53 protein-coding genes and 1 tRNA gene are annotated in these 55603 nt (G+C 65.1%); 31 read left to right on the plus strand and 23 right to left on the minus strand.

The annotated features are described in order from the left end of the window. Positions 1-501: 501 nt before the first annotated feature. Together P1IM2_RS16755 and P1IM2_RS16760 are read right to left on the minus strand one after the other, a co-directional pair. Complete coding sequence (locus tag P1IM2_RS16755; RefSeq protein WP_058811764.1) at positions 502-1497, minus strand: aldo/keto reductase; 996 nt, start codon at positions 1495-1497, stop codon at positions 502-504. Further along, the gene (locus P1IM2_RS16760; RefSeq protein ID WP_186403185.1) at positions 1494-2741 is read right to left on the minus strand and encodes a dicarboxylate/amino acid:cation symporter; all 1248 of its coding nucleotides are present in this window, start codon (positions 2739-2741) and stop codon (positions 1494-1496) included. The genes P1IM2_RS16755 and P1IM2_RS16760 overlap by 4 nt, the downstream gene beginning before the upstream one ends. 107 nt (positions 2742-2848) lie before the next feature. Between P1IM2_RS16760 and glmM the strand changes: the two genes are divergently transcribed. From glmM to P1IM2_RS16800, 8 genes are all read left to right on the plus strand, one after another. Further along, a complete protein-coding gene (gene glmM / locus P1IM2_RS16765; RefSeq protein ID WP_062902319.1) occupies positions 2849-4189 on the plus strand; it encodes a phosphoglucosamine mutase in 1341 nt (446 codons plus the stop codon). 126 nt (positions 4190-4315) lie between these two features. Then, on the plus strand, positions 4316-4540 hold the full coding sequence (locus P1IM2_RS16770; protein ID WP_186403186.1) for a DUF1272 domain-containing protein: 225 nt from the start codon (positions 4316-4318) through the stop codon (positions 4538-4540). Further along, positions 4537-5679: a bifunctional hydroxymethylpyrimidine kinase/phosphomethylpyrimidine kinase gene (gene thiD, locus P1IM2_RS16775; protein ID WP_186403187.1), complete on the plus strand. Its 1143-nt coding sequence runs from the start codon at positions 4537-4539 to the stop codon at positions 5677-5679. Before P1IM2_RS16770 ends, thiD begins: the two co-directional genes overlap by 4 nt. Next, complete coding sequence (locus P1IM2_RS16780; protein ID WP_186403320.1) at positions 5676-6233, plus strand: ribonuclease HII; 558 nt, start codon at positions 5676-5678, stop codon at positions 6231-6233. Before thiD ends, P1IM2_RS16780 begins: the two co-directional genes overlap by 4 nt. Positions 6234-6249: 16 nt before the next feature. Next, positions 6250-7143 (plus strand): oxidoreductase, encoded by an 894-nt coding sequence (locus tag P1IM2_RS16785; RefSeq protein ID WP_186403188.1) that lies wholly within the window; start codon positions 6250-6252, stop codon positions 7141-7143. Between the two features lie 237 nt (positions 7144-7380). Beyond that, entirely contained in the window at positions 7381-8520 is a 1140-nt protein-coding gene (locus tag P1IM2_RS16790; RefSeq protein WP_186403189.1) for a site-specific DNA-methyltransferase, read from the plus strand. 108 nt (positions 8521-8628) lie between these two features. After that, positions 8629-9759 (plus strand): dihydropteroate synthase, encoded by a 1131-nt coding sequence (gene folP / locus P1IM2_RS16795; RefSeq protein WP_186403190.1) that lies wholly within the window; start codon positions 8629-8631, stop codon positions 9757-9759. A gap of 97 nt (positions 9760-9856) precedes the next feature. Next, on the plus strand, positions 9857-10237 hold the full coding sequence (locus tag P1IM2_RS16800) for a host attachment protein (RefSeq protein ID WP_186403191.1): 381 nt from the start codon (positions 9857-9859) through the stop codon (positions 10235-10237). Here the strand turns inward: P1IM2_RS16800 and P1IM2_RS16805 are convergent. Further along, a complete protein-coding gene (locus tag P1IM2_RS16805; RefSeq protein ID WP_186403321.1) occupies positions 10234-11664 on the minus strand; it encodes a sigma-54-dependent transcriptional regulator in 1431 nt (476 codons plus the stop codon). The genes P1IM2_RS16800 and P1IM2_RS16805 overlap by 4 nt on opposite strands. A 251-nt stretch (positions 11665-11915) precedes the next feature. On the opposite strand from P1IM2_RS16805, the gene P1IM2_RS16810 reads away from it, so the two are divergent. From P1IM2_RS16810 to P1IM2_RS16830, 5 genes are all read left to right on the plus strand, one after another. Continuing rightward, the gene (locus tag P1IM2_RS16810; protein ID WP_003051210.1) at positions 11916-12038 is read left to right on the plus strand and encodes an aa3-type cytochrome c oxidase subunit IV; all 123 of its coding nucleotides are present in this window, start codon (positions 11916-11918) and stop codon (positions 12036-12038) included. A gap of 12 nt (positions 12039-12050) precedes the next feature. Then, positions 12051-13172, plus strand: a complete 1122-nt coding sequence (locus P1IM2_RS16815) for an NAD(P) transhydrogenase subunit alpha (protein WP_186403192.1) — start codon at positions 12051-12053, stop codon at positions 13170-13172. 125 nt (positions 13173-13297) lie between these two features. Next, entirely contained in the window at positions 13298-13912 is a 615-nt protein-coding gene (locus tag P1IM2_RS16820; RefSeq protein WP_186403193.1) for a fasciclin domain-containing protein, read from the plus strand. 149 nt (positions 13913-14061) lie between these two features. Beyond that, positions 14062-14343: a proton-translocating transhydrogenase family protein gene (locus P1IM2_RS16825; protein WP_003051219.1), complete on the plus strand. Its 282-nt coding sequence runs from the start codon at positions 14062-14064 to the stop codon at positions 14341-14343. A gap of 59 nt (positions 14344-14402) precedes the next feature. Further along, positions 14403-15890, plus strand: coding sequence for an NAD(P)(+) transhydrogenase (Re/Si-specific) subunit beta (locus P1IM2_RS16830; RefSeq protein WP_186403194.1), 1488 nt, complete (start codon positions 14403-14405; stop codon positions 15888-15890). Here P1IM2_RS16830 and P1IM2_RS16835 read toward each other — a convergent pair. After that, entirely contained in the window at positions 15862-16209 is a 348-nt protein-coding gene (locus P1IM2_RS16835) for a hypothetical protein (protein WP_186403195.1), read from the minus strand. The genes P1IM2_RS16830 and P1IM2_RS16835 overlap by 29 nt on opposite strands. 201 nt (positions 16210-16410) lie before the next feature. Here P1IM2_RS16835 and P1IM2_RS16840 point away from each other — a divergent pair, with 201 nt between their 5' ends. Next, positions 16411-17109, plus strand: coding sequence for an aspartate/glutamate racemase family protein (locus tag P1IM2_RS16840; RefSeq protein WP_186403196.1), 699 nt, complete (start codon positions 16411-16413; stop codon positions 17107-17109). A gap of 19 nt (positions 17110-17128) precedes the next feature. Here P1IM2_RS16840 and trmFO read toward each other — a convergent pair whose 3' ends face one another. Continuing rightward, positions 17129-18478, minus strand: coding sequence for a methylenetetrahydrofolate--tRNA-(uracil(54)-C(5))-methyltransferase (FADH(2)-oxidizing) TrmFO (gene trmFO / locus P1IM2_RS16845; protein WP_186403322.1), 1350 nt, complete (start codon positions 18476-18478; stop codon positions 17129-17131). Between the two features lie 73 nt (positions 18479-18551). Here trmFO and P1IM2_RS16850 point away from each other — a divergent pair, with 73 nt between their 5' ends. Next, positions 18552-19208 (plus strand): lysoplasmalogenase family protein, encoded by a 657-nt coding sequence (locus P1IM2_RS16850; RefSeq protein WP_062902333.1) that lies wholly within the window; start codon positions 18552-18554, stop codon positions 19206-19208. 6 nt (positions 19209-19214) lie between these two features. Here P1IM2_RS16850 and P1IM2_RS16855 read toward each other — a convergent pair whose 3' ends face one another. The 3 genes from P1IM2_RS16855 to P1IM2_RS16865 all read right to left on the minus strand — a co-directional run bounded on the left by P1IM2_RS16855 (position 19215) and on the right by P1IM2_RS16865 (position 21439). Beyond that, positions 19215-19676, minus strand: a complete 462-nt coding sequence (locus P1IM2_RS16855; protein ID WP_186403197.1) for a host attachment family protein — start codon at positions 19674-19676, stop codon at positions 19215-19217. A gap of 70 nt (positions 19677-19746) precedes the next feature. Further along, complete coding sequence (locus tag P1IM2_RS16860) at positions 19747-20619, minus strand: TauD/TfdA family dioxygenase (protein WP_186403198.1); 873 nt, start codon at positions 20617-20619, stop codon at positions 19747-19749. Between the two features lie 31 nt (positions 20620-20650). Next, positions 20651-21439 (minus strand): cyclase family protein, encoded by a 789-nt coding sequence (locus tag P1IM2_RS16865; protein WP_062902336.1) that lies wholly within the window; start codon positions 21437-21439, stop codon positions 20651-20653. A 107-nt stretch (positions 21440-21546) separates the two neighbouring features. On the opposite strand from P1IM2_RS16865, the gene P1IM2_RS16870 reads away from it, so the two are divergent. Together P1IM2_RS16870 and alr are read left to right on the plus strand one after the other, a co-directional pair. Then, positions 21547-23181, plus strand: a complete 1635-nt coding sequence (locus P1IM2_RS16870; protein ID WP_186403199.1) for an MFS transporter — start codon at positions 21547-21549, stop codon at positions 23179-23181. Between the two features lie 42 nt (positions 23182-23223). Then, positions 23224-24285: an alanine racemase gene (gene alr, locus P1IM2_RS16875; RefSeq protein ID WP_186403200.1), complete on the plus strand. Its 1062-nt coding sequence runs from the start codon at positions 23224-23226 to the stop codon at positions 24283-24285. A 143-nt stretch (positions 24286-24428) separates the two neighbouring features. Here alr and P1IM2_RS16880 read toward each other — a convergent pair whose 3' ends face one another. Continuing rightward, positions 24429-27452: a TonB-dependent receptor domain-containing protein gene (locus P1IM2_RS16880; RefSeq protein ID WP_186403201.1), complete on the minus strand. Its 3024-nt coding sequence runs from the start codon at positions 27450-27452 to the stop codon at positions 24429-24431. 517 nt (positions 27453-27969) lie between these two features. On the opposite strand from P1IM2_RS16880, the gene phaR reads away from it, so the two are divergent. From phaR to P1IM2_RS16895, 3 genes are read left to right on the plus strand one after another with little or no spacing between them, the layout of a single operon-like run. Continuing rightward, a complete protein-coding gene (gene phaR / locus P1IM2_RS16885; protein WP_186403202.1) occupies positions 27970-28509 on the plus strand; it encodes a polyhydroxyalkanoate synthesis repressor PhaR in 540 nt (179 codons plus the stop codon). Positions 28510-28552: 43 nt separating this feature from the next. Next, complete coding sequence (locus P1IM2_RS16890; protein ID WP_186403203.1) at positions 28553-30079, plus strand: aminoacyl--tRNA ligase-related protein; 1527 nt, start codon at positions 28553-28555, stop codon at positions 30077-30079. Further along, on the plus strand, positions 30080-32389 hold the full coding sequence (locus P1IM2_RS16895) for a ribonuclease R family protein (protein ID WP_186403204.1): 2310 nt from the start codon (positions 30080-30082) through the stop codon (positions 32387-32389). A 116-nt stretch (positions 32390-32505) separates the two neighbouring features. Here P1IM2_RS16895 and P1IM2_RS16900 read toward each other — a convergent pair whose 3' ends face one another. Next, on the minus strand, positions 32506-33291 hold the full coding sequence (locus P1IM2_RS16900) for a helix-turn-helix domain-containing protein (RefSeq protein ID WP_186403205.1): 786 nt from the start codon (positions 33289-33291) through the stop codon (positions 32506-32508). A 119-nt stretch (positions 33292-33410) separates the two neighbouring features. Between P1IM2_RS16900 and P1IM2_RS16905 the strand changes: the two genes are divergently transcribed. After that, on the plus strand, positions 33411-33803 hold the full coding sequence (locus P1IM2_RS16905) for a hypothetical protein (RefSeq protein ID WP_186403206.1): 393 nt from the start codon (positions 33411-33413) through the stop codon (positions 33801-33803). Here P1IM2_RS16905 and P1IM2_RS16910 read toward each other — a convergent pair. Beyond that, positions 33800-34255 carry a universal stress protein gene (locus tag P1IM2_RS16910; RefSeq protein ID WP_186403207.1) on the minus strand — a complete coding sequence of 152 codons (456 nt, stop codon included), beginning with the start codon at positions 34253-34255 and terminating at the stop codon, positions 33800-33802. The genes P1IM2_RS16905 and P1IM2_RS16910 overlap by 4 nt on opposite strands. Before the next feature lie 160 nt (positions 34256-34415). Between P1IM2_RS16910 and P1IM2_RS16915 the strand changes: the two genes are divergently transcribed. From P1IM2_RS16915 to P1IM2_RS16945, 7 genes are all read left to right on the plus strand, one after another. Continuing rightward, positions 34416-35696 (plus strand): pyruvate dehydrogenase complex dihydrolipoamide acetyltransferase, encoded by a 1281-nt coding sequence (locus P1IM2_RS16915; protein WP_186403208.1) that lies wholly within the window; start codon positions 34416-34418, stop codon positions 35694-35696. Between the two features lies 1 nt (position 35697). Further along, a complete protein-coding gene (lpdA, locus tag P1IM2_RS16920; protein WP_186403209.1) occupies positions 35698-37110 on the plus strand; it encodes a dihydrolipoyl dehydrogenase in 1413 nt (470 codons plus the stop codon). Between the two features lie 6 nt (positions 37111-37116). Then, positions 37117-37713: a hypothetical protein gene (locus P1IM2_RS16925; protein ID WP_186403210.1), complete on the plus strand. Its 597-nt coding sequence runs from the start codon at positions 37117-37119 to the stop codon at positions 37711-37713. Then, positions 37674-38351: a phosphatase PAP2 family protein gene (locus P1IM2_RS16930; protein WP_186403211.1), complete on the plus strand. Its 678-nt coding sequence runs from the start codon at positions 37674-37676 to the stop codon at positions 38349-38351. The genes P1IM2_RS16925 and P1IM2_RS16930 overlap by 40 nt, the downstream gene beginning before the upstream one ends. Positions 38352-38389: 38 nt before the next feature. Then, positions 38390-39310 (plus strand): aminotransferase class IV, encoded by a 921-nt coding sequence (locus P1IM2_RS16935; protein WP_186403212.1) that lies wholly within the window; start codon positions 38390-38392, stop codon positions 39308-39310. Beyond that, positions 39307-40041 (plus strand): HAD family hydrolase, encoded by a 735-nt coding sequence (locus P1IM2_RS16940; RefSeq protein ID WP_186403213.1) that lies wholly within the window; start codon positions 39307-39309, stop codon positions 40039-40041. The genes P1IM2_RS16935 and P1IM2_RS16940 overlap by 4 nt, the downstream gene beginning before the upstream one ends. Positions 40042-40114: 73 nt before the next feature. Beyond that, complete coding sequence (locus P1IM2_RS16945; RefSeq protein WP_186403323.1) at positions 40115-41434, plus strand: amidohydrolase family protein; 1320 nt, start codon at positions 40115-40117, stop codon at positions 41432-41434. A 20-nt stretch (positions 41435-41454) separates the two neighbouring features. Here the strand turns inward: P1IM2_RS16945 and P1IM2_RS16950 are convergent, their stop codons facing one another. The 8 genes from P1IM2_RS16950 to P1IM2_RS16985 all read right to left on the minus strand — a co-directional run bounded on the left by P1IM2_RS16950 (position 41455) and on the right by P1IM2_RS16985 (position 50112). Further along, on the minus strand, positions 41455-42234 hold the full coding sequence (locus P1IM2_RS16950; RefSeq protein ID WP_058811709.1) for a tyrosine-protein phosphatase: 780 nt from the start codon (positions 42232-42234) through the stop codon (positions 41455-41457). Between the two features lie 2 nt (positions 42235-42236). Next, complete coding sequence (locus P1IM2_RS16955) at positions 42237-43040, minus strand: crotonase/enoyl-CoA hydratase family protein (RefSeq protein WP_003051289.1); 804 nt, start codon at positions 43038-43040, stop codon at positions 42237-42239. A gap of 104 nt (positions 43041-43144) precedes the next feature. Then, the gene (locus P1IM2_RS16960) at positions 43145-44275 is read right to left on the minus strand and encodes a CaiB/BaiF CoA-transferase family protein (protein WP_186403214.1); all 1131 of its coding nucleotides are present in this window, start codon (positions 44273-44275) and stop codon (positions 43145-43147) included. A 136-nt stretch (positions 44276-44411) separates the two neighbouring features. After that, positions 44412-45662, minus strand: a complete 1251-nt coding sequence (locus tag P1IM2_RS16965) for an acetyl-CoA C-acetyltransferase (RefSeq protein WP_058811707.1) — start codon at positions 45660-45662, stop codon at positions 44412-44414. 56 nt (positions 45663-45718) lie between these two features. Beyond that, a complete protein-coding gene (locus P1IM2_RS16970; RefSeq protein WP_186403215.1) occupies positions 45719-46501 on the minus strand; it encodes an SDR family NAD(P)-dependent oxidoreductase in 783 nt (260 codons plus the stop codon). An 11-nt stretch (positions 46502-46512) separates the two neighbouring features. After that, positions 46513-47718, minus strand: a complete 1206-nt coding sequence (locus P1IM2_RS16975; RefSeq protein WP_186403216.1) for an acyl-CoA dehydrogenase family protein — start codon at positions 47716-47718, stop codon at positions 46513-46515. Further along, on the minus strand, positions 47715-48809 hold the full coding sequence (locus tag P1IM2_RS16980) for an acyl-CoA dehydrogenase family protein (protein ID WP_186403217.1): 1095 nt from the start codon (positions 48807-48809) through the stop codon (positions 47715-47717). The genes P1IM2_RS16975 and P1IM2_RS16980 overlap by 4 nt, the downstream gene beginning before the upstream one ends. 118 nt (positions 48810-48927) lie before the next feature. After that, positions 48928-50112 carry an acyl-CoA dehydrogenase family protein gene (locus tag P1IM2_RS16985; protein ID WP_186403218.1) on the minus strand — a complete coding sequence of 395 codons (1185 nt, stop codon included), beginning with the start codon at positions 50110-50112 and terminating at the stop codon, positions 48928-48930. A 121-nt stretch (positions 50113-50233) separates the two neighbouring features. Between P1IM2_RS16985 and P1IM2_RS16990 the strand changes: the two genes are divergently transcribed. Both P1IM2_RS16990 and P1IM2_RS16995 read left to right on the plus strand, forming a co-directional pair. Then, positions 50234-51214: a nitronate monooxygenase family protein gene (locus P1IM2_RS16990; RefSeq protein ID WP_186403219.1), complete on the plus strand. Its 981-nt coding sequence runs from the start codon at positions 50234-50236 to the stop codon at positions 51212-51214. 232 nt (positions 51215-51446) lie between these two features. Beyond that, positions 51447-52673 (plus strand): alpha/beta fold hydrolase, encoded by a 1227-nt coding sequence (locus tag P1IM2_RS16995; protein WP_186403220.1) that lies wholly within the window; start codon positions 51447-51449, stop codon positions 52671-52673. 25 nt (positions 52674-52698) lie between these two features. On the opposite strand, the gene P1IM2_RS17000 is transcribed toward P1IM2_RS16995, so the two are convergent. Further along, a tRNA-Lys gene (locus P1IM2_RS17000) sits at positions 52699-52774 on the minus strand. A 44-nt stretch (positions 52775-52818) separates the two neighbouring features. After that, positions 52819-53346 carry a 2-amino-4-hydroxy-6-hydroxymethyldihydropteridine diphosphokinase gene (folK, locus tag P1IM2_RS17005; RefSeq protein WP_409574545.1) on the minus strand — a complete coding sequence of 176 codons (528 nt, stop codon included), beginning with the start codon at positions 53344-53346 and terminating at the stop codon, positions 52819-52821. Positions 53347-53363: 17 nt separating this feature from the next. Between folK and P1IM2_RS17010 the strand changes: the two genes are divergently transcribed. Continuing rightward, positions 53364-54053 carry a uracil-DNA glycosylase gene (locus P1IM2_RS17010; RefSeq protein ID WP_186403222.1) on the plus strand — a complete coding sequence of 230 codons (690 nt, stop codon included), beginning with the start codon at positions 53364-53366 and terminating at the stop codon, positions 54051-54053. On the opposite strand, the gene P1IM2_RS17015 is transcribed toward P1IM2_RS17010, so the two are convergent. Together P1IM2_RS17015 and P1IM2_RS17020 are read right to left on the minus strand one after the other, a co-directional pair. Continuing rightward, a complete protein-coding gene (locus tag P1IM2_RS17015; protein ID WP_186403223.1) occupies positions 54014-54490 on the minus strand; it encodes an RNA pyrophosphohydrolase in 477 nt (158 codons plus the stop codon). The two genes, P1IM2_RS17010 and P1IM2_RS17015, sit on opposite strands and share 40 nt — an antisense overlap. Continuing rightward, positions 54487-55428 carry an alpha/beta hydrolase gene (locus P1IM2_RS17020; protein WP_186403224.1) on the minus strand — a complete coding sequence of 314 codons (942 nt, stop codon included), beginning with the start codon at positions 55426-55428 and terminating at the stop codon, positions 54487-54489. Before P1IM2_RS17020 ends, P1IM2_RS17015 begins: the two co-directional genes overlap by 4 nt. Positions 55429-55603 lie beyond the last annotated feature (175 nt).

Here is a 55603-nt window from a genome sequence, read left to right on the forward strand (position 1 = left end):
GAACTCCCATACGGGCCCGCAGCCTCCGATGCTGCATTGCAAGGCCGGACAGATGGCCGCATCCGACTACGTGCACTACCTCCAAAAATCGCTTGCGTCTTTTGGGGCGTCCACAGATGGGAAGCGGCCACCCTCCATTTTCGTCATCCCGGCGAAGGCCGGGATCTTTCCGGTACGCTACCGCGATAGGGTGAGATCCCGGCCTTCGCCGGGATGACGGAGTGTGTTCGAAATCCGTTTTTTCCCGTTCGTGTCGAGCGAAGTCGAGACACCCGTCGACACGGCGCCTAGTCCGAGGGGCATCTCGACTTCGCTCGATGCGAACGGGTTGGGGGAAGCATGAGCGTCCGCTTCAGGGTCGTTAGCGGACGTTGCTTCAGAACGTCGCCCCCGCGCAGGCGGGGGCCGCAATCGGCCTTTTTCTGCGGCGCTGCATAAACCGACAGCGGCCCCCGCCTTCGCGGGGGGCGACGGGACTTGTTCCGGCCGAAACCCGAAACCCTACAGCCGCACCATCCGCATTCCCTGTTCGCCGTAGCGCGGGCCGCTGGTGCCGCCCTTCGGCGCTGCTGCGTCGATCGCCGCGATATCGTCGGCGCTGAGGGTCAGGTCGGCGGCGGCCATGCTGTCTTCCATCGTGGCGCGGCGCTTGGTGCCGGGAATGGGGACGATGTCGTCGCCCTGCGCGAGCAGCCACGCGAGTGCGACCTGCGCCTTCGACACGCCGTGCCGGTCGGCGACTGCGCCGATCGCATCGACGATGCGCAGGTTGGCGGGCAGATTTTCCTCCGAATAGCGCGGATCGTTACGGCGCCAGTCATGCTCGGGCAGCTCGTCGCGGCTGCGCACCGCGCCCGCAAGGAACCCGCGGCCGAGCGGCGAATAGGGGACGAAGCCGATGCCGAATTCGCGGCAGACGGGCAGGATTTCATCCTCCACGTCGCGCTCCCAGATCGAATATTCGCTCTGCAAGGCGGTGATCGGTGCGGCCTTGGCGGCGCGGCGCAGCGTCTCGGGACCGGCTTCGGATAGCGCGATGTGGCGCACCTTGCCTTCCTTGACCAGTTCCATCATCCCGCCGACGGTTTCCTCGATCGGTACCGAGGGGTCGACGCGGTGCTGGTAGAAGAGATCGATCGTGTCGATGCCGAGGCGCTGGAGTGAGCCTTCGCAGGCGCGCCGCGCGTTGTCGGGGCTGCCATCGACGCCCACGATCTGCTTGCCGTCGAAGCGGAAGCCGAACTTGGTCGCGATGACAAGACCGTCGCGCTTGCCCTTGATGGCTTCGCCGAGCAGTTCTTCATTGGTGAACGGGCCATAGATTTGCGCGGTGTCGAAGAAGGTGACACCCATGTCGATCGCGCGGTGGATCGTCCGCGTCGCCTCGTCCATGTCGGCGGCTTCGCCATAAAGGATATTGCCGCCCTTGATCATCGGCATACAGCCGACGCCGATCGCCGAGACTTCGAGGCCGTGGCCGAGCTTGCGATATTTCATGCTGCTTCTCCTTCTGGTTCGTCGCGAACGCCGTCGGCGGCATATTTGGTCGCGGCGACGTCGGCGATAACATTGCCCAATGTCCGGAATATGTCGGGAAAGGTCTCGACCGCGACGAGCAGCCCCAGCGGCGCGACGGGCACCCCCATCGACACCGCGATCGGCGCGATCGAGGTCACATAGCTGATCGATCCGGGCAGGCTGACCGAACTCAGCGCCGCGGCCATTGCGACGGCAAGGCCGACCGCCATAGTCCAGGGCGACAGCGTCAGGCCGAACAGCCAGGCAATATAGACGACCACCGCCAGGTTCATCGCCGGGCTGGTGAAGCGGAAGAGCGCCACCGCGAGCGGCAGGACGATATCGGCCTTTTTGGGATCGACGCCCAGATCCTCGGTCGCGCGGAGCATCGCGGGCAGGCTGGCGAGCGAGCTTTGCGTCGACAGCGCGACGGCGAGCGTGGGCACCATCGCCCGGACGAAGCGTGCCGGCGCGACGCCGACGACCAGCCAGGCGAGCGCGAGGCCAAGGAGAATACAGCAGACGCCAACGCCGGAGACGATCAGCACATAGTGGAGAAGGCCGCCGAATGCCGCGAGCCCGGCCTTGATCGCCAGCGCATAGCCGAGCGCGAACACCCCGATCGGGGCGAGCGCAAGCACCCAGCCGATGACGACGAGCATCGTGTCGCCCAATGCCTTGAACAGGCCCGACAGGCTGGCGCGCGCGTCGGGGGCGATGCGCGTCATCGCGAAGGCGAAAATGGTGGTGAAGACGATCAGCGGCAGGACGGTCGTCTCCGCCGCCGCGGCGATCGGGTTGGCGGGGATCAGGCCGAGGATGAAATCCGAAAAGGTCGGCGAGGGCGGCGCTTCGGTCGCGCCGCCGAGCCCGCTGCGCAACGCCGCCGCGGCGCCCTGCGACAGCGGAAACAGGCGGAGCAACAGCGGCGTGACGAGCAGCGACATCAGGCCGGTGAGGAAAATCGACACCATGAAGATGCCGACCGACCGCGCCGCGAGCGTTCCCGCGCGCGCGGCGTCTGCGGTCGCAGTGATGCCGGTGATCAGCAGCGCGACGATCAGCGGGATGATCGTCATCGTCAGCGCCTTCAGCCACAACAGGCCGACGGTTTCGACATAGGGAAGCGACGCCGTGCCCGCTGTCGGGGCGGCCATGTCGAGCAGGATGCCGAGCAGCATGCCTGCAATCAGCGATGACAGGATGATCCATGCCGATTTCAAGTTCAAAACCTCCGGCCTGCTTGCCAAGCAAATATGGGTGACTTAGTGCCGTCCGGACTGCCGGGGTGGGCGAGCGTGAACCCCGAGGATTAGGAAGCGGAGACGGCATGCGCAAGTTTTTCGGAACCGACGGGATCCGGGGCCTGACCAACAAGGTGCCGATGACCGCCGAAGTGGCGATGCGCGTCGGCATGGCGGCGGGCGCGCATTTCCTGCGCGGCGGGCACAAACATCGCGTCGTGATCGGCAAGGATACGCGCTTGTCGGGCTATATGCTCGAAAATGCGCTGGTCGCGGGATTCACCAGCGTCGGCATGGACGTAGTCCAGGTCGGCCCGATGCCGACGCCTGCAGTGGCGATGCTGACGCAGTCGATGCGCGCCGATCTGGGCGTGATGATCTCTGCCAGCCACAATCCCTTCCACGACAATGGCATCAAGCTGTTCGGTCCCGATGGCTACAAGCTGTCCGATGCCGACGAAATGCAGATCGAGGCGTTGCTCGAAGCGGCGCCGGCGCTTGCCGAACCCGCGCATATCGGCCGTGCCAAACGGATCGAGGACGCGCGAGGGCGCTATATTCACGCGGTAAAGCAGAGCCTGCCCGGCTCGGTGCGCCTCGACGGGCTGAAGCTGGTGCTCGATTGCGCCAATGGCGCCGCCTACAACAGCGCGCCGACCGTATTCTGGGAACTGGGCGCCGACGTGATCGCGATCGGCGTCGAGCCCAATGGCACCAACATCAACGACCGCTGCGGATCGACCGCGCCGGCGCTGCTTCAGGAAACGGTGGTGGCGAGCGGCGCCGACATCGGCGTGGCGCTCGACGGCGACGCCGACCGGTTGATCGTCGTCGACGAAAAGGGCAACATCGTCGACGGCGACCAGATCATGGCGCTGATCGGGGCGAGCTGGGCGCGGCAGGGACGGCTCAAAGGCGGCGGCGTCGTCGCGACGGTGATGTCGAACCTTGGCCTCGAACGCTTTCTCGAGAGCGAGGGGCTGCGGCTCGAGCGGACCAAGGTCGGCGACCGTTATGTCCTCGAACGGATGAAGGCGGGCGGTTTCAACGTCGGCGGCGAACAATCGGGGCACATGATCCTGTCGGACCATGCGACGACGGGCGACGGGACGCTCGCCGCGCTTCAATTGCTTGCCGAACTCGTCCGCGCCGGACGACCGGCGAGCGAGTTGCTCCACCAATTCGACCCGGTCCCGCAGCTTTTGAAGAATGTGCGCTTCGCCGGCGGCAAACCGCTCGACGCGCCGACGGTGCAGGCGGCGATCGCCGAGGGTGAAACCATGCTCGACGGCCGCGGCCGCCTTGTGATCCGGGCCTCGGGCACCGAACCCGTCATCCGCGTCATGGCCGAAGGCGACGATGCGGGTGAGGTTGAACAGGTGGTCGACATGATCTGCGACGCGGTGCGCGCGGCGGCGGCGAATTGACAACCGAATAGTCTCATCCCGTTCGTGCTGAGCTTGTCGAAGCACCATTCTCTTCTCTATGAACCGAGCAGGAAGAACGGCCCCCTCCGACAAGCTTGGGGCGAACGGCTTTGAAGGAATATATACATGCTTGAAATGCGACCCGAATGCGAACGCTGCGGCCGTGATTTGCCCGCGGACATCCACGGCGCGTTCATCTGCTCGTTCGAATGCACCTTTTGCGCGACCTGCGCCGACAAGCTCGACGAACGCTGCCCCAATTGCGGCGGCGACCTGCTCGACCGTCCGCTGCGCGAAGGCGCCGCGCTGGCGAAATTCCCCGCTTCGACGGAGCGAAAGTTCAAGCGTTGACCGCACGCGTTCTGATTATCGCCGGCTCCGATAGCGGCGGCGGTGCGGGCATTCAGGCGGATATCAAGACCGTCACCATGCTCGGCGGCCATGCGATGACCGCGATCACCGCGATCACCGCGCAGAATACGATGGGCGTGCAGGGCGTCCACGCGATCCCGGCCGAGATGGTGCTGATGCAGATCGACAGCGTCGTCGCCGACATCGGCGTCGACGCGGTGAAGATCGGCATGATCGGCAGCGCGGCAACCGCGGCGGCGGTCGCCGAACGGCTTCGCCGGTCCGACATGGCCGGGGCCGCGGTGGTGTTCGACCCGGTCATGGTCGCCACCAGCGGATCGGTGCTTGCTGACGCCGACACGATCCGCGCGTTCGAGGCGCTGCTGGACCGTGCGGCGGTGGCGACGCCGAATCTTGGCGAGCTGGCGGCGCTCGGCGGCGAGGCGGCGGTGCTGGCGCATGGCTGCGCGCTGCTCGCCAAGGGCGGGCATGGCGAAGGCGACACCGTGGTCGACCGGCTGATCGAGGCCGATGCGGGCGAAGTGGCGCGCTGGGAAGCCCCGCGTATCGCGACGATGAACACCCACGGTACCGGCTGCACGCTTGCCAGCGCGATCGCGACCGGGCTGGCGCAGGGTATGCCGCTCGAGCCCGCGGTGGCGCGCGCGCGCGACTTCGTGCGGTTGGCGCTGATGGATGCGCCCGGATTGGGCGAGGGGCATGGTCCGATGGGGCAACAGGGGGTGCGGAACGACGGGCTGTTTACCGGCCCCGCACTCAACCAGATCACCCTGCCGGCGACCGATTATGCGGCTTCGGTGGCCTTCTACAAACAAATGGGGCTGACCCAGATCGTCGATAGCAGCGCAAATGGCTATGCTCGCTTCGAGGCGGCGAACGGCGTCACCCTCTCGATTCATGTCGGCGGCGGCGACGCGGGCGGGACGACCACCTATCTGGAAAGCGGTGCGCTCGACGCCTGGGTCGCCTATCTCGCGCGGCGCGGGGTTCGCTTCGACCAGATGCCGCGCGACGAGGAATGGGGCTGGCGCGAGGCGCGGTTGACCGATCCCGCGGGCAATCGCCTTTGCCTCTATCAGGCGGGCGAATATCGGCGTTATCCGCCGTGGCGGATATGATCGTCGTCGGCGTCGACGAGGCGGGGCGCGGACCGCTCGCGGGTCCGGTGGTCGCGGCCGCGGTGATCCTGTGCGACGACGGGATCGACGGTCTCGACGACAGCAAGAAATTGAGCGCGAAGCGCCGTGCCGCGCTGGAGATCGAAATCAAGGCGCGTTGCCGCTGGGGCGTCGGCGAAGCGAGCGTGACCGAGATCGACAGCATCAACATTTTGCAGGCGACTTTCCTTGCGATGACGCGCGCGGTCGAGGCACTGGGGGTCGAGCCCGGCGAGGTGCTGGTCGACGGCAATCGCCTGCCCAGATGGCGCTGGCGCGCGCAGGCAATCGTCGACGGCGATGCGCTGCACCCTTGTATTTCGGCGGCGAGCATCATCGCCAAGGAGCATCGCGACCGCTTCATGGCCGACGCGGCGCACCGTTTTCCCGGTTTTGGCTGGGAGACGAATATGGGCTATGGCACCGCGCAGCATCTGGCGGCGCTGCGGCAATTGGGGCCGACGCCGCTCCACCGCGCGAGCTTTGCGCCGGTCGCACAGCTGACGCTGATCTGACGGACGGGAGAGGGCGATGAGCGGATTTGCGGCAGAGCATGTATCCGCGCAGACCGGTCGCCGCTTCCTCGTCACCGGCGCCAATGCCGGCATCGGTTTCGAAGTCGCGCGCATCTTGGCGGCGCGCGGAGCGGCGGTGGTGCTTGCCTGCCGCGACGCAGCGCGCGCCGAGGCGGCAATGGCGCGCATCGCGGACGATGTTCCCGGCGCCGAGCTGTCCTTCGTGCGGCTCGATCTCGCCGATCTCGATCAGGTTCGCGAGGCGGCGGCCGCGGTAAGCGCCGGGCCGCGCATCGACGTCCTCGTCAACAATGCGGGCGTCATGATCCCGCCGCGGTCGCTGACCGCGCAGGGCTTCGAATTGCAGTTCGGGGTCAATCACCTCGGCACCTTTGCCTTTACCGGCTTGATACATGGTCATGTCGACGACCGGATCGTCGTCACCGCCAGCCTGGCGCACAAGAGCGGAACGATCGACTTCAGCGATCTCGATGCCCGGCGCGGCTATCATGGCTGGTCGCGCTATCAGGCGAGCAAGCTCGCCAATCTGTCCTATATGTTCGAGCTCGATCGCCGGCTGGGCGCGGCGGGGCGGGCGACGCAGGCGATCGGTGCGCATCCGGGCGTCGCGCTCACCGAGCTGACGCGCCACCTGCCATGGCCGCTGCGGTCGATGACGCCGCTGGCCACGCCCTTCTTCAACAGCGCGGCGCAGGGCGCCTGGCCGACCTTGCAGGCGGCAACGGGCGCCCATGTGCAGGGCGGCGACTATCTGGGACCGCAGGGGCTGGGCGAGATCAGCGGCGCGTCGGGACCCGCGCGCGCGACCAAGGCGGCGCGCGACCCGAAGCTGGGGCGCGAATTGTGGGAGCGTTCGGTCGACCTCACCGGGGTCGATCCGGGAATTTGAACGCGAATGGCGCTTGGTTGGGCGCCAAATCGAAAAAAAATCGCCGCTGAGTCCTGACGGCCACACCACCAGTGGTTGAGTCCCCGAGTCGCGCGAGACTCCATATGTCGTGGCAGACTCCTTTCGTTCTCGGCCCGTTAACCATTTCGAGAGGCGGAATCCCTAGAATCCTGCGCTTGACGGCGGACTCCGCCGGACTCATCAGGGGCTTCTTTCGGACAAGGACAGGGGCGAAACATGGGTGTTATGGAACGGGTCAAGGCGCCGGCCGCAAAACAGCGGACGCCGAAAGCGGCCCCGCTCGATCTGCCACTGGACAGCATCCTGCAAGGCGACTGCATCGCCATGATGCGCAGCCTGCCGGCGGCATCGGTCGACATGATCTTCGCCGACCCGCCCTATAACCTCCAGCTCGGCGGCGATCTGCATCGTCCCGACGGCAGCCAGGTCGACGCCGTCGACGATGATTGGGACAAGTTCGACAGTCTCGCGGCCTATGACCGTTTCACCCATGCGTGGCTGAAGGAAGCGAGGCGCATCCTGAAACCCAATGGCAGCATCTGGGTGATCGGCAGCTATCACAACATCTTCCGCGTCGGCACCGCGCTTCAGGACAATGGCTATTGGATCCTGAACGATATCGTGTGGCGCAAGGCGAACCCGATGCCCAATTTCAAGGGCACGCGCTTTACCAATGCGCACGAGACGCTGATCTGGGCCTCGATGGGCGAAAAGTCGCGCTACACCTTCAATTATCGCGCGATGAAGACGCTCAACGACGAACTTCAGATGCGCTCCGACTGGCTGATCCCGATCTGCGGCGGTCAGGAACGGCTCAAGAAGGGCGGCACGAAAGTGCACCCGACCCAGAAGCCCGAGGCGCTGTTGTATCGCATCCTGCTCGCCTGCTCGAACCCCGGCGACGTGATCCTCGACCCGTTTTTCGGCACCGGAACCACGGGCGCGGTCGCGAAGCGCCTCGGCCGCCGCTTCATCGGCATCGAACGCGAGGACGGCTATATCGAAGCGGCAAAGGAGCGCATCGAAATGGCGCTGCCGCTCGACGAAAGCACTGTGCGGACGATGATGGCGCCCAAGGCCGCAACGCGCGTCGCCTTCGGCACGCTGGTCGAATGCGGCATGATTGCACCGGGAACGACGCTCACCGATACGAAGCGCCGCTGGAAGGCGGTGGTGCGTGTCGACGGCAGTCTGGAATGCGAGGGGCAACCCGCGGGGTCGATCCACAAGGTCGGCGCGGGCGTGCAGGGCGCGCCGAGCTGCAACGGCTGGACATTCTGGCACGTCGATACGGGCAAGGAATTGCGCGTGATCGACACGGTGCGGCAGGACTGGTTGCTCGCGAACGAGGCATAAGCCTCGTCGTCCCCGCGAAGGCGGGGCCGTGGGCTAGATCGCACTGCCGCGCCGCGGAAGGCCGACTACGGTTCCCGCCTCCGCGGGGGCGACGGGAAAGGGGATTGCATGTTCGTTCCACTCACCAAGCCGGACTTCGGTACGACATGGGAGGATGCGCGCGTCTACCTCCGCCCGACCTGCTTCGTCGATCGGCCGCACGAACTTGACGAGCATTGCCTGCGGCTTGCCGACGCGATGATCTGGTTCGCGGCCTGGCATGTCAGTCTCCGCGATAATGAAATGATTCGCTCGGCGGTGGTGCCGGTGGCCGAACTCGACGACTGGATTGCGGCGATGCCCAGCCGGCTCGCCGAGGCAGCGCGCGCGCAGCGGGCCGCGACGGCACGACCGCGTGGCGCGCTGACGCTGGGAGCGCGCACGGTACGGCTCGGCGAGCCGCAGATCATGGGCATCCTCAACGTCACGCCCGACAGTTTTTCCGACGGCGGCAAGACAATCGACGAGGCGACGGCGATCGAGGCCGGTTTCGCCATGGCCTCGGCAGGGGCGGCGATCGTCGATGTCGGCGGGGAATCGACCCGGCCTGGCGCGCCTCTGGTCTGGGAAGGCGACGAGGTCAAGCGCGTGGAAAAAGTCGTCGCGGCGCTCGCGCGCGGCGGAACTGCGGTGTCGATCGACACGCGCAAGGCGGCTGTCATGGAGGCGGCGCTCGCCGCCGGGGCGACGATCGTCAACGATATTTCGGCGCTGCGCTACGACGACCGCGCGACGGAGGTCGTGGCGCGCGCAGGCTGCGCCGTCGTGCTGATGCACGCGCCGTCGGCAAAGAGCGATCCGCACGAAGGCGGCACCTACGCGCATGTCCTGTTCGATGTTTACGACATGCTCGCCGAGCGTGTCGCGGACTGCATCGCGGCGGGCATCGACCCCGCAAAGATCATCGTCGATCCGGGCATCGGCTTCGGCAAGGGGGTCGCCGACAATCTGGCGCTGATCAATGGCCTTGCGCTCTTCCACACCCTCGGCTGCCCGCTGCTTTTCGGGGCGAGCCGCAAGCGCCTGATCGGTGCACTGGACAACGAAGCCCCTGCAGACCAGCGCCTCGGCGGCACGGTCGCGCTGCATTATCAGGCTGCGACGCAGGGCGCGCAATTGCTGCGGGTGCACGATGTGGCCGAAAACCGGCAGGCGTTGCGGGTGTGGCGCGGGCTGAGAGACGCGGCGCTGACCGCCTGAGTTCCTCCATCGGTCGCGGGAGAGGAAACCCTGCAGCACTGTCATGCGTCCCCTTCTTGAAGGCCCGCTTCGATTGCGGGCTCCGAAGGAGACTTCCATGCAGCTTCCCCATGGCGCCCATGTCGCCGTTGCCGACGGCAACCGCTTCGTTCTGTTTCGCAACGATGGCGATGCCGATCTTATCAACTTGGGAGATGCGGCCAGCCCGGAGATCGACGCCGGAAACCGCGGCGGCGCGAAGCCCGAACCCCGCGACCTTGACGAGCGTGGACACGCCGCGGGCGTCGCGGCGCTTCTCAACAAGCGCATCCTCGACAACGAAATCGAAAAACTGCTCGTGATTGCCGATCCGCACACGCTCGGCGTGATGCGGGGGCATTATCATCGCGAACTTGAAAAGCGGCTGGTCGGCGAACTCGCCAAGACGCTGACCAACGCCGACACGGCGCAGATCGAGCAGGCGATCGGCGCGGCTTAGGCCGCGGTGTCGATCCCCAGATCGCTGAGCTTGCGATACAGCGTCGAGCGCCCGATCCCCAGCCGGCGGGCGACTTCGCTCATGCGGCCGCGGTAATGACCGATGGCGAGGCGGATGACATCGGCTTCGATATCCTCGAGCGGACGAAGATTGCCGTCGGGGAGGTAGAGGGTGATGCCGATCGCCTCGCCGTTGATCGCGACATTGGCGTCTCCGCTCACGCTGCCGCCGAGCGCGGCTTCGATCGCCTTGAAGTCGGCACTCGTCAGCACGTCGGTCTTGCTTTCGACCGCCGCGCGGAAGAGCACGTCCTGCAACTGACGGACATTGCCCGGCCAGGCATAGGCGGCGAGCAGGCGAAGTGCATCGTCGGTGATGCCGATCGGCCCCATGCCGGGCAGGCCGCCGATGCGCGTGAGCAGATGGCGGGCGAGCGGCCCGACATCGCCGCGCCGTTCGGAAAGCGAGGGCAGGGTGAATTGCGCGGTCGACAGCGCGTAGAACAGGTCTTCGCGGAAATGCCCCGCCTCGATCAACTTGTCGAGCGGGCTGGCGCTCGTCGCAATGATGCGGACATCGACGGTCTGGCGGATCGATCCGCCGATCATCTGCACTTCGCCGCTGTTCAGAAATTCGACCAGCTTGGCCTGCGTGTCGAGCGGGATACATTCGACATGGTCGATGATGATGCTGCCGCCGTCGGCCTGCACCAGCCGGCCGACCTGGCGGTCGAAGGCGCCGGGAAAGGCGCCGCGTTCGTGGCCGAACAGCCCCGATCCGATGAGCCCCGGCGATACTGCCGAACAATCGACCATCACCAGCGGGCCGCGCGCACGCGGACTGGCGCTGTGGATCGCGCGGGCAAAGACTTCCTTGCCGGTGCCCGGCTTGCCGTTGATCATCACCGGCACGCGGGCGCGGGCGGCCTTGGCGGCGATCGCCAGCGCGCTGCGGAAATTGGGCGACGAGCCGATGATTTCTTCGAAGGCGAGCGGCGCGCGCAGCTTTTCGGTGAGCGGGCGCAGTTCGCCCTGCGGGCCGGTCTGCGAGACGATGCGGTCGAGCGCGCCGAGCAGCCGGTCGGGCGCGATGGGCTTTTGCACGAAATCGCTCGCGCCAGCGCGCATCGCGGCAACCGCGACTTCGACGCCGTTGCGCATGGTGATGACGATAAGCGGCAGCGCCGGGCGCCAGCGGCGCAGTTCAGCGATGAATTCGGGGATCGGCGCGCCCGGCGCGCCCTGATCGACGAGCACGGCGTCGAGCGCCATGCCTTCCTGGGTGCCGAGCTTCGCGAGCGCGGTGTCGGTGTCGGCGGCGACGACGCTGCGCCAGCCGCCCCGCGACACCAGCGCCGAAAGGAATCGCTGCTGCGCCGGTTCGCTGTCGACGATCATCACCATTCGCGTGTCGCGCGCGTTCGCCATCGCTTCCCAATTGCCCCTTTTGTCGGCACGCAGGGTGCCGGTGTCCGCGGTAACGGCCATGTGTAACCGGGATGGGTAAAGGCCGGATTAAGGCCACCAGGCTTTTGCCCGCGGTGCGCTGCGGCGCAAAACGGGCTATTGAGCATCGGGGGGCGCATGGCTAAGACCGGCGCGATATCCGATTCTGGCGCGCGCCCGGCGCAGCGCCGGCGGGCAGGAAACAAGCGGATACAAGGCAAAGGGGAATGGCCATGGCGGAACAGGATATGAAAACGGCGAACCAGACCTATGAAGGCTTTCTGGGCCTTTTGAAGGTCGGCACGATCGCAACCGTGATCGTCGCCGTCGTCGTCGTCCTTCTGATCTCTTCCTAAGCGGGGCCGGTCATGCGCATCGCCGTGCTGAAGGAACTCGCCGCGGGCGAGTCCCGTGTCGCTGCGACCCCGGAAACGGTGAAGAAATTCATCGGCCTGGGCGCTGAAGTCGCGGTCGAGAGCGGAGCAGGGGTTACGGCCTCGATCGCCGACGCCGATTACACCGCTGCGGGGGCGAGCGTGGGCAGCCGCGCCGATGTGCTGAAGGGTGCGAATATCATCCTCGGCATTCAGGGCCCCGATCCCAAGAGCCTGTCGGGCTTTGCCGACGGGGCGTGGCTGGCGGCGGGGCTCAACCCGTTTGGCGAGCGCGCGCGGGTCGACGACTATGCCAAGCTTGGCATCGAGGCGCTGGCGATGGAATTCATGCCGCGCATCACGCGCGCGCAGTCGATGGATATCCTGTCCAGCCAGGCGAATCTCGCGGGCTACAAGGCGGTGCTGATGGCGGCAAACGCCTATGGCCGCGCCTTTCCGATGATGATGACCGCTGCTGGCACCGTCAGCGCGGCCAAGGCGTTCATCATGGGCGTCGGCGTCGCCGGGCTCCAGGCGATCGCGACCGCGCGGCGCCTGGGGGCGCAGGTCAGCGCGACCGACGTGCGCTCGGCGACCAAGGAGCAGATCCTCAGCCTCGGCGCCAAGCCGATCTTCGTCGAAAGCGTCGCGGGGATCGAGGGCGAAGGTGCGGGCGGCTATGCCACCGAAATGTCCGACGAATATCAGAAGGCCCAGGCCGAGCTGGTGTCGGGGCATATCGCCAAGCAGGATATTGTCATCACGACCGCGCTGATCCCGGGGCGCCCCGCGCCGCGGCTGATTTCGGACGCGCAGCTCGCGACGATGCGGACCGGCAGCGTGATCGTCGACATGGCGGCCGAAAGCGGCGGCAATGTCGAAGGCTCGGTGGCCGGCGAAACGAAGCAGATCCACGGTGTCACCGTGATTGGCGCAAAGAATATCGCCGCGCTGATGCCCGCCGACACGAGCGCGCTGTTCAGCCGCAACCTGTTCAATTTCCTGTCGGCCTTCTGGGACAAGGAAGCCGGCAAGCCCGTGCTCGACGAGGAAATCGGCAATGCCGTGCGGCTGACGCGGGGCGGCAAGGTCGTGAACGAGCGGCTGCTGGGGTAGGCGTTTCGCTGGACGCGTCCGGCTGACTTTCTTCTGAAACTTTCGCGCGCCAATGGCGTTGCGAATCGGGGTGCGGCGCGATGTGGCACGGGGCCGTTCGGGCCGTTTCAGCAAGGAGATCAGAGGTGACGAAATCCGGCTTGTTCATGAGTGCCATGGTAGCGGCGTTGGCGCTCGGCGGCTGCAACAAGACTCCCGAGCCGCCCAAGGCCGAAACCGAAAGCGGCGCGATGAACGATGTCGTCACCGCGAGCGCCAATCCGCAGGTCGGCGGTGCCGCGATGGCGCCCGACAAGACGATCCTCGCCAATGCCGCTGCCTCGCCGATACTGAGCCAGCTGACCGCGGCGGTGAATCAGGCCGGACTGGCCGATACGCTGTCGGGGCCGGGGCCTTTCACGCTGTTTGCGCCCAATGACGCCGCCTTTGCGCAGGTTCCGGCGGTCACGCGCGACGGCTGGGCGCGTCCGGCGCAGAAGGTGGTGCTTGCCAGCGTGCTCAAATATCATGTCGTGCCGGGCAAGCTGACCGCCGCCGATCTCTCCGCGAAGATCGATGCGGGCGGCGGCAAGGCGGTGCTCAAGACGCTCGACGGGCAGGATCTGACCGCGACCAAATCGGGCGAGGCGATCATCCTGACGAGTGCGAGCGGCAACAAGGCAGCGTTGACGCAGGCGGACGTGGGACAGGTGAACGGTGTCGTCCATGTCATCGACGCGGTGCTGCTGCCCAAGATGTAAATTGTCCTGACGCGCAATTATATTTCACAAAGCGCCGGCGATTTCCGGCCTGGAGATGCGCGGGCGTGACTTTTTGACAGCTTTGGAGTCGACAGGCCTTCGCTCCCACGGCAAGAGGTGCCGACGCGGAATCAGCAGGGGAGCGCGCCGTGGATTTCATTTCCATCTTTTCGATTTTCGTCCTGGCCTGTTTTGTCGGCTATTTCGTCGTCTGGTCGGTGACGCCGGCGCTGCACACGCCGCTGATGAGCGTGACCAACGCGATTTCGTCGGTCATCATCGTCGGCGCGCTGATCGCCAGCGCGGCGGCGGGCTCGGCAAGCTCGAAATGGCTCGGCCTTGCCGCGGTCGTGATGGCGAGCATCAATATTTTCGGCGGCTTTGCGGTCACCGGGCGCATGCTCGCAATGTACAAGAAAAAAGAGCGTTAAGGCGCTGCGAACCAAGGATTTGACGGGCCATGGACGGATGGCCCGACGGGGGAATTAGCATGCACGAAGTAGCACCGATCAATCCCTGGGTGGCGCTGGCCTATCTCGCCTCGGGCATCCTGTTCATCCTCGCGCTGCGCGGCCTGTCGAGCCCGGCATCGTCACGGCGCGGCAACCGTTTCGGCATGATCGGCATGACGATTGCGGTCGTCACGACGCTGATCACCCATGTGCCGTTCGATAATCTCGCTTCGGCGCCGGGTATTCCGGCCCACGATACGTCTATGATCGACTTCGTCGCACTGGGTGAAATTCTGGCGGCGATCGCGATCGGGGCCATCATCGGCATCGTCATGGCGCGCCGGATCGCGATGACCGCGATGCCGCAGCTTGTCGCGGCCTTTCACAGCCTCGTCGGGCTTGCCGCAGTCGCGGTGGCCGCGGCCGCCTACCTCAATCCCGGCGCCTTTCATATCGCCGACGAAATGGGTCAGATTTTCGCGGTCAGCCGGATCGAAATGGGGCTCGGCATCGCCATCGGCGCGATCACCTTTTCGGGCTCGGTCATCGCCTTTCTGAAGCTCAACGGCAATATGTCGGGCGCCCCGATCATGCTGCCCGCGCGGCACGTCATCAACCTCGGCACGCTCGCCGCGATCATCGGCCTTGTCGCCTATTTCCTCACCGACCAGTCGCCGTGGGTTTTCTGGACGATCACCGCATTGAGCTTCCTGATCGGTTTCCTGCTGATCATCCCGATCGGCGGCGCCGACATGCCGGTCGTCGTGTCGATGCTCAACAGCTATTCGGGCTGGGCCGCGGCGGCGATGGGCTTCACGCTCGGCAACACCGCGATGATCATCACCGGCGCGCTCGTCGGTTCGTCGGGCGCGATCCTGTCGTACATCATGTGCCGCGCGATGAACCGCAGCTTCATCAGCGTCATCGCCGGCGGTTTCGGCGCCGACGATTCGGGCGGCGGTGCGGGCGGTTCGAAGGAACAGCGCCCGTGGAAGCCTGGCAGCGCCGAAGACGCGGCCTTCCTGATGAGCCAGGCGGAAAATGTCATCATCGTTCCCGGCTACGGGATGGCGGTGGCGCAGGCGCAGCACGCGCTGCGCGAAATGTCGGACATGCTCAAGAAAGAGGGCGTGAACGTCAAATATGCGATCCATCCGGTCGCGGGCCGCATGCCCGGCCATATGAACGTGCTGCTCGCCGAAGCGAATGTTCCCTATGACGAAGTGTTCGAGCTTGAGGACATCAACGGCGAATTCGCGCAATGCGACGTCGCCTTCGTGATCGGCGCCAACGACGTGACCAACCCGGCGGCCAAGACCGACAAGTCGTCGCCGATCTATGGCATGCCGGTGCTCGACGTCGAAAAGGCGAAGACCGTGCTGTTCGTGAAGCGGTCGATGGGCGGGGTCGGCTATGCCGGCGTCGATAACGACGTCTTCTACATGGACCAGACGATGATGCTGCTCGGCGACGCCAAGAAGATGGCCGACGACATCGTCAAGGCGCTGAGCGGCAGCGGGCACTAGGGTCGAACGCGGCAAGCCGGCGCGCGACGGTGCCGATCGTCGCGATGCCATAGCCGTCGGGATCGGGCGCGGCCGCGCGAAAGCGGTTCGCGACATCGTCGAGATCGGCGAGCAGGCGGCTCAGATAGATGTGCGCATCTTCATCGCCGGGGCGCGGGTCGAGCGCGATAGTTTTCATCGCGGCGATCGCCTGCAGCTCGTCCAGCCCGACGTTGCGCCCGGTGCGGCCGTTGGTCCAATAACCGTCGCCAAGGTGCCGGGCCGCTTCGGCCTCCTGCTCGGCGAGCTGCGCCAGAAAATAGTCCCGGATAGCGTCCATCGCGCCGGTCTGCCGCGTGCTGCGAGCCGCGTCAAAGAAAAGCGGGAGCGAAGCCGCGACGCGCCCGCCGCATCCAAAAGATTGAGGGGCATTGACCCGAATCGTCATCCCGGCGAAGGCCGGGATATCAACCTCGCGTCGGAAATGGACGGCGAGACCCCGGCCTTCGCCGGGGTGACGATGAAGGGATAGACGTCACCCATGCGCAAAATCGGTTTGATCGGAGGAATGAGCTGGGCATCGACCGAGCTTTATTATCGGCACCTCAACAAGGGGCTGCAAAAGCGGATCGGCACCGGCTGTTCGGCGCCGATCCTGATGGAAAGCCTGAATTATTGCGATCTGTCGCGGCTCTCGACCCCCGAGCAATGGGATCATGCGAAGGAGGTGCTGATCGCATCGGCGCGGCGGCTCGAGGCGGCGGGGGCGACGGCGCTGATGATCGCGGCCAATTCGATGCACAAGGTGGCGGACGACGTCGCCGCGGCGATTTCGATCCCGCTGCTCCATATCGTCGACGAAACGGGCGAAAAGATGCGCGCCGACGGCGTGAAGGCGGCGGCGGTGATTGGCACCCGCAATGTCATGACCGAACCCTGGTTCCGCCAGCGGCTCGTGCGCCACGGCCTGACGCTCGCCCCCTATGACGCGAGCCGCGCCGAGGAGATCGACCGCATCATCTATGACGAGTTGATGCAGGGCAAGGTGACCGAGGATTCGCGCCGGACGATGCGCACCTTCATCACCGACATCGCCAAGCAGGATATTCAGGCGCTCGTCCTGGCCTGCACCGAACTGGTGATGCTTGTCGATCCCGACGCGAACCTGCTGCCGGTGTATGATACGGCGCGCATCCATGTCGCCGCGGGTATCGACTGGATATTGGGCGACGCACCCTGATTGCCGGAGGTGCGTGCCGTTACGCGGCGACGCCGTCCGCCACTTTCATCCACTCGGCCAGCGCCGCGCCCGCGCGCTGCGTATAGGCGAGCTTGCGGTCCTTCTTGCGGACATCCTCCGCAACCGGCGGGAACAGCCCGAAATTGACGTTCATCGGCTGATAGGATGCGGCGTCGGCGCCGCCGGTGATATGGCCGAGCAGCGCACCGAGCGCCGTTTCGGGCGGCGGCGGCGGTAGCGAACGACCGCCGAGCTCGGCGATCGCAAAGCGCGCGGCGACAAGGCCGATCGCGGCGCTTTCGACATAGCCTTCGCAGCCGGTAATCTGGCCTGCAAAGCGGATATGCGGCGCCGACTTCAGGCGGAGCTGGCCGTCGAGCAGTTCGGGCGAACGGATGAAGTTGTTGCGGTGAAGACCGCCCAGCCGCGCGAACTCGGCCTTTTCGAGCCCCGGAATGGTGCGGAACAGCTCGACCTGCGCGCCATGCTTCAGCTTGGTCTGAAAGCCGACCATATTCCACAAGGTGCCGAGCGCATTGTCCTGGCGGAGCTGGACGACGGCATATGGCCAGCGCCCGGTGCGCGGATTGTCCAGCCCGACGCCCTTCATCGGTCCGAAGCGCAGCGTTTCGATGCCGCGTTCGGCCATCACCTCAATGGGCATACAGCCCTCGAAATAGGGCGTGTCCTTTTCCCAGTCCTTGAAATCGGTCTTGTCGCCGTCGATCAGCCCCTGGACGAAGGCATAATATTGATCCTTGTCCATCGGGCAGTTGATATAATCCTTGCCGTCGCCGATCGGCCCGACCTTGTCCCAGCGGCTCGCCATCCAGGCGATGTCCATGTCGATACTGTCGCGGTAAACGATGGGCGCGATCGCGTCGAAAAAGGCAAGCGCGTCCTTCCCCGTTGCGACGCCGATGCTCTCCGCGAGGCTGGCGGCGGTGAGCGGTCCCGTCGCGACGATCGTCAGGCCCTCGGTCGGCAGCGTGTCGATGCGTTCGCGCACGATCGTGACATTGGGATGCTCGGCAAGCGCTTTGGTGACGCCGCCCGAAAAGAGATCGCGGTCGACCGCGAGCGCCGATCCGGCGGGAACTTTTGTGGCATCGGCTTCGCGCATGATGATCGAGCCCAGGCTGCGCATCTCGCGGTGGAGCAGGCCGACGGCGTTGCTGTCGCCGTCATCGCTGCGAAAGCTGTTGGAACACACCATTTCGGCGAGCGTGTCGCCCTGATGCGCCGGGGTCATGTCGCCGCCCCCGCGCATTTCGGACAGGCGCACGCGATAGCCCGCTTCGGCAAGCTGCCATGCCGCCTCCGATCCTGCGAGGCCGCCGCCGATGATATGAATGTCGTGAGCCACTATACGCTATCCGTTGACTTGTACCCGATCCGCCGCGCAGTAGGCGCCTTGTGAGGAAGATGCAAAGGGGTGGGCGATGAGCGATGAACGGGGGTGGGATCGCGCGCGGTGGATTTGGTGGCTCGCGCTGGTCGGCGGTGTCAGCTTTTTTGTCGCGGTTCATCAGCATTGGCACGGCCCCGCGATCTGGGCGTGGAAGACGAGCGGGGTTGCGCTGCTCGCCTTGTGGGCCGCCGCGAATGCGCGCGGCACCGACGGCCGCCTGATCGCACTGGCGCTCGGTTTCGGGGCGCTCGGCGACTATCTGCTCGACGCCAGGGGGCTGATCGTCGGCGCGCTGGCCTTTGCCGCGGGGCATGTCACCGCGATCATCCTTTACTGGCGGAACCGGCGCCCGGCACTGTCGGCCCCGCAGCGCTGGCTCGGCTGGCTGACCGTTCCAGCGGCGCTCGTCATCGCCTGGGGGCTGACGCGCGGTGCGCCCGACGGCGCGGCGGCCGTCGGCTATACCGCGCTCGTCGCCGCGATGGCGGCTTCGGCGTGGACGAGCCGTTTTCCGCGCTATCGCACCGGGATCGGCGCGATGCTGTTCCTCGCGAGCGACCTGTTCATCTTTGCCGGGGAGGGCGGTGCGCTTTCGAAGGACGTCACCCTGTGGCTCGTCTGGCCGCTCTACTTTGCGGGACAGGCGCTGATCGCCTGGGGCGCCGTATGGACGCTGGTCAAGGAATAGACGCGGTCACGAGGGCGGCGCCCCATCGCCGATAAGCAGTGCCTCGATATCCGACACCGGACGGTCGGTCATTTCCTTGACATGCTCACCCACGAGGCGGCGCTGCACTTCCTTGTGCCACAGCGGTCGCAACTCGCCCATCGTGCGCGCGGGCGCGACGATGACGAGATCGTCGAATTCGCCCGCGAGCGCCATCGCGTTGACCTTTTCGCTAAGATCGCGCGCAAAGCGATCTTCCTCCTGCTGGTGGAAATCCGTTTCGTGCATCGTGTCCTGAAACGCCCCAGTAGCCGGAGGGCGGCCCGAGCGGCCCGCGGCGTCGGTCTTGATGTCGCTGTCCTTACGATCCTCGCGTTCGCGATGCGATGCGGTGCGCAGGTCGATCTGATGCTCATCGCCGAGATTGCGCAAAAATAATGCCTTGCGACCGTCTGCGACGAGGACGAGCGTGTCGTGGGGAATAGTCATACCATGGCTCCCTTCTCGGAAAAGCCAACGCATGGGTCTGCGGCGAAGTTTCGCCAATCGGGGATATTCCCTAGGCGCGCGAACGGTGCGCGCCGGGCTCATCGCCGTCCCACGCTGCGATCGTGGTGCGGTGGAGCAGGCGGTCGTGACCGTCATAGCCGCCGGTCGCACGGTGGAGTACCGAGCGATTGTCCCACATCAGCAGCATTCCCGCGTCCCATTTGTGGCTGTAGCGAAATTCCTCGCGCTCCTGCCAGTGCAGCAGTTCGACGATCAGCGGCAGTGCTTCGGCGTCGTCCATATCCTCGATCCCGATGATATAGCCCGCGCAGCCGAACAGGCCCTCGCGGCCCGTTTCGGGGTGCCTGCGGATGATCGGGTGCGCCTGCGTCGCCATCGCCGCTTCGCCGGGGCGGATGTCCATGCTGCGGCCCTTGTCGTTCGCGCCATACATGCCGGAGGGGGCGTAGCCGCCGCGCGCGCTGTGGATCGCGCGGCGCCCCTCGATCCGGGCGCGCAGCGCGTCCGGCATCGCGGCGAGAGCCGCATGCTGGTTCGCGAATTCGGTGTTGCCGCCAATCGGCGGGATGGTGATGCCGTAAAGACAGGTTCCGGCTGGCGGCCTTGCCTGAAAGCTCCAATCGCTGTGCCAGTTTTCGGCGAACAGCGGCGCGGTTTCGTCGGCGCGGCGCTTGACCGCGATGACGTGCCGTCGCCCCGGAACCGGCGCGATGAAGGGATCGTCGCCGAAGCCACCGAAATATTGGGTGAACCGCTCCAGATCGTCGTCACCCAGCGACGGGCCGGGAAAGGCGAGGACATGATGGTCGAGCCACGCCGCGCGGATGTCGGCCACGACGCCGGCCGAAAGCGGCTGCGTCAGGTCGATGCCGGTGATCGCGGCGCCGCACGCCTGGCCGCTGGGGGTGATCGTGATAGCCATGGCGCGATGCTGCGCCGTTCGCCCGCCGCCGTCAATCGGTGTGCGAAACCGGTGCGCCATCGATCAGCGCGACGGCGCGGATCCAGCCGGCGCTCGCGCGCTCGATCTTCACCGGGAAACAGGACAGCGTCCAGCCGGTCGGGGGCAGCGCGGCAAGGCCCGTCAGCTTCTCGATCTGGTAATAAGGCCGGATCCGTCCCGCCTTGTGGCCTTCCCAGATGATCGACGGATCGCGCGTTTCGGCCCAGCGTTTCGCGGTATGGCTGAACGGTGCGTCCCAACTCCACGCGTCGGTGCCGACGACCTTCACGCCGCGCTCGGTGAGATACAGCGTTGCCTCGGCACCCATGCCGCAGCCCTGATCGGTGAAATTGTCGGTGCCATAGATCGCGCCCGACTGGACGAGCACGATGTCGAACGGCTGAAGGGTGTGGCCGATCCGCGCCAGTTCGGCCTCTACCTCGGCCGCGCTGACGACATGGCCCGCGGGACGATCCGAAAAGTCGAGTTTGACGCCGGGCCGGAAAAAGAGGTCGAGCGGCGCCTCGTCGATGCTGGGCGCAGGCGTCGCGCCCGCATCGGTCGTCGAATGGAAATGCCACGGCGCGTCCATATGCGTGCCGTTGTGCGTGCTCAACGTCAGGCTTTCGACCGCCCAGCCTTCGCCATCGGGAAGGTCCTCCTTTGCGAGTCCCGGAAAGAACATCGCAATCTGTTCCCACGTCGTTTCGTGGGTCATGTAGCTGATTTGCGGGCGCATCACCGGCGGGTCGGAGACGACGTCGTTGGTGATCGGGATCGAAAGGTCGATGAACTGCATGGCCCGCAATCTGCCACCGATAGGCCGCCGCGCCAAGCGAAGGCTTGCGCGCGGTCGGGCGCCCGCTAGAAACGGGGGCAAGCCCGAACCGGGGCAGGGGAGAGTATATGACCGACGCAGCCGCCGTCGCCGATCATGGTGCGGTCTATGAGCCGACCGCGAAGGATATTCGCATGGTCATCGCCGCATCATCGGCGGGCACCATCTTCGAATGGTATGACTTCTTCATCTACGGCACGCTCGCGGCGATCATCGGCAAGGCCTTTTTCCCCAGCGACAACGCCACGCTGGAGGTGCTGCTGGTGTGGGCCGGCTTTGCCGTCGGCTTCGGCTTCCGGCCGCTCGGTGCGGTGCTGTTCGGCTTTCTCGGCGACCGGCTGGGGCGCAAATATACCTTCCTCGTCACCGTCACCCTGATGGGGATCGCCACCGCCGGGGTCGGCATGATCCCCTCGGCGGCAACGATCGGCATCGCGGCGCCGATCATCGTCATTCTGCTGCGCATATTGCAGGGATTGGCGCTCGGCGGCGAATATGGCGGCGCGGCGGTCTATGTCGCCGAACATTCGCCGCCCGAACGGCGCGGTTTCTATACCAGCTTCATCCAGGCGAGCGTCGTCGGCGGCTTCGTGCTCAGCTTGATTGTCGTGCTGTCGTGCAAGGCGGCGATGCCCGCCGATGTTTGGGAAAGCTGGGGCTGGCGGGTACCGTTCCTGCTGTCGCTGCTGCTGCTCGCGATTTCGCTGTGGATGCGGCTCAAACTTTCCGAAAGCCCGGTCTTCCAGGCGATGAAGGAAGAAGGAGAGATCGCCAAGAATCCGCTGAAGGAGAGCTTCACCTATCCCGGCAACCCCAAGCGCATCTTCGTTGCGCTGTTCGGGATCGCGGCGGGGCTGACGGTCATCTGGTACACCGCGATGTTCTCCGGTCTCGCATTTCTGAAAGGCCCGATGAAGGTGGACGACACTGCGGCCGAGGTCATCGTTGGCCTCGCCGCCGCGCTCGGCATGGGATTTTTCATCTGGGCGGGCAAATTGTCGGACCGGATCGGGCGCAAGAAGCCGATCATCTGGGGCTATGCGGTGACACTGGTCGTGCTTTTCCCGCTCTTCTGGATGATGGGCGCAGTTGCCAATCCCGCGCTCAAGGAGGCGGCGGCAAAGGCGCCGGTCGTCGTGACCGGCAGCCAATGCTCCTACAATCCCTTCGAACAGAAGCAGCAGACGACCGCTTGCGGCCGCACGATTGCCGAACTCACCAAGCTGGGCGTACCCTATCAGGTGCAGCCGTCGGCAAGCGGCTTCAACAGCGTAAAAATCCATATCGGCGGCCGTGAGGTCGCCAGCGAAGATCCGGCGCTGCTGAGGCCAGCGCTCGAGGCGATGGGCTATGACTTCGACAAGCAGATACCTAGGATCGGCAGCCTCGCCGTAATCCTGCTCGCGCTGCTCGGCCTCAGCGCGCTGTCGGGCTTTACCTATGGCCCCGTCGCCGCCTTGCTCGCCGAGATGTTCCCGCCGCACGTGCGCTATTCCTCGCTGTCGATCCCCTATCATATCGGCACTGGCTATTTCGGGGGCTTCCTCCCGTTCATCGCCAGCCTGATCGCCGCAGTGACGGGCAATGCCTATGCGGGCTTGTGGTACACATGGGGCGTCGTGCTCGTCGCTTTCCTGGTCGCCGCCTTCATGCTCAAGGAGCCGGTTCCCGGCGAATGGGACAAGCGCGCCGCCGACGCCTGAACGGCCATTGGCGACAGGTTCGTTCCCGGCTAGGGCGAAGCGATGATCGACATTGCTTCGCCGCTCCGGCTCCGTCTCGATTCCGCCGCGCTCGTCCATAACTGGCGCTGGCTGGCCGAACGCAGCGGCCCGGCGGGGTGCGGCGCGGCGGTGAAGGCCGATGGCTATGGCCTCGGCGCCGGCGCCATCGTGCGCCATCTTGCGGCGGCGGGATGCCGGCATTTCTTCGTCGCGACCTGGGCCGAAGCGGCGGCGCTGATGCCCTTGCCTGCGGGCGTGTCGCTATCGGTGCTGCACGGCGTGGGCGCGACCGACATGGTCGCCGCGCGCACGCTGCCCGCACGGCCGGTGCTCGCGAGCGTCGAACAGGTGGCGCGCTGGCGCGCGGCAGGCGAAGGCCGTCCGTGCGACGTGATGGTCGACACGGGCATGAACCGGCTCGGCCTGCGTGTCGAAGAGGCGTTGGGCGGGGCGCTCGACGGGCTCGGCATCGTCAATCTACTCAGCCATCTCGCTTCGGCGGACGAGGACAGCGCGCAAAATGCGGCACAGCTTGCCGCTTTCCGCGCGGTGCGGAGCCAGATCCCCGCGCAGCGTTACAGCCTCGCGAACAGCGCCGGCATCTGCCTCGGGCCCGATTATGCTTTTGACCTGACCCGTCCCGGGCTTGCGCTCTATGGCGGCTTACCGCGCGGCGAGGCGGCGGGGCACATCAGGCAGGTCGCCTATCCCCAAGCGCGCGTGCTGCAGGTGCGGACTGTCCCGGCGGGCGAAACGGTGGGCTATGGCGCTACTTGGACCGCGCCGTGGCCCACACGGGTAGCGATCGCGAACCTCGGCTATGCCGACGGCTATCTGCGCTGCCACGCGGGAACCGGCGGTGCGGCATGGGAGGGCCGCGCGCTGCCGCTGATCGGCCGCGTCTCGATGGACCTCACCGCCTTCGACGCAAGCGCCGCCGAAGGCATAGGCGAGGGCGACTGGCTGGCGCTGGACTATGACCTGCCGACCACCGCCACCACGAGCGGCCTGTCGCAATATGAATTGCTGACCGCGTTGGGCGCGCGATTTGCGCGGGTCGAGAGCAGGCTCGCCGGACGATAGTTGGAGGACGCAAAGCGACAAAAAAAGAGGACGCTCAAAGAGCGCCCTCAGATTGTTTATCCAGTATAATGAAAGTTTCTTTCGGTCGACGCCCTTGTATTCTCGTGTAAGACCGCCGCCAAATCAAACGCTTATGAAAATTGTCAGAACACCTTGGCAGTGAAGTTCATGAAGAAAGTGCGACCGACAAAATCATATCCACTGTAAAGCGGGGCGTTCCCAAGACGGTTGAAGACATACGCAGAAATCTGCGGCGGCTCCTTGTCCGTGAAGTTCTTCACGCCGGCGGTGAGGGTGAACTTTTCCAGTTTCCACCGAATCGATGCCGAATGAGTGAAATAGTCCGGCGTAGCAAACTGGTAGATACTGTTGTTACGATCTTCTCCGACTGCCGCAAAGCTATCCATTTTACCAACCCAGTTAAGGCCGTAGTAGAAGCTGACTTTCCCGATATCATAGGTGACGTCGAGGTCGCCAGTCCACTTCGGATAGAAGATCTCGCCGTTATCTTCATCGAGCGGATCGTTGGGGTCAATGTTGCTTGCTTGCTGAAGGTACCGCGTCGCGCTTGCGTTGAGGCGCAGCGTCGTTTCACCGATCGGCAGGACATAGCGCAAATTGAAGTCAAGACCGCGAACCTTATTGGTGGCGATGTTGATGAACGCGTTTGTGACGGTCGCACGATACGGGTTGGTGCCGGTCGCTGATTCACGCGTCACCAACGAGCAGAGCTCACCGCCGTTGTTTCCGGCTGCAAACTGTGGGTCGTTGTAGCACGACGAAATGATGTTCCCACCGCCGAACTGGGCAACGCCATTATTTACTTCGATATTGAAGTAATCAACCGCGAGTTCGAACTTTCCGACCGACGCTGGGAGCGGCGGCTGAATGACCGTTCCCACGGTCCAGCTCTTCGAGGTTTCCGCCTTGATGCCGCTGCCTGCACCGCCGGTGGTCAAAACGCGAACGTTCTGACCGAGCGGCGATCCCGCATTGCCGTCACCATAGGTGGTCGGAAGGCCCGCAGCCTGACAATTCTGGTAGATCGTGGTCGAGGGATCGCGATTGCCGTACTGGTAGCAAGGATCAACCGTGTTCGACAGAAAGCCTGCCGTCGGCGACTGGAACTGCTCCGACAAAGCTGGGGCGCGATACGAGGTGCCGTAGGTGCCGCGGAACGACAATGCCGGAACCGGCGACCACACGGCGCCAAGCTTGTAGGTCCAGCCATCTCCGTAGCTGTCATAGTCGGTGTAACGGACCGATCCGTTGAGCGACAGTACGTTGAAGAACGGCCGGTCAGCGAAAATCGGCAGATCAATTTCGCCGAAGACTTCCTTCACGGCGTCTTTGCCTTGGGTAATCCCTGCGGTGGAGAACGAGTACAGCTGGCCCGTCTGCTGCTCGATGGGCGGTTGGTCGTCGATCTTCTGTTTGCGGTATTCTGCGCCAAGCGCGATTCCGACATCACCGCCCGGCAGGGTGAACAGGCTTCCGCTGACCTGGCCCGAAACGGTCGTTTCCCAGAACTTCGTAGTCCCGCGTACCTCCGGCGCTACGAAATCCAGATAGCTTTGCGGAATGTCGCCGTTGACGACCGCTCCGGTAAGGGCTGGCGCAGCGACGCAGCCATTGGATGTGTCCCGGCAAACATAGCCACCCGCACCATTAGACACAACGTCCATTGCCTGGATCATGCGCGAGGTGATGAGCTGCTGCAGGTAATATTCGCCCTTGTTATAGGACGTGCCAAAATAGAGGTCGTACGTCCAATCTTTGAACGGCAAGTTGCCACGGATACCCCCGCCGAAGCGCGTATAATCGACGCGCTGGCGACCCTCATAGTTGCGGCTGCTGAAAACGCGTACCCCGACAGCATTGCCGCCCGACTGGTCAGTTGCACCGATATTCGAGAACTGCAGTTCCGCGGGGATCAACGGGCTTCCGCGCCAATAGTCGATGATAGCCTGGAAGAAGGTAGGCTGCGTCGATTCGCGACGAGTGAAAAGGCCATCGAAATAGATTTCCGCTTCGCCCAGCGCATGCAACTGGAAAGCGCCTTCGAGGTAACCACTATAGTTGGTGGTCGGTGATACAAGCGAACGATTGAAGAACTTGTCGTTGACAGTGTCGCGGTTGCCGAGGGCCGACGATCCGCCGCCATTGACGCCTTCCCAGCCGGGGACGCTGCCGCCCGCTGCAGGATTGAAGCGGAATCGGTTGAACGTTCCGATCGCCGGATTGCCCGGTCCACCCGCCGCGCCAGCGATCGTGCTCGTGCCGATCGTGTTAACCGTCACGCCGCTAACCCCGGTATATCCGGTGGGATAGCACTTGGGCTTGCCCGTCCGCGGATCTATGAAGTCGCCTGAACCAAACGGCTGCCCGGGAGCCGAGGCGACATATTCGGTCTGGCACCGCAGATAATCGTGCGCGTCGAACTTGAGGATGTCGCGATCGTATATCTCGAACGAGCCCGAGATATGGAAACGATCACTGTTATATCCACCGATCACCGCGAGACGACGGGTCGTGCCCTGACCGACTTCCGGAATCGAAATGCCGCCGTCGAGCGTGAGGCCCTTGACCTTGCGGTCGGTAATTATGTTAACGACGCCTGCGATCGCGTCGGAGCCATAGATCGACGACGCGCCGTCCTTCAGGATTTCGATGCGCTCCACAATGGCGTTGGGCAGGACGTTAAGGTCTGCCGAAGCGACGCTGCCGCTCGTGCCGGACGGGGCGAGGCGGCGGCCGTTGAGCAGGATCAGCGTGCGAGCCGGACCGAGGCTGCGGAGTGAAAGGGTGTTGGCACCCGGGCCGCCGCCGGTGATGAAGCCGGTGAAAGTGTTGTCGATCTGACGCGCGCCAGCCGTTACCGATGTGCTCTGCAGTACTTCCGAGGTCGAATTGAAGCCTGCCACGGTCGAATCGTCACGGGTCAATACCGTAATCGGCGACGGTGAGTTGAAGCTGTCCCGACGGATGCGCGACCCGGTGACGACGATACCCGAATCCGCTTCGGCGCTCGTTTCCTCCGAATCGCAGATGCCGTTGTTATTGGCATCGACGCATTCGACAGCAGTGTCCTGCGCAAAGGCAGGCTGGCTCACGGAAATTGCTACTGCAAATGCAGCAGCACCCACAAGCAGGTGCGACTTAGTCATAGATAACTCCCCGGTTGCCCGTTCAAAATGCCAAATGAACGGATTAGACCCTAGAAAGACGGAAAGCCGGGGAGGCACAAGCCCCTCAAGGCAATTTTCTTACAGGTTGAAGACGAACGGTTGAATCTGTGTCTTTGGTGCAACAGTTGCGCCATGTCGGCCCTTCATCGTGATACTAATTTGCTAATCTTCTTGCGAAATGTCTGTCTGCATAGGGCCATCTCAAGGAAAAATGATGACGAAATGGAGGTTTCTCGTGAAACTATATTACGTGGCCGCATTTACGGGTCGAGCGGTCGTCCTTGCGCTACTGCAGCGGGGCGTGCCGAAATCTGCCGGTGAGAAATGAAGCAGTCCACGTCGCTGCGGCGGAACCCGATGCGGCGCTTGGCCGAATCATCACCGCCGACTGCACTTATGTTGCGGCGCGTCATGAATTGATGCTAATGCCGGACTTTGTCACATCGGCGCCGCGGCAAGCGATCGCGCGCCGCGCCGGAAGAGGAGCCGCCGCAGCATGGCCAAGTCCAAAACGACCGCCGAGGGCGACGTCGTTACGATCAAGAAATATGCGAACCGGCGGCTCTATGACACCGAACGCAGCTGTTACATCACGCTCGACGATCTGGGCGCCATGGTGCGCGAGGGGCGCGAATTTCGGGTCGTCGATGCCAAAAGCGGCGACGATATCACGCATAATGTGCTCACCCAGATCATCATGGACACCGAAACGCGCGGCGAAACGCTGCTGCCGGTCAATTTCCTGCGCCACCTGATCGGCATGTACGGCGACAAGATGCAGTCGATGGTGCCCCAATATCTGGAAGCGTCGATGACCGCGTTCCGCAAGAACCAGCAGGATGTGCGTGCCGCGTTCGAGGGCGCGCTGGGATCGAGCCCGCTCGCCGAGCTGACGCGCCGCAACATGGAAATGTTCCAGCAGGCGGCGGGCGCCTTCATCCCGGGTGTCGGCGGCGGCAAGGCCAGGGATGCCGAAATTGCAGCGCTCAAGGCCGAAATCGCCGACCTTAAGGCCGAGCTCGCCAAAAAGAAGTGACACATCGGGGCCTCTCCCGCCCCCAGCACAGAAAACAGGACAGATGATCAAGCATGCGCTCAGCGTAACCCGTCAGGCCGACTTCGCGGCCTGGTATCAGGATGTCATTGCCGAAGCCGACCTTGCCGAGGAATCGGGCGTACGCGGCTGCATGGTCATCAAGCCGTGGGGCTATGGCATCTGGGAACGGATCCAGACGGTAATGGACGCCGCGATCAAGTATGCGGGGGTTCAGAACTGCTATTTCCCGCTTTTCATTCCCTTGAGCTTCTTTGAGAAGGAAGCCGACCATGTCGATGGTTTCGCGAAGGAAATGGCGGTCGTCACGCATCACCGCCTGATCGGCGACGGCAAGGGCAAGCTGATCCCCGACCCCGAGGCGAAGCTCGAGGAGCCGCTGATCGTCCGCCCGACTTCGGAAACCGTGATCGGCGCCGCGATGAGTCGCTGGGTGCAGAGCTGGCGCGACCTGCCGCTCAAGGTCAATCAGTGGGCGAATGTCGTGCGCTGGGAAATGCGCACGCGCATGTTCCTGCGCACCAGCGAATTTCTGTGGCAGGAAGGCCATACCGCGCACGCCGACGAAGGCGATGCGATGGCCGAGACGCTGCGCGCGCTCGAAATGTACCGCAGTTTTGCCGAGGACGTCCTCGCCATGCCGGTGATCGCCGGTGAAAAGCCCGAAAACGAGCGTTTTCCGGGCGCCGTCGCGACCTATTCGATCGAGGCGATGATGCAGGACGGCAAGGCGCTGCAGGCCGGCACCTCGCACTATCTCGGCACCGGCTTCGCCGAGGCAGCAAATATCCGCTACCAGGACACGGACGGCGGCCACAGCCTTTGCCACACGACGAGCTGGGGCGTGTCGACGCGCATGATCGGCGGCGTCATCATGACGCACGGCGACGACGATGGCCTCCGCTGTCCGCCGCGCATCGCGCCGTACCAGATCGTCATCGTGCCGATGCTGCGCGACAATGAAGAGGACGACGCGATCCTTGATTATTGCCGCGACCTCGAGATGAAGCTGAAGGCGCTCGACGCGTTCCGCGAACCGGTACGCGTGCTGCTCGACACCGGCGCGAACAAGGCGCAGACCAAGCGCTGGGGCTGGGTCAAGAAGGGCGCGCCGATCATCGTCGAGGTCGGCCCGCGCGACGTCGCGGGCGGCAATGTCGCGGTCATCCGCCGCGACCGATTGTATCAGGAGAGCGGCAAGCTCGACACCGCCTTCGTCGCGAAAGATGCCTTCGTCGCCGAAGCCGCGACCATTCTTCAGGCGATCCAGCAGGGGCTTTATGCCGACGCGAAGGCGCGCCTCGACGCCAATATCCGCCGGGACGTCACCGACCTTGCGGCGCATTTCGGCGGCGACGACAAATTCGTCGGCTGGGCCGAAGTACAATGGTCGCGCCCGACCGGTGCCGCGCTCGAAGGGATCGTTGAGCAGTTGAAAGCGTTGAAGCTGACGATGCGTAACACCCCCCTCGACGCCGCGCCCGCCGACGGCGCCTGCTTCTTCACCGGCGAGCCCGCGGTCGAACGCGTGCTCATCGGGCGGACCTATTAATTGGCAAAGGCGCCGAAGCGGCCGCAGCCGGCGGGTCTGCCCTCGCGCGAGCAGATATTGCGTTTCATCGAGGACAGCCCCGGTGCGGTGGGCAAGCGCGAGATTGCCAAGCATTTCGCGCTGCGCGGTGCCGACAAGATCGCGCTGAAGGCGCTGCTCAAGGACATGACCGACGAAGGCGTCGTCGACATGGCGCCGGGGCGGGCGTTCCACAAGCATGGCGGCCTCCCCAAAGTCACCGTGCTGCGCGTCGCCGCGGTCGAGGGCGATACGGTCTGGGCGGTGCCCGATCGCTGGGAAGGCGGTGGCCCGGCGCCGCGCCTTCGCGTGATGGAAAAGGGCCGCAAGAGTGCGCTCGGCGTCGGCGACCGTATCCTTGCCCGCACCGAGGAGCGCGGCAGCGGCCATGTCGCGCATCCCATGAAAAAGCTCCAGTCCGGCGGTGAAAGCGTGATCGGCGTGCTGGTTGCCGACACCGGCCCCGGCGGCAAGCCGATGACCTGGCTGCGCCCCGCCGACAAGCGCGCGCGGTTCGACTTCGCCGTGGCCGACATGGGAGATGCCGCGATCGGCGACCTCGTCCGTGCCGAACTGTCGGGACGCGGTCCCGCGACCAAGGCCCGCGTGATCGACCGCATCGGCGACCCTTTCGTCCCGCGCTCGCTCAGCATGATCGCGATTGCGAAGCACGATATCCCGCATGTGTTCGGCGACGAGACGCTCGCCGAGACCGAGCGCGCCGCGACGCTGCCGCTGACGCCCGAAGGGCGCGAGGATCTGCGCGATCTGCCGATCGTCGCGATCGACCCCGCTGATGCGCGCGACCATGACGACGCGGTGTGGGCGATCCCTGACGAGGATCCCGGCAACAAGGGCGGGTGGAAGGCGATCGTCGCGATCGCCGACGTCAGCTATTATGTCCGCCCCGACGGTGCGCTCGACCGCGAGGCGCGGCGCCGCGGCAACAGCGTCTATTTTCCCGACCGCGTCGTTCCGATGCTGCCCGAAACACTGTCGGCGGGCGTCTGCTCGCTGAAAGCGGGGCAGGACCGCGCGGCGATGGCGTGCCACCTGACCGTCGACAAGCATGGCAAGGTGACGTCATGGCGTTTCACCCGCGCGCTGGTGCGGCTGCGCGCCAACATCGCCTATGAACGCGCGCAGGCGGCCTATGATGCCGACGCGCCCGACAAGGGCTGGGACGCCGACGTGCTGCCGGCGCTCCGCCACCTCTGGGGCTGCTGGACCTTGCTCGCCAGGGCGCGCGCGGCGCGCTCGCCGCTCGACCTCGATCTGCCCGAACGGCAGGTGATTCTCGACGCGCAGGGCAATATCGCCGAAATCCGCGTGCGCGAACGGCTCGACGCCCACCGGTTGATCGAGGATTATATGATCGCGGCCAATGTCGCGGCGGCGAAGGCGCTCGAGGCGAAGAAATCGCCGGTGATGTATCGCATCCACGAACCGCCGAGCCGCGAAAAGCTGGTCAGCCTGAAGGAATATCTCGCAAGCTTCGAACAAAGCTTCGCGCTGGGACAGGTGATCACGCCGGCGGTGTTCAACCGCCTGATCGACGGCTTTTCGGGCGACGACCGATTGCCCGAAATCATGGAGGCGATCCTGCGCAGCCAGACGCAGGCCTATTATGGCCCCGCCAATGCGGGCCATTTCGGCCTCGCGCTTGGCAGCTACGCGCATTTTACCTCACCGATCCGCCGTTATGCCGATCTGCTCGTCCACCGGGCGCTGGTCGACAGCTATCGTCTCGAAGTGCCCGGCAAGCCCAAGGGCTTGCCCGAACGCAGCGGGCTCGGCGAGGCCGACCAAAAGGGCTTTTCGCGCATCGGCGAGGCGATCAGCGGGCTCGAACGCCGCGCAATGGAGGCCGAGCGCGAGACGGTCGACCGCTATGTCGCCGCTTATCTCGCCGGCAAGGTCGGCGAAATCGTCCCGGCGCGGATAACGGGGGTGCAGCCGTTCGGCTTCTTCGCGACCGTCGATGGCCTCGGCGGGGACGGGCTGGTGCCGGTCTCCATGCTCGGCAGCGAGCGGTTTTTCTACGACGAAGCCGCGCGGACGCTCGACAGCGAGCATGGCCGGGTCAGCTATAGCGTCGGCCAGCGGCTCGACCTCAGGCTGATGGAGGCGAACCCGGTCAGCGGCGCGCTGCGTTTCGAATTGCCCGACGCGCCCGAAGGCGGCTTCCGCAATCGACCGCCGCGCCGCGACGGCGTGAAGAAGGCGGGCAAGCATATGGTCGGTAAACGCGGACGGCCCGGCAATATCCGCCATCAAGGCAAGCGCCGATAATCGTCCCTCGTCACTGCGAGGAGCGCAGCGACGAAGCGATCTCCAGCCTGCAACCTTCCGCAACGCGGAAAGCCGGAGATTGCCTTCTTGCTTTCGGCTCCTTGCACTGACGAAGCCTATGGCACCGTTGCCTGTCGCTGCAGCAACGCCGCGCTCTCGGCATCGGCAGGAAAGAAGGCCTCGATCGCAAGTTCGGACAGGGTGATATCGACGGGCGTTCCAAAGATCGTCACGGTCGAGACGAAGCCGATCCGCCCGGCGGCGGTGTCGACGATCAGCGGGACCGCGATGCTGCTTGCGGGCGGGGCGGCCTGATCGCCCGGCCGCGCGGGATAGCCGGCGATTTCGTAGCGCAGCGCGGCGAGCCCGGAATCGGCGCTCGCCTCGATCTGCTGATCCAGCCGGTGCAGGATATGCGCGCGCCATTCGGCATGGTTGACGATCTGCGGCGCCAGCCCTTCCGGATGAAGCGCGATGCGCAGCACGTTGACCGGCGGCTCGAGCAGGGCAGGGGACACGGCCGCGGTCAGGATCGCGATGGCATCGTTTGCGGCGACCATGTTCCAGTGCCGGTCGACTGCAAGCGCAGGATAGGGCGCGTGCCCTTTCAGCACATGGTCGACAATGGCCTTCATCCCGGTCATTTCGGGGCTGTCGAGCGGGCGCTCGCGATAGTCGGGGGCGTATCCGGCGGCGAGCAGCATCGCGTTGCGCGCGCGGTGCGGTACCTCCAGGCAATCGGCGATGCGCTGGACCATCGCGGCGCTCGGCTTCGAGCGTCCGGTTTCGATGAAACTCAGGTGGCGGGTCGAAATCTCGCTGTCGAGGGCGAGGTCCATCTGGCTCATCCGGCGCCGCGCGCGCCATTCGCGAAGCTGCTCGCCGAGCGGCACCATCTGCATCGCCTGTCTCCTTTTGCCTCTGGTTAGCGATGGCGGTGCGCGATTTCCATTACTTGGCGCGTAATCGACGCGATGACGTCGCGGCGCCATTCAGGAGGGGTTCGAAAGGAGAATCCATCATGTCCTATTTCAATCTCAAGGACAGCCTCGTCATCGATGCGATTACCTGCAGCATCCTGTTCCTGGCGTGCGTGTTCGCGACCGCGCCGGTCGCGGCGCTGCTCGGTCTGCCGACCGGGCTTGTCGCGGCCGCAGGCTGGATCGGGCTGCCGTCGGCGGCGCTGATGCTGTTCGTCGCGGCGCAAAAGAACCCGAGCCGCGCACTCGCCAACCTGATCGCCATCGGCAATCTCGGCTGGGTCGCGGCGAGTTTTGCAGTGCTGGCGATGTTCGCGGGCCAGATGAGTTGGGCCGGCATCGCGATCCTGGTCGTGCAGGCGATCGTCGTTCTCGAACTCGCGCTGTTCGAGGCGAAGGGCGCAGCAGCGCTCCCGCGCGCTGCGGCGGCCTAGCTCAGCGCGTCGAGCCGGGCGAGGTCGATCGCGCCCGGAACCAGCATCACCGGGCATGGCAGCGTTCCCGCGTCGTGCCCGGTGAAATGCGACACCAGCGGCCCCGGCGCGCCGCTCGCGGCGGTGGCAAGGACGAGCGCCGCGATCTCGTCATTCGCGCCGATCACGTCGCGCACGATCTCGGCCGGCTTGCCCGATTTGACCATGATCTGGGGCGTCACATTCGCTTCCTGCGCGATCGCATCGGCGGCGGCGGCGACCAGTTCCTCGGCATGCTCGCGCGCTTCGGCCTCGATCGTCGCCTGGACACCGCCGAAAGCCACGAAATCCTGGGGCGGCACGATCGCCAGCACCATCACCCCGCCGCCCGTGCGCGCCGCGCGCCGCGCCGCAAAGCGCAGCGCCAGCGTCGCCTCCGGACTGTCGTCGATAACCACCAAATAGGTGCGCATGCCCCGGCCCCCGCTATGCCTTTTGCGGGCGGACAGTGCGTCACATTCGTATGAAAGGCAAGTTCCGCCCGATAGACCTTGACCCGCGATGCGCTTATGACGAGGACGAATCCGTAGCGGCAGGCCTGCGCCTGCAAGACTGACAGGGACAAAAGCGACGATGCCGATTGAACTGAAGATGCCCGCCCTTTCGCCGACGATGGAGGAAGGGACCCTCGCCAAATGGCTGGTGAAGGAGGGGGACAGCGTCCAGTCAGGTGACCTTTTGGCCGAAATCGAAACCGACAAGGCGACGATGGAATTCGAAGCGGTCGATGAAGGCACGATCGCGCAAATCCTGATCCCCGAAGGCACCGACAATGTGAAGGTCGGCACCCTGATCGCCGTTATCGCCAGCGAAGACGAGGATGCGGGCAGCGCCAAGGTTGCGCCTACGCCTGCACCTGCACCGGCGCCCGCCGCCAAGGCCGACCCCGCGCCTGCTCCCGCGGCTGCACCCGCTCCGGCACCGACCGCCGCCCCGACCCCTGCCGCGCAGGGCGAGCGGATCAAGGCGAGCCCGCTCGCCAAGCGCATCGCCGCCGACAAGGGCATTGATCTCGCTGCGCTGACCGGCAGCGGACCCGGCGGCCGCATCGTCAAGGCCGACCTCGAAGGCGCTGCTGCGTCGACCGCCGCCCCGGCAAGCGCGGCCGCGCCCAGCTCCGCACCCGCCGCTGCGCCCGCCCCCGCGCAGCCGTTCGAAACCGACATCCCGCACAGCGCCGAAAAGCTCAGCAATATGCGCAAGACGATCGCGCGCCGCCTGACCCAGTCGAAGCAGGAGGTGCCGCACATCTATCTGACGGTCGATGTCCAGCTCGACAAATTGCTCAAGTTGCGCGGCGAACTCAACGCGGCACTCGAGCCGCAGGGCGTCAAGCTCAGCGTCAACGACCTGCTGATCAAGGCGCTGGCAAAGGCGCTGATCCAGGTGCCGAAATGCAATGTCAGCTTCGCCGGCGATCAGCTCATCAGCTACGAACGCGCCGACATCTCGGTCGCGGTCAGCGTGCCGGCTGGCCTGATCACCCCGATCATCGTCGGCGCCGACGACAAGTCGGTCAGCAAGATTTCGACCGAGATGAAGGAACTTGCGGGCCGCGCCAAGGAAGGCAAGCTCCAGCCGCACGAATATCAGGGCGGAACCGCCAGCCTGTCGAACATGGGCATGTTCGGCATCAAGCAGTTCGAGGCAGTCATCAACCCGCCGCAAGGCATGATCATGGCGATCGGCGCGGGCGAGAAGCGGCCTTATGTGGTCGACGACGCGCTCGCCGTCGCGACTGTGATGTCGGCCACCGGCAGCTTCGACCACCGCGCCATCGATGGCGCAGACGGCGCGCAGTTGATGCAGGCGTTCAAGCAGATCGTCGAAAACCCGCTCGGACTGGTGGCGTAACATGGCTGAAAATTACGACCTCATCGTTCTAGGCTCCGGCCCCGGCGGCTATGTCGCGGCGATCCGCGCGGCGCAGCTTGGGTTGAAGACCGCGATCGTCGAGCGCGAGAATCTGGGCGGCATCTGCCTCAACTGGGGCTGCATCCCGACCAAGGCGTTGCTGCGCTCGGCCGAAATCTTTCACTATATGAGCCACGCCAAGGATTATGGCCTCGCCGCCGCCAGCATCAGCGCCGATCTCGATGCGGTGGTGAAGCGGTCGCGAGGCGTCGCGAAACAGCTCAATCAGGGCGTCACGCACCTGATGAAAAAGAACAAGATCGCGGTTCATATGGGCGACGGCAAGCTCGCCGGCGCGGGCAAGGTCGAGGTGAAGGGCGAGAAAGGCAGCGAGACGCTGACCGCCAAGCATATCATCGTTGCAACCGGCGCGCGCGCGCGCGACCTGCCCTTCGCGCCCGCCGACGGAAAGCGCATCTGGACCTATCGCCACGCAATGACCCCGCCGGAAATGCCGAAGAAGCTGCTCGTCATCGGATCGGGCGCGATCGGGATCGAATTCGCGAGCTTCTATAATGATATGGGGGCCGAGGTGACGGTCGTCGAAATGCTCGACCGCGTCGTTCCTGTCGAAGATGCCGACGTGTCGAGCTTCCTCGAAAAGTCGCTGAAGAAGCAGGGCATGACGATCCTGACCGGCGCCGGCGTCGAGGAGTTGAAGGCGGGCGCGAACGGCGTTTCGGCGAAGATCAAGACGAAGGACGGCAAGGTTCAGGCGGGCGACTACAGCCACGCGATCGTCGCCATCGGCATTATTCCCAACACCGAAAATATCGGCCTCGAAGCGCTCGGCGTCAAAACGACGAAGGGGCATGTCGACACCGATCCCTATTGCCGCACCAATGTGAAGGGCCTGTGGGCGATCGGCGATGTCACCGCGCCGCCGTGGCTCGCGCACAAGGCCAGCCACGAAGGCGTCATCGCGGCCGAGGCGATCGCGAAGGAACTTGGCAACAAGGACGCGCACCCGCATCCGATGGACGCGAAGAACATCCCCGGCTGCACCTACTGCCACCCGCAGATCGCGAGCGTCGGGCTGACCGAGGCGAAGGCCAAGGAAGCGGGCTATGACGTCAAGGTCGGCAATTTCCCCTTCATCGGCAATGGCAAGGCGATCGCGCTCGGCGAGGTCGAGGGCTTCGTGAAGACCGTGTTCGACGCCAAGACCGGCGAACTGCTCGGCGCGCATATGGTTGGCGCCGAAGTGACCGAGATGGTCCAGGGCTATACCGTTGGCAAGACCGCCGAGCTGGTCGAACAGGATTTCATGCACACCGTCTATCCGCACCCGACGATCAGCGAGACGATGCACGAAGCGGTGCTTGGCGCCTATGGGCGGGCGCTGCATATCTGATCGCGCTTGAACCCGTCGATCCTTCACATTGCGCGCGGCGGCAATAGCGGGAAGGCCTTGCTCTTCCTTGCCTTTGCCGTTGCGGCTTTCCTTGTGGCCGGGTTGATGTACGACGACGCCCACGCCCCGCCGCCGCCGACAGTGCCTCTCGCCGGCGGCTTGTGGCCGGCGCCGGCGCCGCGGCGCGATCCGTTGGTACCGTTGCATATGATCGTGCTGATCGGGGGCGGATGCGGCTGCCTCTTCTATGCGGCGCGACATGGGGGGCGGGCGGCCACGGCGCGCGTTGCGGCCAGGATCGAGAACGGGCGCCTCTATTCCGATCTGCTGCACGATGCCGGGATCGGGTCGGTCGATGCGCACGACATCACTCAGCTTCTCGTCGACCGCGCCGATCGCCTTCCGGGCGACCTCTCCGTATCGGTTGGATTGGGGGCGCGTTTCCGGCACGGACTCTATCTCGCCTATCGCACCGATCCGGGGCCGGGCGTGCTGCGGCTGATGGACAATGACGTCGACGGCGGCACCGAGCAACTGCGCCGTTTTGCCGCCTATCTCGAGGCATGGCGCAAGCCCGCCGCCGACCGGATGAGGCAAGCCTGATCGTGGCGCAACCACCGGCGCGCTTGCGGAACAGGGCGGTCATCGTCGTGATGCTTGCTATCGCGATGCTGGCGCTCGGCCTGTTGACTCGCGCCGATCATGTCATGGCCCTCGACGCCGCGATCGCGCGGCATTTTACGTGGCCCGACGGCGCCGGTCCCCCACCACTGATCGCCTTCATGCAGGCGATAAGCTGGATCGGCGGCGGCACGCCGCGCTGGGTGCTGGTCGGCCTGATCGTGGCGGCGGTGCGCTATTGGGGCGGGCGGCGTCCGGCGCTCGCGATCGTGGCTGCGGTGTTGTTCGCCAACATCGCATCGAGTCTGCTCAAGGCCGCCTTCGATCGCCCGCGCCCCGACCTGATCGCGCATCTCGATCATGTCAGTAGCGCCTCCTACCCCAGCGGCCACGCCACCAGCGCGGCGGCGCTCTACCTGACGCTGGCGCTGCTTGCGCCGTCGCGATGGCGGTGGCCAGCATGGACCCTCGCGGTGCTGATGATCGGCCTGACCGGCCTGTCGCGCGTCATGCTCGGCGTGCATTGGCCGAGCGATGTCCTCGGCGGCACCCTGCTCGGCGCGGCTTTCGCGCTGGCGGCCGCGTGGTGGGCGCGTTCGGAGCGCGCCGGGCCGGCATGACCGCTCGACAGCGCCGGCCAAGCGGCTAGGTTGCGACGATGGCACACGGCACGCACGACTTCGTCCCCGATCCGCGCAACGACGCGATCCTCATCAACGTCAATGGCGCGCTCGTTCCGCGCGCCGAAGCCAGCGTGTCGGTGTTCGACAGCGGCTTCATGCTCGGCGACGGAGTATGGGAGGGGATCCGCGTCCACCGCGGCCGCATGGCGTTTCTCGACCAGCATCTCGATCGGCTGTGGGAATGCGCGAAGGCGATCGCGATGGACATCGGGATTTCGCGCAAAGCGCTCGAACGGCGGCTCTACGACACGATCGATGCCAACCGGATGGACGCATGCCATATCCGCCTGATGGTGACGCGCGGTATCCGCTCGACCCCCTATCAGGATCCGCGCGTGGTCGTCTCGCCCGCGACGATCGTCATCATTGCCGAACATAAGGATCCGCTGCCCGCGACGGTTGAAAAGGGACTGTCGCTCTTTACCGTCCATGTCCGCCGCGGCGATCCCGCGGTGCAGGATCCGAAGCTCAATTCGCATTCGAAGCTCAACTGCATCACCGCCTGCATCCAGGCGGCGCAGGCGGGCGCCGACGAGGGGCTGATGCTCGATCCGCACGGCTTCGTCGCGACCTGCAATTCGACCCATTTCTTCATCGTCCGCAAAGGCGAGGTGTGGACGTCGACCGGCGATTATTGCCTGGGCGGGATCACGCGCGGCAACGTCATCCGTATCTGCCGCGACAACGGAATAGCGGTCCATGAACGGAACTTCTCGCTGACCGATGTCTATGGCGCCGACGAGGCGTTCGTGACCGGCACCTTTGCGGGCGTCGTGCCTGCGCATACGATCGACGGGCGCACGCTGACCGATGGGCGCGGGCCGATGGTCGAGCGCCTGCAGCGCCTCTATCGTGCGCTGATCGAGGCCGATATCGCGGCGCGGGGACGACCGTGACCGATTGCATCCGCATCTCCATGTGGTCGGGGCCGCGAAACCTGTCGACCGCGATGATGCGCAGTTTCGGCAGCCGCGCCGACAGCTTCGTCACCGACGAACCCTTTTACGGTGCCTATCTGCGGCAAACCGGCGACCCGCAGCCGATGATGGAGCAGGTCATGGCGTCGATGGACTGCGACTGGTACAGCGTCGCGCGCACCCTGTCGGGGCCGAATCCCGCCGCCACGCCGATCTGGTATCAGAAGCATATGGCGCACCATATGGTCGGCCCGATCGCGCATCACGATCTGCCCGGCCTTCGCCACGCCTTCCTGATCCGCGACCCGGCGCGCGTCGTCGCGAGCTATGCGGCCAAGCGCGTGATGGTCCGCCCCGACCATCTCGGCACCGCGCGTCAGGTCGAGTTTTTCGACCGCGAGGCCGACCGGCTCGGCCATGCGCCGCCGGTGATCGACAGCGCCGACATATTGCGCGATCCGGAGGCGATGCTGCAGAAATTGTGCGCAGCGCTCGGCATCGACTGGGATGCCGCCATGTTGCGGTGGCAACCCGGAATCCACGCCACCGACGGCATATGGGCCTCGCATTGGTATGATGCGGTCGCCGCCAGCACCGGCTTCGGTGCGCCCGACAAGCCGGCGGTGCCGCTGTTGCCTCAGGCCCAGGCCGTCGCGGACGCGTGCCGCGCCGACTATGCCTATCTTGCGCAGCATAAAATCGCCGCCTGACGCAATTTTCGCTGTCCTACACGGACGCCTTTTGCCATCAAGTCTGCGGGCAGCAACAGAGGGTGGACGCGTGATGCAATCCAGTGTGAAGTTCGTCAGTTTTCTGCGGGGAATCGCGATCGGCGCCGCGGCGATTTTCGTCGTTGGTGCGGCATCGGCGCAGGACGCGGCGGCGCCGCAGAAGACGGTGATTACCGCGGCGCGCTATCTCGACGTGCTGACCGGCAAGACCGTCGAGCATCCCGCGATCTTCGTCGGGCCCGACGGCCGCATTACCGGCATCGCCGATGCGCGCACCGTGCGCTGGGGCTCCGACGTCCGGCAGATTGACCTCGGTGATCGCACCCTCTTGCCCGGCCTCATCGACATGCACGTCCATCTGACCTCGCTCGCCGAAGTCGGCGGCTATCAGGGACTGCGCTACACCGACAGCTTCTGGACCGTCGTCGGCGTCGCCAACGCGAAGAAGGTACTCGACGCGGGCTTCACCACCGTGCGCAATGTCGGCTCCGCCGATTTCGAGGATGTCGGGCTGAAGCAGGCGATCGAGGGCGGTTTCATTCTGGGGCCGCGCATCATTCCGGCGGGGTGGGCGATCGGCGCGACCGGCGGCCATTGCGACAGCGGCGGGCTGCCGCCCTCGATGGACCGCAAGGAGGCGTCGGTGATCGACAGCCCCGAAGAGGCGCGTGCGAAGGTGCGCTGGCTGCACAAATATGGCGCGCGCGTCATCAAGATCTGCGCGACCGGCGGCGTCTTTTCGCTCGGCGACAGCGTCGGCGCACAGCAACTGACCTTCGACGAGATGAAGGCGATTGCCGACGAGGCCCATATGCTGGGGCTGAAGGTCGCGGCGCACGCGCATGGCGACGACGGGATCAAGACGGCGATCCTTGCCGGCATCGACACGATCGAACATGCCAGCCTTGCGAGCGATGCGGCGATCAAGCTCGCCATCGAGCACAAGACCTGGTTCGACATGGATATCTATAACGACGATTATATCCTCGCGACCGGGACCGCCAACGGCACCGAACAGGAAAGCCTCGACAAGGAAAAGGCGATCGGCCTTGCCCAGCGCCAGACCTTCCAGCGCGCTGTGAAGGCGGGGGTGCGGATGCTGTTCGGCACCGATGCCGGCGTCTATCCGCACGGCGATAACGGCAAGCAGTTCGCAAAGATGGTCGAGTGGGGGATGACCCCGCTCCAGGCGATCCGCGCCGCGACGGTCAGCGGCGCCGAAGCGCTCGACATGACGAACGACCTCGGCGCGATCGCGGTCGGTCGCTACGCCGACATCATCGCGGTCGATGGCGACCCGCTCACCGATGTGACCCGGCTTGAGCATGTGGCCGCGGTCGTGAAGGGCGGCGTGCTGGTGAAGGGCGAATAATCCGCCCTTGAGGCAAGGAACTATACGACCAGCTTGTCGATCAGGGCTTCGCGCATCGCGGGGGTGAAATTCAACACCGCCTCGGCATAGCTCGGAATATCGCCATGATCGCGGCGCACCGTCGCCAGCGCGGCGTCGAGATAGGCGGGATTGACCGACATCAGCGCGCGCACCGCCTCGTCCTTGATCTCGGCGCCATAGCGGGCACGGATGTGTGCGGCACCCTGCGCGATACGTTCCTCGATCTTGCCCGCCGTGTTGGTGAGCAGATAGTCGTGCATCAGGTCATCTTCGTGCACGCCGACGAGCCGGTGGACGATCGCGACCGCAAAGCCGGTGCGGTCCTTGCCGGCGACGCAGTGCACCAGGCTGGGCGCGTCATATTCGGCGAGCGCCGCCAGATAGAGGCGCAGCGTCGCGACGAGCGCCGAGCGATAGGGCATGCCGGCATAGGTGTCGATCATTCGCGCCCGTGCCGTCTCGACATCGATCGCGCCGCCCGCCGCCTGAAGATGCGGTGCCAGGCCGGCGGTGACGCCGCCCGCAAACAGGACGCGCGCCGAAAAATTGTCCGAGCGGCGACAGGGATGCATTTCGCGCTCATCGTCGCCGCGCAGGTCGATCACGGTTTCGAGGCCCAGCGCATCGACCGCGCCCAGATCCGCGTCGGTCGCCTGTTCATGGTGCGCCGAACGCCAGAGCAGGCCCTGCCGCAGCCGCCCGCCATCCTCGACCGCATAGCCGCCATAGTCACGGAAATTGTGGATGCCCGAAAGCGGCAGGACGCGGTCGGCGATCATGGCTATTCTCCGGTAAAGACGGGTGGGCGCTTTTCGACGAAGGCGTTGATCGCCTCGCGGTTGTCGGCGGTTTCGTGGACGATGGCCTGATAGGCGGCGCTGAGTTCGAGGATGTCGCTCATCCGGCTGTGTTGCGCCTCGCGGAGCAGCCGCTTGGTAAGCCGCAGCGCGCGCGGGGGGTTACACACGATACGCTCGGCGATCGCCACTGCACGGTCTAGCAGTTCGGCGTCGGGGACGACTTCGGTTACAAGCCCATAGTCCTTTGCCGTCTGCGCATCGAAGCGGTCGCCGGTCAGGAAGAGTTCGGCCGCGCGCGGATAGCCGAGCACGCGCTGGAGAAGCCAGGCGCCGCCGTCGCCGGGGACGATGCCGACCTTGATGAAGGAGCAGGCGAATTTGGCGCTCTCCGCCGCGATACGGATGTCGCAGGTGCAGGCAAGGTCACAGCCGAGGCCGACGGCATGGCCGTTGACCGCAGCGATCATCGGGATTTCGCAATCCATCAGCGCGCGGATTACCGCCTGCACGCCGCGGCGATAATTGGCGCGGGTCGAATCGGGCTGGTCGAGCACGCCGATCCCCTTGCGATCCTGCATCGACTTGAGGTTGCCGCCGGCGCTGAATGCCTTGCCGCTGCCCGTCAGGATGATCGCGCTGACGCTGCGATCCTCGCCCAGCGCGCGAAGAGTATCGACGATATCGTCGCAGTCGGCATGGGTGCCGATCGCGTTCATGCTCTCGGGCTTGATCATCGTCAGGATGGCGATCTTTCCTCGCCGCTCGACACTCAGAAATTCGCCCATCATCACGTCTCCTGTACCGCGCACAGGCTATGCCCCGCGGTCTGTTCTGGCAAGTTGCAGATGGCGTTGCCGGGCGCGGATCGGCGCCCGGTCGCCGCATCGGTTCAGCGGACCGCGCCTCCGCTGCGCAGCGCGGCGATCCGCTCGGCGTCGTAGCCGAGCGCGGCAAGCACGGCGTCGCCGTCTGCGCCCACCGCCGGAGCGGGACGCGGCGTGTCGGCCTTCGTCGCCGAATAGCGCGGAGCAGGGGCGGGCTGGGTGGCGCCGCCGACCGAGAGGAAGGTTTCGCGCGCGACATTGTGCGGATGCTGCGGCGCCTCGGCGAGCGAGAGGACGGGGGCAAAGCACACGTCGGTCATTTCCATCAGCGCGCACCATTCGTCGCGCGTCTTGGTCGCGAACAGCGCGGTCAGCTTGTCCTTGAGCGGTCCCCACTGCGACGGATCCATCTGCGCATCGAAGGCGGGATCGGCGTCGAGCCCGGTCTTTTCGCGCAGCAAGGCATAGAATTGTGGCTCGATCGAGCCGATCGAGATGAACTTGCCGTCGGCGCAAGCATAGGTGTCGTAAAAATGGGCGCCGGTATCGAGCATGTTGACCCCGGGCTCGTCGCGCAGCCGGCCCATGGCATAGAAGCCCCAGCTCATCCCCGCGAGCAATGCCGACCCGTCGGTCATCGCGCAGTCGATGACCTGACCCTCGCCGGTCTTCGCGGCGTGCAGCAGCGCGCTTGCCATGCCGAAGGCCAGCATCATGCCGCCGCCGCCGAAATCGCCGACATAATTGACCGGCGGCACCGGCTTTTCCCCCGCGCGGCCAACGGTATGGAGGACGCCCGACAGCGCGATATAGTTGATGTCGTGTCCGGCCGCCTGCGAATAGGGGCCATATTGGCCCCAGCCGGTCATGCGTCCGTAAACAAGCCTGGGATTGTCGGCGAGCAGCACATCGGGGCCGAGCCCCAGCCGCTCCATGACGCCCGGACGATAGCCTTCGATGATGCCGTCGGCGCTCTTGCAAAGGTCACGGGCGATCGCGACCGCATCGGGATTTTTCATGTCGAGCGCAATCGAGGTGCGGTTGCGCGACAGCGGATCGCGCGGGTCCATGAAACCGCCGGGACGATCGATGCGGATCACCTCCGCACCATGGTCGGCGAGCATCATCCCGCAATAGGGGCCGGGACCGATCCCTGCAAATTCGATGATCCTGATGCCCTTCAGGGGTCCGGCCATGTCGTGTCTCCCATGCCTGCATCGTGATTGCGAGGACCCCGGACTTGATCCGGGGGACGCTGCAATCCAGGGGGGCGTAAACCGCCCTGGATTGCTTCCCCCGGCTTTCGCCGGGGTCGCAATGACGATGATTGTCTTAGATGCGTTCGATGATGATGGCCGGTGCCATGCCGCCCGCGGCGCACATGGTGACGAGGCCATAGCGGCCACCCGAGCGTTCGAGTTCGTCGAGCGCGGTGCCGATCAGGATCGAACCGGTCGCGCCGATCGGGTGACCGAGCGCCATCGCGCCGCCGTTGATGTTCACCTTTTCGCGATCGAGGTCGAGGTCGCGGATGAACTTTTCGGCGACCACCGAAAAGGCTTCGTTGATTTCCCAGACGTCGATGTCGTCCTTGGTCAGTCCCGCTTTTTCGAGCACCTTCTTGGCCGCCGGAACCGGGGCGTTGAGCATCAGCGTCGGATCGTCGCCGATATTGGCATAGGCGACGACGCGGGCGCGGGGCTTCAGGCCATGCTTGTCGGCATAATCCTTGGATGTCAGCAAAATCGCGGCGGCGCCGTCGACAACGCCCGACGAATTGCCTGCATGATGGAAATGCTGGATTTCAAGGTCGGGATAGCGGCGGTTGATCTGCTTCCGGAAGGTGAAGCCGCCGCCCATGTCGAAATCGGCGAGCGCAGCAAAGCTGGGCTTGAGTGACGCAAGGCCCTCCGCGGTGGTTTCGGGGCGCGGGAACTCTTCATGGTCGAGCGCAACGCTGCCGTCCGGGTTCAGGACGGGCACGACCGACTTGTTGAAGCGGCCTTCCTTGATCGCCCTGTCGGCGCGCTGTTGGCTGACGAGCGCGAGCGCATCGAGCGCTTCGCGGCTGATGCCTTCGATCGTCGCGATCGCGTCGCCGCAGATGCCCTGGTGCGACTGCGGGTGGATTTCGTCGAGCGCTTCATGGCCCGATCCCATCAGGCGCGGCGGCAGCCCTGCGTTCGCCTGCTCGGCGGCAAAGGCGGTGGTGTAGCTCATCATCTCAGTACCGCCGGCGATGACACAGTCTTCCATGCCGCTCATCACGCTTGCGGCGGCGAAATTAACCGAGCTGATGCCGCCGCCGCAGAAGCGGTCGAGCGTCGTTCCGCTGGCCTTGGTGTCGTACCCCGCCGACAGCGCCGCCATGCGGCCAAGGTCGCCGCCCTGCTTGCCGTTCTGCGACGAGGTCGACCACACGATATCGTCGACCGTTGCCGTGTCGAGATGATTGCGGTCGCGGATCGCGGCGAGGACGGTCGCGGCGAGATGCTGTGGGTGAAGATGCGACAGCGCGCCCTTGCCGGGCTTGCCGATCCCGCGCGGGGTGCGGACGGCGTCGATGATATAGGCTTCGGCCATGATGATGTTCCTTTTTTTGAAAGTCTTGACGCGGGGCCATGCGGCCACCCCGAGGTTTACCGAGGGGCCATGCGGATCGCGCCGTCAAGGCGGACGGCCTGGCCGTTGAAATAGGTGTTGCGGATCATTTCCATCGCCAGGCTGGCATATTCCTCGGCCTTGCCGAGCCGCTTGGGGAAGGGGACCGACGCTTCGAGGCTTTCTTTGACCTTGGGGTTCATATTGCCGAGCAGCGGCGTACCGAACACGCCGGGCATGATCGAATTGACCCGGATGCCGAGGTCCATCAGATCGCGCGCCATCGGCAGGACGAGGCCGTTTACCCCGGCCTTGGCCGACCCGTAGATGACCTGACCGATCTGTGCGTCCTGCGCCGCGACCGAGGCGGTGAAGATGATTGCGCCACGTTCGCCGTCTTCCAGTTCGGGCAATGTCGCCATGCCTTCGGCCGCGATCGATCCGATGCGGTAGCTTGCGGTCAATATGCCCGCGACACCATATTCATAATCCGCGGTTGGGGTCCGGCGAAATTTGCCCGTTTCCTTGTCATAGGCGAGCGTCTTGCCGCGGCGCGACGTCATCGCGCAGTGGACCGCGATGCGTTCCTGACCATGAGCGGCGCGCGCCTTGGCAAAGCCGTCGAGAACCGACTGTTCGTCGGTGATATCGACATGGACGAACAGGCCGCCGATCGATTGCGCCACCTCTTCGCCCAGCGCGTCGTTGATATCGAAGATCGCGACCTTCACACCCGCGGCGGCAAGCGCTTCGGCGGTTGCGCGGCCAAGACCGGACGCGCCGCCCGTGACAACGGCCGCGGTCGAGGAATCGAGTTTCATGGGGAGGCTCCTCAGGCTGGAATCTGGTTGAAGGGGACGCCCTTGTCGGGGCGATGGTCTTGCGGCAGGCCGAGGATGCGCTCGGCGATCGTGTTGAGCAGCGTTTCGTCCGATCCGCCGGCGATGCGGCCGGTCGGCGCGTTGATCCAGCTCGCTGCCCAATCGTCCTTGGGCGAGGCATGCTCGTCGAAGTGGAAGCCGCCGACGCCCTGCAGGTCGATCGCGAGTTCGGACAGCTTCTGGCGCGAGCGCACCGCAACCAGCTTGTTGAGCGAGCCTTCGGGGCCCGGCGTCATACCCGCCTGCATCATCAATCGTGCGCGGACATTGATCGAATCGAGTCCCGAACGCATCGCATAGTTGCGGGCGATCTGCTGCCGGATGCGGCCATCCTCGATCGCCGGTCGGCCATTGATCATCAGGTCTTTCGCCATATCGACGAACAGGTCGAGGTGCGGGCCGAATCCGGCGCTGTCGGTTGCGACATAGCGTTCGATCATCAGGGTCGCGAGCGCGACCGAGAAGCCGCCGCCGACCGGAGACATGCGGTGGTCGTCGCTGATCTTCACATCGTCGAAGAAGACTTCGTTGACGTGACTGTCGCCGCCGGCGAGCTTGATCGGGCGCACGGTGACGCCGGGCGCCTTCATGTCGACCCAGAAACAGGTAAGGCCCTTGTGCTTGGCGACGGTCGGGTCGGTGCGCACGACGATGACGCCATAGTCGCTATATTGCGCCCAGCTCGTCCAGACTTTCTGGCCGTTAATCTTCCATCCGTTGCCATCGGTTTCGGCGCGCGTGCGCAGGCCGGCAAGATCGGTGCCGCCCGATGGTTCGGAGAAGAGCTGGCACCAGATTTCTTCGCCCTGCAGCGCCTTGAGCACGCGCTCCTTCACAAATTCGCGGTCGGAGCCGAACTGCATCAGCACCGGCACCGGCATGCCGAGCGAGATGCCGAAATAGACGTTGGGGAAGCCGTGCTTCATCTCCTCGGCTTCGAAGGTGATCTTCTCGATATGGCCAAGGCCCTGTCCGCCGAGGTCGGTAGGCCAGTTGATGCCGGCGAAGCCCGCATCGAATTTCGCCTTTTGATAGCGGCGTCCGAGCGCGAGATCCTCTTCGACGCTCAGGCCCTTGCGGGCCGCCTTGCCGAACGTTGGCGCGACGGATTCGCACCAGGCTGCGGCCTTCGCGCGATAGGCTTCGAGATCGCTCATGCTGCTTCTCCTGCCAGGCGATCGACCAATATATCTTCCCAGAACAGGCTGCTTCCCTGTTCGAGCGCCAGGGTGCGAGCGCGGCGCATATGAAGGTGCAGGCCGATTTCCCAGGTCACGCCGATGCCGCCGTGGATCTGCACGCAATCGCGCGCGGCGGTGTCATAGGCTTCGGTCGCCGAAAGCCGCGCCGCGGCGGCCGCCGTCACGAAGTCGCTCTGCCCCTCGCGCGAGGCCGCGTGGATGCAATTGGCGCGCGCGAGTTCGACGAGGCCGTAGAGTTCGGCGATGCGGTGCTTGATCGACTGGAAGGCGCCGATGGGCTGCCCAAAGGCCTTGCGCGTTACGGCATAATCGCGCGCGATTTCCATCAGCGCCTCGGCGCCGCCCGTCTGTTCGTGCGCGGTGATGACGGCCTGCAATGCCAGAATGTGCAGCGCCGCCGCGCGCGCGGCGCTTCCGCTGACGAGCGTCTCGGCGGGCGTATGAGAAAAATGCAGGTCGGCGAGGCAGCGGCTGTTGTCGAAGCTGTCGATCGCCGTCTTTTCGACCTTGGCAAGATCGACAAGGGCAAGCACCGGCATCCCCGGGCCATTGGCGAAGACGATGGCAACGTCGGCATGTAATGCACCCGAAACGCCGTCCTTCACGCCATCGAGCCGGTCATCGGTCAGTGTGACCTTGGGATGGGCGGGCAGGGCGTCAGGCCCCGAAGCAATCGCGACCGCCCCGATGACGTCCCCGCTTGCCAGGCCCGGTAGCCAGCGCTGTTTCTGATCATCGCTGCCGTACAGCTCGATCGCTTTTGCCGCACCGAAATTCGAGGTCAGAAAGGGTGCGCCGCTGAGCGTGCGGCCCGCCTGGTGCGCGATCAGCCCGAGTTCGACGAGGCCGAGCGCAAGGCCGCCATAGGCTTCCGGCAAGGCCAGCGCGGTCCAGCCCTGTTCTTTTGCGGTGGCCCAGAAGGCTTCGTGATAGCGCCCGCTCGTCTGGAGCAGCGGGAGCAGATCGTCCTTGTGCACGCGCGCTTCCAATATGCGGCGCGATTCGGTGGCGATCGCCTGTTGTCCTTCGTCGTACAAAATCGACATCGGTCCGAGTCCTCTACCCTTTATGTTTTCACCCATCATCCGGACGTTAACGTAAACGTCAAGTCGTTTTGACGCTACGGCTGGAGGATCGGGCGGCAAAGTGCAACTGACAGGGGCATCAGGTGCGTCCGGCCTTCCAGTCGCGGCGGATCTTCTTGGCAAGGCTCCATTTGTGCACCTCGGTCGGACCGTCGTAGATGCGGAACGCGCGCACTTCGCGGAACACCTGCTCGACGATCGTGCGATCGGTGACGCCGGTCCCGCCCATCACCTGAACGCAGCGGTCGGCGATCCGCATCAGGGCTTCGGAGACCGCAACCTTTGCCATCGAGCTTTCGACGGTGCCGAGCGATCCGGTGTCGAGAACGCCGGCGCACCAGTCGATCATCAGTTCGGCCTGCTTCAGATCGATCATATTCTCGGCGAGCATGAAGCCGACGCCTTCATGCTCGATCAGCGGCTTGCCAAAGGCTTCACGCCGGTTGGCATAGTCGGTCGCGATTTCGTGCGCGCGAATGCAGCAGCCGAGCCAGCGCATGCAGTGCGACAGCCGGGCGGGGGACAGGCGGACCTGCGCGTAGCGAAATCCTTCGCCCGCCGCGCCCAGCATCTGGTCGGCGGGGATGCGCAGATTGTCGATGGTCAGCGTCGCGTGCCCGCCAGGCATCGAACTGTCGATCGTGTTCGGAATCTCGTCGATGCGGATCGCCGGATCGGGCAGGTCGACGAGGAACATGCATGCGCCTTCTTCGGCCTTCGCCATGACGATGCCGACGCGCGCGCCTTCCGCGCCGGTGATGAAGGTCTTGCGGCCGTTCACAACCCAATGATTGCCGTCGGGGCGGCAGGTCGTTTTCATCATCGACGGATCGGACCCCGCACCGCCTTCTTCGGCGGGTTCGGTCATGAAAAAGGCCGATCGGACGCGGCCCTCGACCATCGGCTTGAGGAACCGTTCCTTGAGCTCGGGGCTGCCTTCCTTGCCGAGCAGATACATATTGCCTTCGTCGGGCGCCATCGTGTTGCACGCGAGCGGACCGAGCGGCGAAAGCCCCGACTTGATGAGGACGACCGCCGTCTCGCGCTGATTGAGGTGGCTGCCATCGGACAGGATGTGCGGCGTCAGCACGCCCGCGGCCCGCGCATGCTCACGCATTTCCATCACCAGCTCGTCGGTCGGTGCGCCATGATGGTCGCGGCGCGGGTCTTTCTCATAGGGGACCACCGTCTCGCGGACGAAGGCCTCGACCTTGGCTGCTATCGCCAGCGCCCGATCCGATATGCCTTGGTGCGTCGCCGCCATTCCGATTCCCTTCGCTGTCTAACTATATCGTCTCTCAACCCGACGTTGACGTAAGCGTCAAGTTAATTCAAGGGAGAAGCAACGGTGCCGTAACGGCAGAGACAGAAGGGAAGGATGGACCATGGCTTTCAAGACGCGCATCACCGAAATGCTGGGTATCGAGCATCCGATCGTGCAGGGCGGCATGCAGAGCGTCGGCTATGCCGAACTGGCGAGCGCTGTGTCGAACGCCGGCGGCCTCGGCATCATCACCGCGCTGACCCAGCCGAGCCCCGATGCACTGCGTGAGGAAATCGAACGCTGCCGGTCGATGACCGCCAAACCCTTTGGCGTGAACATGACCGTGTTCCCGACGATCAACGCGCCCGATTACAAGGCCTATGCGCAGGCGATCATCGACGGCGGCGTCAAGATCGTCGAAACGGCGGGCACCCAGGCGGTGCGCGAGATTTGGGAAATGCTCAAGCCCCATGGCGTCACCATCCTGCACAAATGCACCGCCGTGCGTCATGCGCTGTCGGCCGAAAAGGCGGGCTGCGATATCATCTCGATCGACGGCTTCGAATGTGCAGGCCATCCCGGCGAGGACGATATTCCGGGGCTGATCCTGATCCCGGCCGCCGCCGACAAGGTGAAGATCCCGATGCTGGCGTCGGGCGGCTTCGGCGACGGTCGCGGGCTGGTCGCAGCGCTGTCGCTCGGTGCCGAAGGCATCAACATGGGGACGCGCTTCTGCGCGACCAAGGAAGCGCCGATCCACGACAATGTGAAGCAGGCCTATGTCGATAATGACGAGCGCGGCAGCTTCCTGATCTTCCGCAGCCTCAAGAACACCGCGCGCGTCGGCAAGAGAGCCGTGTCGGAGGAGGTGGTGCGCCGCCTTGCGCAGCCCGATGCGACCTTTGCCGACGTCGCCGAACTGGTCAACGGCAAGGCCGGCCGCGAACTCCTCGAAACGGGAGATCTGACGAAGGGGGTATTCTGGGCCGGGATGGTCCAGGGCCTTATCCATGATATTCCGAGCTGCCAGGAATTGATCGACCGTATCATTGCCGAGGCGGAGGCTGTCCTCGATCAGCGACTGGCCGGGTTTCGAGCCTGAACGGCCTTCCCAAAGAAATGCCCCGCCGGTGGGACGCCGGCAGGGCAGTTGGGGGAGGTGATCTGGGTGGCAACTGGTGCAGGGTTGCCATGAACGCAGGTTCGATCACCAGAACCCGCCATCCGCTTTTGGCAATGGCGCGGTTCCCCGACTTTGACTTGCATCAACAAGCGAAAATAATCATGCCCGACCGGTCGCCGCCGCGGCACCGGACGAAAGAGATTTTCACGGCATGAGCATCGTTCATTATCAGGGCTTCGCGGGAATCCGCCTCGAAGCCGACGTTATCGGATCGGACAATGATCCGGCGGTGCTGCTGCTCCACGGTGCGGGTCAGACGCGCGCGATCTGGTCGAATGTCGCCGACGCGCTCGAACAGGCCGGCCGCCGCGTCATCAGCCTAGACCTTCGGGGTCATGGCGGTAGCGAGTGGCCCGAGGACGGGCGCTATGATTTCGATGCGTTGGTCGGCGATCTGCGCGCGGTGCTGGCACAGCTCGGCACGCGGCCGGTCGTTGTCGCCTCGACCCTGGGCGGATGGATCGCCGCCGCCGCGCTCGAACGCGACGCGGCAGTGCTCGCCTCGGGGCTGGTGCTCGTCGACCTGCCGGTCAGCGACGATGTAACGATGGCGCAGCGCATCGGCGACCGCCTGCGCGAAGCGGCCAACCGGGCGCCTGGTCAGGCTGCGTGGGACGCCCGGCTGTTCGAAGCCTTCGACGCCGCTACCGTGACCGAGCGGCTTTCGGGGATCGCCCCCAATATAGCCCTGCCGACGCTCTATGTCCGCGGCGCGATGAGCGAACTCGTCTCGCGCGCCTCGGCGGCGGCGTTCGTCGGCCAGCTTCCCGACGGCGAACTGGTCGAGGTGGAGGATGCCGCGCTGGTCGTCACCGAAGACCGGATCGACGCGCTTGGCGCGCATCTGATCGACTTTCTTGAGCGCCGCGCGCCGCGCGGGTGGCCGGAATATCGCGCTGGGTCCGACGCGCGGACCTTTCGCGACGCACTCGGCTGCTTCGCGACCGGCGTTACCGTGGTCACCGCTATCGATGCGGCGGGCCAGCCGATCGGCCTCACCGCCAACAGCTTCACCTCGGTATCGCTCGACCCGCCGCTCCTCCTCGTTTGTATCGCGAACAACGCCGGCAGCGCGGCAGTGCTGCGCGAGGTCAAGCATTTCGCGGTCAATGTGCTCCAGATCGGCCAACAGCCGACCTCCAACCGCTTCGCGGGCAAGGGCGAGGATCGCTTCGCCGCAACCGGATGGGAGATCGGCGAATTCGGTACGCCGGTGCTGTCGGGATCGCTCAGCAGTTTCGAATGCGCGCGCGAGGCGGTGCATCCGGGCGGCGATCATTTCATTCTTGTCGGCCGCGTCCTGAAGGCGATTTTCGAACCGCGCCGCGATCCCTTGCTCTACTTTCGCGGCAAATATCGCAAGCTGCACTTCGCCTGAGGTAAAGCGGCGATTCCGGCGGTTATGGTGAGCCCTGCTGGGTTCGAACCAGCGACCTACTGATTAAAAGTCAGTTGCTCTACCGACTGAGCTAAGGGCCCATCGCGGACCGCCGGGGGGCGGTGTGCGAAAGCGAGCCGTCGCCCTAGTGCGCCGAAGCGCCGTGGTCAACCGGCTTTGCCCGCGAAAGACGCGCGGCGAGTTGCCGGACGCTTTGGCCGCTGAGTGGATGGCGCCAGGCGGGTGCGATCATGCGGAGCGGGCCAAGCACGAAATCGCGCACGGTCATTGCCTCGTGCGGCACGGTGAGCGCCGCATCGCTCCATCCGCCCTCCGACCACAGCAATATGTCGAGGTCGAGCGTGCGAGCGCCCCAGCGCTGGCCGCGCCGCCGTCCGAAAGCTGCTTCGATGGCTTTCAGCCGATCGAGCATCTCGGGCGGGCTGAGCGGCGAGGCGACGAGCGCGACGGCATTGGCGTAGCGGCGGCGCGATGGACCGAGCGGCGCGCTGGCGACGATCGGGCTCGCATCGACGGGTTCGATTTCGTCGCTTTCGAGCGCGGCAAGCGCGGCGAGCAACACGCGCCGCGGATCGCCGAAGCGGACGTGGCGGCGGTTCGAACCAAGGCCGATGGCATAGAGGGGGAGGGGCGTTGCGCTGGTCATGCCCATGCGCCTATCGCAGCGGGGTGAAGATTGACAGTCCTTTGCCCGCCACCGAGCCGCCGCGCGATTGCCTGCGCTGCCCGCGACTCGCCGGCTTGCGCGCCGCCTGTCGCGCCGAGCATCCCGATTGGTGGAACGCGCCCGTCTATGCATTCGGCGACCCCGATGCGTGGCTCGCCATCGCCGGGCTCGCGCCGGGAAAGCACGGCGCCAACCGCACCGGGCGGCCGTTTACCGGCGATTATGCGGGCGACCTGTTGTTCGAAACGCTCGCCGCCTTCGGGCTCAGCCGCGGCGTCTATGACGGGCGGATCGACGACGGGCTGCGCCTGGACGGAACGATAATCGTCAACAGCGTCAAATGCCTGCCGCCGCAGAACAAGCCGACGCCCACCGAAATTGCTGCCTGCCGCCCCTATTTTGAGGCCCAGCTCGCGGCTTTGCCGCGGGTCACAGTGCTGATCGCGCTCGGTCGGATCGCGCATGACGCGGCGGTTCGCGCTGTGGGCGGGCGGCTCGCCGCCTATCGTTTCGCGCATGGCGCGGTGCATCGCCTGCCCGACGGGCGTCATCTGGTCGATAGCTATCATTGCTCGCGTTACAACACGAACACCGGGCGACTGACGCCGGCGATGTTCGCCGACGTCTTTCGCACCGCCGTCGCGCTGCGCGATCAGACCAGCGGGCGGAATTCGTCGACGACGGCGCGGTAAAGCTGGCGCTTGAACGGGACGATCAGCCGTTCGAGTTCGTCGAGTTCGGCCCAGCGCCAGGCGCGAAACTCCTGATGCCGGGTCGCGATATCGACATCGCTATCCTCGCCCATAAAGCGCATCAAAAACCACGACTGGCGCTGACCGCGATATTTCCCGCCCCACATCCTGCCCATCAGATGGTCGGGCAGATCGTAGAAATGCTCGGTCTTGCTGCGCGCGATGATATCGACCAGCCCGGCATGGACGCCGGTTTCCTCGCTGAGTTCGCGGATTGCGGCATCTTCGGCATCCTCGCCGGGATCGATGCCGCCTTGCGGCATCTGCCACGCGTCCTCGGCCGAATCGAGTCGCTGGCCGACGAAGACGAGGCCATGGCGATTGGCGAGCATCACCCCGGCGCAGGGGCGATAGGGAAGGGCGCTGGGGTCGATCATGCGGTCGCTTCGGCGACGATCGCCTTGAGGACCGTCAGATTGCCGCGGATGTCGTCCTTGGCACTCGGAATGCCCTGCGCCAGACAGATATAGCCGTGGATATTGCCTGCAGCTTCACGATAGGTGGTCGGCACGCCAGCGGCGATCAGCTTGCCGGCATAGGCGCGGCCCTGATCGCGCAGCGGATCGAGTCCCGCGGTGACGAGCAGGGTCGGGGGCAGGCCGGCGGCGTCGAAATCGATCGGCGACGCGCGGCGATCGGCAGGGTCGGCGGCATAATGATCGCCGAACCAGGTCATGCCGCCTTCGGTGAGCAGATAGCCATCCTTGAAATCGCGGTAGCTTTGCCAATCCTGATGCGTCGTGACCGCCGGATAGATCGGATGGATCGCGACCACGGGCTTCGCGGCTGGCGCATCGCGCAGCGCGAGCGCGGTCGCGATGGTCAGATTGCCGCCCGCGCTGTCGCCCGACAGGACCAGCCCGGTGCATGGGATATTGTCCGCAACCCAGCGCGTCGCCGCCTCGCAATCCTCGGGCGCCGCCGGGAAGGGGTGTTCGGGCGCGAGGCGATAGTCGACGGCAATCACCGGCATGTCGAGCTGGCGTGCCGCTTCGGCACAATAGGGATCGTGCGTGTCGAGATCGCCGATCACCCAGCCGCCGCCATGGTAGAAGACCATGACCGGTCCGGGCTCGCGATCGGGACGGTTGTCATAGATGCGGATCGGGATCTCGCCGGCGGGTCCGGGAATGGTGCGATCCTCGATCTTGGCGATTGCGCCGCGCGGCACGTCGGCCATCTGCCCCATAACGCGCATCATTTCGCGCCCCGCCTCGGGCGGCATCTCTTCCATCTTGGGGCCTTCCTGGGCATTGAGGAAAGCGAGAAAGGCCGCCACATCGGGGCGAACATAAGGAGTCGTGCCGTCGGTCATCCGTCAAATCCCTTGCTATGTTGTTGCCGCTGCTATTCGCCATCGGGCGGCATAATTCAATGGCAATTGGAAACTGATTACGGCAGGCGCGCGCCGATCCGCTTTGCAGCGCACAAATTTTTCTGAATTGCGGGCGACGAAAGACGGGCCTAGGCCCATTCCGGTAATTCGCAGG

This window comes from Sphingopyxis sp. P1IMeth2, from assembly GCF_900185685.1.
Classification (GTDB): Bacteria; Pseudomonadota; Alphaproteobacteria; order Sphingomonadales; family Sphingomonadaceae; genus Sphingopyxis; species Sphingopyxis terrae_A.

What these genes read in the sequence shown, in the direction of transcription:
- P1IM2_RS16955 (WP_003051289.1), bottom strand. Translation starts at nt 43,040, where the DNA reads ATGGGCGAATTTCTGAGTGTCGAGCGGCGAGGAAAGATCGCCATCCTG.
- P1IM2_RS16770 (WP_186403186.1), top strand. Translation starts at nt 4,316, where the DNA reads ATGCTTGAAATGCGACCCGAATGCGAACGCTGCGGCCGTGATTTGCCC.
- P1IM2_RS16880 (WP_186403201.1), bottom strand. Translation starts at nt 27,452, where the DNA reads ATGACTAAGTCGCACCTGCTTGTGGGTGCTGCTGCATTTGCAGTAGCA.
- P1IM2_RS16790 (WP_186403189.1), top strand. Translation starts at nt 7,381, where the DNA reads ATGGGTGTTATGGAACGGGTCAAGGCGCCGGCCGCAAAACAGCGGACG.
- P1IM2_RS16865 (WP_062902336.1), bottom strand. Translation starts at nt 21,439, where the DNA reads ATGCAGTTCATCGACCTTTCGATCCCGATCACCAACGACGTCGTCTCC.
- P1IM2_RS16995 (WP_186403220.1), top strand. Translation starts at nt 51,447, where the DNA reads ATGAGCATCGTTCATTATCAGGGCTTCGCGGGAATCCGCCTCGAAGCC.
- P1IM2_RS16810 (WP_003051210.1), top strand. Translation starts at nt 11,916, where the DNA reads ATGGCGGAACAGGATATGAAAACGGCGAACCAGACCTATGAAGGCTTT.
- glmM (WP_062902319.1), top strand. Translation starts at nt 2,849, where the DNA reads ATGCGCAAGTTTTTCGGAACCGACGGGATCCGGGGCCTGACCAACAAG.
- P1IM2_RS16960 (WP_186403214.1), bottom strand. Translation starts at nt 44,275, where the DNA reads ATGGCCGGACCCCTGAAGGGCATCAGGATCATCGAATTTGCAGGGATC.
- P1IM2_RS16950 (WP_058811709.1), bottom strand. Translation starts at nt 42,234, where the DNA reads ATGATCGCCGACCGCGTCCTGCCGCTTTCGGGCATCCACAATTTCCGT.
- P1IM2_RS16850 (WP_062902333.1), top strand. Translation starts at nt 18,552, where the DNA reads ATGAGCGATGAACGGGGGTGGGATCGCGCGCGGTGGATTTGGTGGCTC.
- P1IM2_RS16805 (WP_186403321.1), bottom strand. Translation starts at nt 11,664, where the DNA reads ATGGCGAACGCGCGCGACACGCGAATGGTGATGATCGTCGACAGCGAA.
- P1IM2_RS16980 (WP_186403217.1), bottom strand. Translation starts at nt 48,809, where the DNA reads ATGTCGATTTTGTACGACGAAGGACAACAGGCGATCGCCACCGAATCG.
- P1IM2_RS16870 (WP_186403199.1), top strand. Translation starts at nt 21,547, where the DNA reads ATGACCGACGCAGCCGCCGTCGCCGATCATGGTGCGGTCTATGAGCCG.
- P1IM2_RS16780 (WP_186403320.1), top strand. Translation starts at nt 5,676, where the DNA reads ATGATCGTCGTCGGCGTCGACGAGGCGGGGCGCGGACCGCTCGCGGGT.
- P1IM2_RS16985 (WP_186403218.1), bottom strand. Translation starts at nt 50,112, where the DNA reads ATGGCGGCGACGCACCAAGGCATATCGGATCGGGCGCTGGCGATAGCA.
- P1IM2_RS16840 (WP_186403196.1), top strand. Translation starts at nt 16,411, where the DNA reads ATGCGCAAAATCGGTTTGATCGGAGGAATGAGCTGGGCATCGACCGAG.
- P1IM2_RS16830 (WP_186403194.1), top strand. Translation starts at nt 14,403, where the DNA reads ATGCACGAAGTAGCACCGATCAATCCCTGGGTGGCGCTGGCCTATCTC.
- P1IM2_RS16975 (WP_186403216.1), bottom strand. Translation starts at nt 47,718, where the DNA reads ATGAGCGATCTCGAAGCCTATCGCGCGAAGGCCGCAGCCTGGTGCGAA.
- P1IM2_RS16910 (WP_186403207.1), bottom strand. Translation starts at nt 34,255, where the DNA reads ATGCGCACCTATTTGGTGGTTATCGACGACAGTCCGGAGGCGACGCTG.
- P1IM2_RS16945 (WP_186403323.1), top strand. Translation starts at nt 40,115, where the DNA reads ATGCAATCCAGTGTGAAGTTCGTCAGTTTTCTGCGGGGAATCGCGATC.
- P1IM2_RS17020 (WP_186403224.1), bottom strand. Translation starts at nt 55,428, where the DNA reads ATGACCGACGGCACGACTCCTTATGTTCGCCCCGATGTGGCGGCCTTT.
- P1IM2_RS16990 (WP_186403219.1), top strand. Translation starts at nt 50,234, where the DNA reads ATGGCTTTCAAGACGCGCATCACCGAAATGCTGGGTATCGAGCATCCG.
- P1IM2_RS16900 (WP_186403205.1), bottom strand. Translation starts at nt 33,291, where the DNA reads ATGCAGATGGTGCCGCTCGGCGAGCAGCTTCGCGAATGGCGCGCGCGG.
- P1IM2_RS16785 (WP_186403188.1), top strand. Translation starts at nt 6,250, where the DNA reads ATGAGCGGATTTGCGGCAGAGCATGTATCCGCGCAGACCGGTCGCCGC.
- folP (WP_186403190.1), top strand. Translation starts at nt 8,629, where the DNA reads ATGTTCGTTCCACTCACCAAGCCGGACTTCGGTACGACATGGGAGGAT.
- P1IM2_RS16930 (WP_186403211.1), top strand. Translation starts at nt 37,674, where the DNA reads ATGGCGCAAGCCCGCCGCCGACCGGATGAGGCAAGCCTGATCGTGGCG.
- P1IM2_RS16890 (WP_186403203.1), top strand. Translation starts at nt 28,553, where the DNA reads ATGATCAAGCATGCGCTCAGCGTAACCCGTCAGGCCGACTTCGCGGCC.
- P1IM2_RS16755 (WP_058811764.1), bottom strand. Translation starts at nt 1,497, where the DNA reads ATGAAATATCGCAAGCTCGGCCACGGCCTCGAAGTCTCGGCGATCGGC.
- P1IM2_RS16835 (WP_186403195.1), bottom strand. Translation starts at nt 16,209, where the DNA reads ATGGACGCTATCCGGGACTATTTTCTGGCGCAGCTCGCCGAGCAGGAG.
- P1IM2_RS16860 (WP_186403198.1), bottom strand. Translation starts at nt 20,619, where the DNA reads ATGGCTATCACGATCACCCCCAGCGGCCAGGCGTGCGGCGCCGCGATC.
- P1IM2_RS16970 (WP_186403215.1), bottom strand. Translation starts at nt 46,501, where the DNA reads ATGAAACTCGATTCCTCGACCGCGGCCGTTGTCACGGGCGGCGCGTCC.
- P1IM2_RS16935 (WP_186403212.1), top strand. Translation starts at nt 38,390, where the DNA reads ATGGCACACGGCACGCACGACTTCGTCCCCGATCCGCGCAACGACGCG.
- P1IM2_RS16915 (WP_186403208.1), top strand. Translation starts at nt 34,416, where the DNA reads ATGCCGATTGAACTGAAGATGCCCGCCCTTTCGCCGACGATGGAGGAA.
- P1IM2_RS16815 (WP_186403192.1), top strand. Translation starts at nt 12,051, where the DNA reads ATGCGCATCGCCGTGCTGAAGGAACTCGCCGCGGGCGAGTCCCGTGTC.
- phaR (WP_186403202.1), top strand. Translation starts at nt 27,970, where the DNA reads ATGGCCAAGTCCAAAACGACCGCCGAGGGCGACGTCGTTACGATCAAG.
- P1IM2_RS16905 (WP_186403206.1), top strand. Translation starts at nt 33,411, where the DNA reads ATGTCCTATTTCAATCTCAAGGACAGCCTCGTCATCGATGCGATTACC.
- lpdA (WP_186403209.1), top strand. Translation starts at nt 35,698, where the DNA reads ATGGCTGAAAATTACGACCTCATCGTTCTAGGCTCCGGCCCCGGCGGC.
- P1IM2_RS17015 (WP_186403223.1), bottom strand. Translation starts at nt 54,490, where the DNA reads ATGATCGACCCCAGCGCCCTTCCCTATCGCCCCTGCGCCGGGGTGATG.
- alr (WP_186403200.1), top strand. Translation starts at nt 23,224, where the DNA reads ATGATCGACATTGCTTCGCCGCTCCGGCTCCGTCTCGATTCCGCCGCG.
- folK (WP_409574545.1), bottom strand. Translation starts at nt 53,346, where the DNA reads ATGGGCATGACCAGCGCAACGCCCCTCCCCCTCTATGCCATCGGCCTT.
- P1IM2_RS16965 (WP_058811707.1), bottom strand. Translation starts at nt 45,662, where the DNA reads ATGGCCGAAGCCTATATCATCGACGCCGTCCGCACCCCGCGCGGGATC.
- P1IM2_RS16800 (WP_186403191.1), top strand. Translation starts at nt 9,857, where the DNA reads ATGCAGCTTCCCCATGGCGCCCATGTCGCCGTTGCCGACGGCAACCGC.
- P1IM2_RS16855 (WP_186403197.1), bottom strand. Translation starts at nt 19,676, where the DNA reads ATGACTATTCCCCACGACACGCTCGTCCTCGTCGCAGACGGTCGCAAG.